At 60.2% G+C, this 57,030-nt stretch carries 54 protein-coding genes (2 of these 54 running past the window's edge); 25 read left to right on the top strand and 29 right to left on the bottom strand.

Annotation, left to right across the window (positions count from 1 at the left end; translation table 11 throughout):
• Both RQH62_RS15180 and RQH62_RS15175 read right to left on the bottom strand, forming a co-directional pair.
• Positions 1–640, bottom strand: the 5' portion of a protein-coding gene (locus RQH62_RS15180) for a phytanoyl-CoA dioxygenase family protein (RefSeq protein ID WP_311269577.1). It extends 377 nt beyond the left edge of the window; the window shows 640 of its 1,017 coding nt (coding positions 1–640); the start codon lies at positions 638–640; its stop codon lies off the left edge, out of view.
• 104 nt (positions 641–744) lie between these two features.
• Entirely contained in the window at positions 745–1,797 is a 1,053-nt protein-coding gene (locus tag RQH62_RS15175) for a helix-turn-helix domain-containing protein (protein ID WP_311269576.1), read from the bottom strand.
• 168 nt (positions 1,798–1,965) lie between these two features.
• Between RQH62_RS15175 and RQH62_RS15170 the strand changes: the two genes are divergently transcribed.
• Positions 1,966–3,099 (top strand): LLM class flavin-dependent oxidoreductase, encoded by a 1,134-nt coding sequence (locus tag RQH62_RS15170; RefSeq protein ID WP_311269575.1) that lies wholly within the window; start codon positions 1,966–1,968, stop codon positions 3,097–3,099.
• A gap of 56 nt (positions 3,100–3,155) precedes the next feature.
• Here the strand turns inward: RQH62_RS15170 and RQH62_RS15165 are convergent, their stop codons facing one another.
• Positions 3,156–3,581, bottom strand: coding sequence for a nuclear transport factor 2 family protein (locus RQH62_RS15165; RefSeq protein ID WP_311269574.1), 426 nt, complete (start codon positions 3,579–3,581; stop codon positions 3,156–3,158).
• A gap of 149 nt (positions 3,582–3,730) precedes the next feature.
• Between RQH62_RS15165 and RQH62_RS15160 the strand changes: the two genes are divergently transcribed.
• Together RQH62_RS15160 and RQH62_RS15155 are read left to right on the top strand one after the other, a co-directional pair.
• Positions 3,731–4,807: an alkene reductase gene (locus RQH62_RS15160; RefSeq protein WP_311269573.1), complete on the top strand. Its 1,077-nt coding sequence runs from the start codon at positions 3,731–3,733 to the stop codon at positions 4,805–4,807.
• A gap of 86 nt (positions 4,808–4,893) precedes the next feature.
• Complete coding sequence (locus RQH62_RS15155) at positions 4,894–5,589, top strand: TetR/AcrR family transcriptional regulator (RefSeq protein WP_311269572.1); 696 nt, start codon at positions 4,894–4,896, stop codon at positions 5,587–5,589.
• Here RQH62_RS15155 and RQH62_RS15150 read toward each other — a convergent pair.
• Together RQH62_RS15150 and RQH62_RS15145 are read right to left on the bottom strand one after the other, a co-directional pair.
• Complete coding sequence (locus RQH62_RS15150) at positions 5,578–6,687, bottom strand: MFS transporter (protein WP_311269603.1); 1,110 nt, start codon at positions 6,685–6,687, stop codon at positions 5,578–5,580. The two genes, RQH62_RS15155 and RQH62_RS15150, sit on opposite strands and share 12 nt — an antisense overlap.
• Before the next feature lie 221 nt (positions 6,688–6,908).
• Positions 6,909–8,000 (bottom strand): DUF1214 domain-containing protein, encoded by a 1,092-nt coding sequence (locus tag RQH62_RS15145; RefSeq protein ID WP_311269571.1) that lies wholly within the window; start codon positions 7,998–8,000, stop codon positions 6,909–6,911.
• Positions 8,001–8,218: 218 nt separating this feature from the next.
• Here RQH62_RS15145 and RQH62_RS15140 point away from each other — a divergent pair, with 218 nt between their 5' ends.
• Complete coding sequence (locus RQH62_RS15140) at positions 8,219–9,802, top strand: AMP-binding protein (protein ID WP_311269570.1); 1,584 nt, start codon at positions 8,219–8,221, stop codon at positions 9,800–9,802.
• A 38-nt stretch (positions 9,803–9,840) separates the two neighbouring features.
• On the opposite strand, the gene RQH62_RS15135 is transcribed toward RQH62_RS15140, so the two are convergent.
• Together RQH62_RS15135 and RQH62_RS15130 are read right to left on the bottom strand one after the other, a co-directional pair.
• On the bottom strand, positions 9,841–10,713 hold the full coding sequence (locus RQH62_RS15135) for a VOC family protein (protein ID WP_311269569.1): 873 nt from the start codon (positions 10,711–10,713) through the stop codon (positions 9,841–9,843).
• 26 nt (positions 10,714–10,739) lie between these two features.
• Positions 10,740–11,723, bottom strand: coding sequence for an SDR family oxidoreductase (locus tag RQH62_RS15130; protein ID WP_311269568.1), 984 nt, complete (start codon positions 11,721–11,723; stop codon positions 10,740–10,742).
• A 150-nt stretch (positions 11,724–11,873) separates the two neighbouring features.
• Here RQH62_RS15130 and RQH62_RS15125 point away from each other — a divergent pair, with 150 nt between their 5' ends.
• From RQH62_RS15125 to RQH62_RS15110, 4 genes are all read left to right on the top strand, one after another.
• A complete protein-coding gene (locus tag RQH62_RS15125) occupies positions 11,874–12,653 on the top strand; it encodes a glucose 1-dehydrogenase (RefSeq protein WP_311269567.1) in 780 nt (259 codons plus the stop codon).
• A 13-nt stretch (positions 12,654–12,666) separates the two neighbouring features.
• Complete coding sequence (locus RQH62_RS15120) at positions 12,667–13,131, top strand: nuclear transport factor 2 family protein (RefSeq protein WP_311269566.1); 465 nt, start codon at positions 12,667–12,669, stop codon at positions 13,129–13,131.
• Between the two features lie 97 nt (positions 13,132–13,228).
• The gene (locus tag RQH62_RS15115) at positions 13,229–13,882 is read left to right on the top strand and encodes a TetR/AcrR family transcriptional regulator (protein WP_311269565.1); all 654 of its coding nucleotides are present in this window, start codon (positions 13,229–13,231) and stop codon (positions 13,880–13,882) included.
• A gap of 105 nt (positions 13,883–13,987) precedes the next feature.
• A complete protein-coding gene (locus RQH62_RS15110; RefSeq protein WP_311269564.1) occupies positions 13,988–15,028 on the top strand; it encodes a zinc-binding dehydrogenase in 1,041 nt (346 codons plus the stop codon).
• Positions 15,029–15,038: 10 nt separating this feature from the next.
• Here the strand turns inward: RQH62_RS15110 and RQH62_RS15105 are convergent, their stop codons facing one another.
• The 3 genes from RQH62_RS15105 to RQH62_RS15095 form a co-directional block, all read right to left on the bottom strand.
• Positions 15,039–15,914: a phytanoyl-CoA dioxygenase family protein gene (locus RQH62_RS15105; protein ID WP_311269563.1), complete on the bottom strand. Its 876-nt coding sequence runs from the start codon at positions 15,912–15,914 to the stop codon at positions 15,039–15,041.
• A gap of 91 nt (positions 15,915–16,005) precedes the next feature.
• Positions 16,006–16,797 (bottom strand): helix-turn-helix transcriptional regulator, encoded by a 792-nt coding sequence (locus tag RQH62_RS15100; RefSeq protein WP_311269562.1) that lies wholly within the window; start codon positions 16,795–16,797, stop codon positions 16,006–16,008.
• Positions 16,798–16,823: 26 nt separating this feature from the next.
• Entirely contained in the window at positions 16,824–18,314 is a 1,491-nt protein-coding gene (locus RQH62_RS15095; protein ID WP_311269561.1) for an NAD(P)/FAD-dependent oxidoreductase, read from the bottom strand.
• A 301-nt stretch (positions 18,315–18,615) separates the two neighbouring features.
• Between RQH62_RS15095 and RQH62_RS15090 the strand changes: the two genes are divergently transcribed.
• From RQH62_RS15090 to RQH62_RS15060, 7 genes are all read left to right on the top strand, one after another.
• Complete coding sequence (locus RQH62_RS15090) at positions 18,616–19,509, top strand: VOC family protein (protein ID WP_311269560.1); 894 nt, start codon at positions 18,616–18,618, stop codon at positions 19,507–19,509.
• Positions 19,510–19,740: 231 nt separating this feature from the next.
• The gene (locus RQH62_RS15085; RefSeq protein ID WP_311269559.1) at positions 19,741–21,873 is read left to right on the top strand and encodes an FAD-dependent oxidoreductase; all 2,133 of its coding nucleotides are present in this window, start codon (positions 19,741–19,743) and stop codon (positions 21,871–21,873) included.
• Between the two features lie 35 nt (positions 21,874–21,908).
• On the top strand, positions 21,909–23,120 hold the full coding sequence (locus RQH62_RS15080; RefSeq protein WP_311269558.1) for an MFS transporter: 1,212 nt from the start codon (positions 21,909–21,911) through the stop codon (positions 23,118–23,120).
• 13 nt (positions 23,121–23,133) lie between these two features.
• On the top strand, positions 23,134–23,892 hold the full coding sequence (locus RQH62_RS15075; protein WP_311269557.1) for an SDR family oxidoreductase: 759 nt from the start codon (positions 23,134–23,136) through the stop codon (positions 23,890–23,892).
• Between the two features lie 25 nt (positions 23,893–23,917).
• The gene (locus RQH62_RS15070) at positions 23,918–24,892 is read left to right on the top strand and encodes an alpha/beta hydrolase (protein WP_311269556.1); all 975 of its coding nucleotides are present in this window, start codon (positions 23,918–23,920) and stop codon (positions 24,890–24,892) included.
• A 12-nt stretch (positions 24,893–24,904) separates the two neighbouring features.
• Entirely contained in the window at positions 24,905–25,819 is a 915-nt protein-coding gene (locus tag RQH62_RS15065) for a nuclear transport factor 2 family protein (RefSeq protein WP_311269555.1), read from the top strand.
• Complete coding sequence (locus tag RQH62_RS15060) at positions 25,816–26,589, top strand: SDR family oxidoreductase (RefSeq protein WP_311269554.1); 774 nt, start codon at positions 25,816–25,818, stop codon at positions 26,587–26,589. Before RQH62_RS15065 ends, RQH62_RS15060 begins: the two co-directional genes overlap by 4 nt.
• Before the next feature lie 40 nt (positions 26,590–26,629).
• On the opposite strand, the gene RQH62_RS15055 is transcribed toward RQH62_RS15060, so the two are convergent.
• From RQH62_RS15055 to RQH62_RS15045, 3 genes are all read right to left on the bottom strand, one after another.
• A complete protein-coding gene (locus RQH62_RS15055; RefSeq protein ID WP_311269553.1) occupies positions 26,630–27,394 on the bottom strand; it encodes an SDR family oxidoreductase in 765 nt (254 codons plus the stop codon).
• Positions 27,391–28,182 carry an SDR family oxidoreductase gene (locus RQH62_RS15050; RefSeq protein WP_311269552.1) on the bottom strand — a complete coding sequence of 264 codons (792 nt, stop codon included), beginning with the start codon at positions 28,180–28,182 and terminating at the stop codon, positions 27,391–27,393. Before RQH62_RS15050 ends, RQH62_RS15055 begins: the two co-directional genes overlap by 4 nt.
• A gap of 73 nt (positions 28,183–28,255) precedes the next feature.
• On the bottom strand, positions 28,256–29,032 hold the full coding sequence (locus RQH62_RS15045; protein WP_311269551.1) for an SDR family oxidoreductase: 777 nt from the start codon (positions 29,030–29,032) through the stop codon (positions 28,256–28,258).
• 437 nt (positions 29,033–29,469) lie between these two features.
• Between RQH62_RS15045 and RQH62_RS15040 the strand changes: the two genes are divergently transcribed.
• The 5 genes from RQH62_RS15040 (at position 29,470) to RQH62_RS15020 (ending at position 34,060) form a co-directional block, all read left to right on the top strand.
• Complete coding sequence (locus tag RQH62_RS15040) at positions 29,470–29,934, top strand: nuclear transport factor 2 family protein (protein WP_311269550.1); 465 nt, start codon at positions 29,470–29,472, stop codon at positions 29,932–29,934.
• 55 nt (positions 29,935–29,989) lie between these two features.
• Positions 29,990–31,684, top strand: a complete 1,695-nt coding sequence (locus RQH62_RS15035; protein WP_311269549.1) for an FAD-binding protein — start codon at positions 29,990–29,992, stop codon at positions 31,682–31,684.
• 232 nt (positions 31,685–31,916) lie between these two features.
• Positions 31,917–32,660, top strand: a complete 744-nt coding sequence (locus RQH62_RS15030; protein ID WP_311269548.1) for a helix-turn-helix transcriptional regulator — start codon at positions 31,917–31,919, stop codon at positions 32,658–32,660.
• A 103-nt stretch (positions 32,661–32,763) separates the two neighbouring features.
• Entirely contained in the window at positions 32,764–33,285 is a 522-nt protein-coding gene (locus tag RQH62_RS15025; RefSeq protein WP_311269547.1) for a nuclear transport factor 2 family protein, read from the top strand.
• Position 33,286: 1 nt separating this feature from the next.
• Positions 33,287–34,060 (top strand): SDR family oxidoreductase, encoded by a 774-nt coding sequence (locus RQH62_RS15020; protein ID WP_311269546.1) that lies wholly within the window; start codon positions 33,287–33,289, stop codon positions 34,058–34,060.
• Positions 34,061–34,127: 67 nt separating this feature from the next.
• Here the strand turns inward: RQH62_RS15020 and RQH62_RS15015 are convergent, their stop codons facing one another.
• A complete protein-coding gene (locus tag RQH62_RS15015) occupies positions 34,128–34,664 on the bottom strand; it encodes a nuclear transport factor 2 family protein (RefSeq protein ID WP_311269545.1) in 537 nt (178 codons plus the stop codon).
• 147 nt (positions 34,665–34,811) lie between these two features.
• Here RQH62_RS15015 and RQH62_RS15010 point away from each other — a divergent pair, with 147 nt between their 5' ends.
• Entirely contained in the window at positions 34,812–35,996 is a 1,185-nt protein-coding gene (locus RQH62_RS15010; RefSeq protein ID WP_311269544.1) for a sulfotransferase, read from the top strand.
• Positions 35,997–36,050: 54 nt separating this feature from the next.
• On the opposite strand, the gene RQH62_RS15005 is transcribed toward RQH62_RS15010, so the two are convergent.
• Positions 36,051–36,821 carry an SDR family oxidoreductase gene (locus RQH62_RS15005; RefSeq protein ID WP_311269543.1) on the bottom strand — a complete coding sequence of 257 codons (771 nt, stop codon included), beginning with the start codon at positions 36,819–36,821 and terminating at the stop codon, positions 36,051–36,053.
• Between the two features lie 189 nt (positions 36,822–37,010).
• Between RQH62_RS15005 and RQH62_RS15000 the strand changes: the two genes are divergently transcribed.
• Both RQH62_RS15000 and RQH62_RS14995 read left to right on the top strand, forming a co-directional pair.
• The gene (locus tag RQH62_RS15000; RefSeq protein WP_311269602.1) at positions 37,011–37,877 is read left to right on the top strand and encodes an SDR family NAD(P)-dependent oxidoreductase; all 867 of its coding nucleotides are present in this window, start codon (positions 37,011–37,013) and stop codon (positions 37,875–37,877) included.
• 184 nt (positions 37,878–38,061) lie between these two features.
• On the top strand, positions 38,062–38,934 hold the full coding sequence (locus RQH62_RS14995) for a phytanoyl-CoA dioxygenase family protein (protein ID WP_311269542.1): 873 nt from the start codon (positions 38,062–38,064) through the stop codon (positions 38,932–38,934).
• Positions 38,935–38,985: 51 nt separating this feature from the next.
• Here RQH62_RS14995 and RQH62_RS14990 read toward each other — a convergent pair whose 3' ends face one another.
• On the bottom strand, positions 38,986–39,519 hold the full coding sequence (locus RQH62_RS14990; protein ID WP_311269541.1) for a nuclear transport factor 2 family protein: 534 nt from the start codon (positions 39,517–39,519) through the stop codon (positions 38,986–38,988).
• 504 nt (positions 39,520–40,023) lie between these two features.
• Here RQH62_RS14990 and RQH62_RS14985 point away from each other — a divergent pair.
• Entirely contained in the window at positions 40,024–42,273 is a 2,250-nt protein-coding gene (locus RQH62_RS14985; protein WP_311269540.1) for a TonB-dependent receptor domain-containing protein, read from the top strand.
• A 46-nt stretch (positions 42,274–42,319) separates the two neighbouring features.
• Here the strand turns inward: RQH62_RS14985 and RQH62_RS14980 are convergent, their stop codons facing one another.
• A complete protein-coding gene (locus RQH62_RS14980; RefSeq protein WP_311269539.1) occupies positions 42,320–43,048 on the bottom strand; it encodes a helix-turn-helix domain-containing protein in 729 nt (242 codons plus the stop codon).
• Between the two features lie 108 nt (positions 43,049–43,156).
• Between RQH62_RS14980 and RQH62_RS14975 the strand changes: the two genes are divergently transcribed.
• Positions 43,157–45,493: a TonB-dependent receptor gene (locus RQH62_RS14975; RefSeq protein ID WP_311269538.1), complete on the top strand. Its 2,337-nt coding sequence runs from the start codon at positions 43,157–43,159 to the stop codon at positions 45,491–45,493.
• 100 nt (positions 45,494–45,593) lie between these two features.
• On the opposite strand, the gene RQH62_RS14970 is transcribed toward RQH62_RS14975, so the two are convergent.
• The 12 genes from RQH62_RS14970 to RQH62_RS14915 form a co-directional block, all read right to left on the bottom strand.
• Positions 45,594–46,970: a carbohydrate porin gene (locus RQH62_RS14970; protein WP_311269537.1), complete on the bottom strand. Its 1,377-nt coding sequence runs from the start codon at positions 46,968–46,970 to the stop codon at positions 45,594–45,596.
• 190 nt (positions 46,971–47,160) lie between these two features.
• Positions 47,161–48,738 (bottom strand): FadD3 family acyl-CoA ligase, encoded by a 1,578-nt coding sequence (locus RQH62_RS14965; protein ID WP_311269536.1) that lies wholly within the window; start codon positions 48,736–48,738, stop codon positions 47,161–47,163.
• On the bottom strand, positions 48,735–49,907 hold the full coding sequence (locus RQH62_RS14960) for an acyl-CoA dehydrogenase family protein (protein WP_311269535.1): 1,173 nt from the start codon (positions 49,905–49,907) through the stop codon (positions 48,735–48,737). Before RQH62_RS14960 ends, RQH62_RS14965 begins: the two co-directional genes overlap by 4 nt.
• A 3-nt stretch (positions 49,908–49,910) precedes the next feature.
• Positions 49,911–51,113, bottom strand: a complete 1,203-nt coding sequence (locus RQH62_RS14955; protein ID WP_311269534.1) for an acetyl-CoA C-acyltransferase — start codon at positions 51,111–51,113, stop codon at positions 49,911–49,913.
• A gap of 15 nt (positions 51,114–51,128) precedes the next feature.
• Positions 51,129–51,503 carry a steroid Delta-isomerase gene (locus tag RQH62_RS14950; protein ID WP_311269533.1) on the bottom strand — a complete coding sequence of 125 codons (375 nt, stop codon included), beginning with the start codon at positions 51,501–51,503 and terminating at the stop codon, positions 51,129–51,131.
• The gene (locus RQH62_RS14945) at positions 51,500–51,970 is read right to left on the bottom strand and encodes a MaoC family dehydratase (protein ID WP_311269532.1); all 471 of its coding nucleotides are present in this window, start codon (positions 51,968–51,970) and stop codon (positions 51,500–51,502) included. The genes RQH62_RS14950 and RQH62_RS14945 overlap by 4 nt, the downstream gene beginning before the upstream one ends.
• Positions 51,971–51,973: 3 nt before the next feature.
• On the bottom strand, positions 51,974–52,765 hold the full coding sequence (locus RQH62_RS14940; protein WP_311269531.1) for an SDR family oxidoreductase: 792 nt from the start codon (positions 52,763–52,765) through the stop codon (positions 51,974–51,976).
• Entirely contained in the window at positions 52,762–53,841 is a 1,080-nt protein-coding gene (locus RQH62_RS14935; RefSeq protein ID WP_311269530.1) for an acyl-CoA dehydrogenase family protein, read from the bottom strand. The genes RQH62_RS14940 and RQH62_RS14935 overlap by 4 nt, the downstream gene beginning before the upstream one ends.
• Complete coding sequence (locus RQH62_RS14930; RefSeq protein WP_311269529.1) at positions 53,841–54,746, bottom strand: SDR family oxidoreductase; 906 nt, start codon at positions 54,744–54,746, stop codon at positions 53,841–53,843. Before RQH62_RS14930 ends, RQH62_RS14935 begins: the two co-directional genes overlap by 1 nt.
• A 31-nt stretch (positions 54,747–54,777) precedes the next feature.
• Positions 54,778–55,929, bottom strand: coding sequence for an acetyl-CoA C-acetyltransferase (locus tag RQH62_RS14925; protein ID WP_311269528.1), 1,152 nt, complete (start codon positions 55,927–55,929; stop codon positions 54,778–54,780).
• Positions 55,922–56,953, bottom strand: a complete 1,032-nt coding sequence (locus RQH62_RS14920) for an acyl-CoA dehydrogenase (RefSeq protein WP_311269527.1) — start codon at positions 56,951–56,953, stop codon at positions 55,922–55,924. The genes RQH62_RS14925 and RQH62_RS14920 overlap by 8 nt, the downstream gene beginning before the upstream one ends.
• Before the next feature lie 11 nt (positions 56,954–56,964).
• A protein-coding gene (locus tag RQH62_RS14915) for an acyl-CoA dehydrogenase (RefSeq protein WP_311269526.1) crosses the window boundary here: on the bottom strand, positions 56,965–57,030 show its end. Its footprint extends 1,080 nt past the window's final position; only the last 66 of its 1,146 coding nucleotides appear in the window; its start codon lies beyond the right edge, outside the window — the gene reads right to left on this strand; it ends in the stop codon at positions 56,965–56,967.

Below are 57,030 nucleotides of genomic sequence, written 5' to 3'. Positions count from 1 at the left end.
TGCATTCCATGGGGAGCAGCGCACTGCCGATGCTTGCGGCTGCATCCTCGGCTGACAGGCTCATATCCGGCGAGGGATGGCGATGGCTGCCGGGCACGACATTGGTTGCGCCCATGTCCGCTTCATAGTCGGACAAGGCCACGATCACGTTCAACATGGCGGGGATGGGCGTCTCGAACGGCCAGGCTTGCTGATCAGCATGAAGGACCTGGCGCTGCCCGCCTTTTCTGAGAAAGGAACCGGCTTGCACGGCGACATTGAAGGGAACGCCCCGGAAAACATGCTCTGTATAGGCCAGAGCCGCCGGATGGTGCATCATCTCACGAAATTCCGCGCCCTTGTTCGGCAGGAAGGCAATTTGCTGACTGATCGGCGGGGCATCCAGCGTCTCGCCACCATAATGGCGGTCGCTTCCAGCGTGGCCGGATGCGGAAATCGTCGCCACGCCCGCTTCAAGTTCCAGTTCACCCTGCTCTATGAAGCGCGAGCGTACGCGTTCGAGCTGCTCGGAACTGAGATATCCGCGATGGATCGTATATCCAAAATTATCGAGATTGGCTTTGCCAGTCTCGATGTCGTCGGAAAAGGCGAGGGCCGGTTCGACGTGGGACGGAACGGCTTCTTGAACTTCATCTGGCATGCTCACTCTCCTGCGCTGCACTATTTCTGTATGGTATAAGGTAATGCAGGATAGTGGGCGTGGTCAAGATGGTCGCTACCGCCGCAACAAGCGATTGGGGGAGGTCAGGCTGGGTTCGGCCGAGCTCGATCCCCACGCGTAGACTGGGGTCGGAAAGCGGATGGACGTTGGCCGGTCCATTGGCGAAACGCGCGACGGAAAGCGGTTTCGTCGCTGAACGAAAGGCGTGAGGCGATGTCAGAGATCGTCATGCCCGGCTGCCGCAGCAATTCCCTAGCCCAGTCGAGACGAGTGCGATCCTTGAGCGCCTGGATGGAATTTCCTTCCGCGGAAAGCTTGCGGCGCAGGCTGGCAGGGCTGCATCGCAGCTTTGCGGAAAGTTCGGATGTGTTGGGTAATGGGCCGTTGCGGACCAGGGCCTCTTCGAACAGATGGAGGACCCTGCGCGACAGGTCTTCGCCATCGAGATGCGTGCCCACGGAAAGTATCGTCAAAGGAAGCATCGCCTCCAGTTCTTCTGGCCGGCGGACAAGCGGTCGCTCGAGAAGGGAGATTGGAAAGCGAAATCCGCTGCGCCCTTGATCGAGGCGGACAGGAATGCTGACGAAGCTTGCATCGAGATGGCGGGCGAATTCTGGCGGATAATTAAGTTCGATCTCCTGAACTTCCAGCGGCTCTCCTATGAGCCAGGACAGCATTCGATCATACATCACCAGACCAATGGCTTCGGTGATGAAAGAGCTCGGCGTCTGACTTGGTCGTAGCGAGTCCAGACGAAAATAGGCGTGGTTGTCCGATAACTCGACGGACACCGCGCCCATTCGGCCTCCAAGCATCGCGGAGAAGGCTGCTATCCGGTCGATGGCCGCGGCCAGCGTAGCGCAGGTCATCACGCTGCACCACAACATCCCGAACTCTTCCTGTGTCACAGGGGGTCGGCCGCTCTTGCTGGAAGCCTCGATCTCCAGCGCAAGGACATATTCGCGGTAAATCGCCGCGTAGATGGACACGGGAACCATCTGGACCCGGCCTTGCGTGAAGTCTTCAAAGCCAAAAGGAGAGCGAGCCCGCCTCAGAAGCGCGGGAAGGTCCCAGCCACAGGAGCGAACGCTCTCGAAGATCCGCAGGACTTCGGCAGCAGGGATCTCGGTCGTCACCTGTTGGGGAAAGGCAAGTGTCATATGACTGAAAATATCAGCATGAGCGTTTTTGTCACGAGATTGAGCAGCCTCGTCCTTGGCACCTCAGCACTGTTCGTCCCAGTCTCCTGCAAAGGCCGGGACAGTCGCCACGCAGATGGCGCCCGGATATGAGAGGAGCAGGTCATGAAATTCTCGCTTATCTACGAAGCGCAGATTGTCGATATTTCCCGGGAGTCCGAGCAGCGCTGCTATCGGGACATGATCGAGCAGTGCCTGCTCGCCGAGGCCCAGGGGTTCGATACGGTATGGGCCGTCGAACACACGGCCTTGACCCAATATGCCCATATGTCGGCGCCAGAGACCTTCCTGTCCTTCATCGCGGGCGCCACGACCAGGCTGCATGTAGGGCATGGCGTCGTTTGCCTCCCGCCGGCGATGAACCACCCGATCAAGGTGGCGCAGCGCATAGCGACGCTGGACATCATGTCACAAGGCAGGCTGCATTTTGGCATCGGCAAAGGTGGGACGCAGCAGGAAGCGGGTGCTTACGGCTATGATCTGGCGACCCTGCAGCCCCAGATTGACGAGATGATGTATCTCATCCCCAAGATCATGGTCCAGGATGAGATCGAACATTCCGGCGAGTTCGTACAGATACCGCGGCGACCGATCCATCCCAAGCCTTATCAGGATCCGCACCCGCCCATGTATATGGCCTGCACGTCGGAGCCGACGCTCATACGGGCCGGTGAGCGTGGTCTGGGCGCACTGGTACTCGGATTTTCCGGTCCGGAAGAGATCGCGCGCAAAAATGCGATCTATCGCCGCGCTTTCTCTGAGAGAGACCGGCGCGATCAGGTCGGCTTTCGGCCCAACGAGCATCTGGCAGCACTCTGCCCTGTCATCTGCCTTGAAGATCGTGACGAGGCGCGTCGGATTGGCCTTCGTGGACAGCGCTTCTTCGGTGAGGCGATCCACCACTGGTACGGAGGAGGTCCCAAGCCGAGCACCGACGATCTGGAGGCCGATCAACTGGAAGCGGAGTTGCATCGATCGGAAGAGCGGCTGGTTGCCCGCCTCGGAGACGCCCTGATTCCTGTGACCGCCGATGCCACCGATCTCTATAATGTCCAGAACGCCTACGGGACGCCCGATGATGTGATCGCGCACCTCGAAAGGCTCTTCGAGGCCGGCGCAGACGAAATCCTGTTTCTCCCGCAGATGGGTACCGTCCCGCATGAGGCGATCATGGAAACAATCCGTCTGATAGGAGAAAAGGTGATCCCCCATTTCCGGCAGCGCGCATTGGCCGCCTGAGCACGGCCTTCCTCTGTCTTTGCGCTGCGGTGCAAGGGCAGGGGAAGGCAAGGCGATCAGGACATGATGCACCCTTCATCATAGGCTATGCGCACATGGCAAATTTCGCCATTTTCATTGAACTTGAAATTCTGGATCAGCATGAGTTTGACAGGCGCTTCGCCTTCGACACCCCATTGGCCGTCGGTGATTACGAAGGCTTCGTCGCCCATGACGATGATCTGGCGGGGACGCATCTCCACGTTCCAGCCGCTCGCGATGATCAACCTGAAATAGTCCGCGGCAGCTTGCCGTCCGATCGCTGGCGGAGGAACGCCGACAGTGTCTTCGAATACCGCATCCTGGGAAAGAAGGGCGGCGCGAGTCTCCCAATCCTTTCGCGCGTAAGTGGCCTCAAAAGCCCGCACGGCGCCTTCGATCGTCTCCCTCGGCAACCTTCCACGAGCGGCTGCGATCTGATCGTGCGCTGCCTGAACTGACATAATGATATCCTTCTCCGTTGAAGTGGATTCAATATTTCGACGACTTTCGATTGTCCACAGTAAATATTAAATCAAATGTATTTGCTATTTACTATAGGTAAATGGTGTAATTTTTGCATTTATCCAACTGTATTTTGAGGAAGTATTATATGGTGGCCGATAATTTGTTCGAGCCTGTTGCATTGGGTGATCTGGAAATGTCAAACCCGATCGTGATGGCTCCCATGACGCGCAGTCGTGCAGGAGCAGGTGACGAGCCCACCGAGCTTATGGCGCGCTATTATGCGCAGCGAGCCACTGCCGGGCTTATCGTAACCGAGGGCACCCAACCGTCCGCCGCAGGAAAAGGATATTGTCGGACGCCTGGGATCAGTACGCCCGCTCAATGTGACGGGTGGTCATCTGTAGCGGATGCTGTCCATGAAAAGGGCGGAAAGATCGTGCTGCAGCTCATGCATTGCGGTCGGGTGGCTTCGCGCGTCAACAAGGCCGACGACAGTGACATTGTCGCACCTTCGGCGGTTCGAGCCGGTGGGACGATTTTTACCGATGCGGCCGGCTTGGTGGAAATGGACATGCCGCGCGCTCTGGATTTGGCCGAGATCCCGCAAGTGGTCGAGGAGTTCGCCCAGGCTGCTCGCAACGCAAGAGCCGCTGGCCTTGACGGCGTGGAGCTCCACTGTGCCAGCGGTTACCTCCCGATGCAGTTCCTGTCACCCAATGCAAACAGGCGAACCGATGCATATGGCGGCTCGGTTGCCAACCGCATCCGCTTCACTGTCGAGGTCCTTGAGGCCATCGCCGCTGAGATCGGGCCAGGCCGGGTGGGGTTTCGCATATGTCCCGGCTTCGCGTTCAATGATGTCCATGATGATGATCCGGTGACCACGTACAGCGCCTTGCTGAAGGCGGTTTCTCCGATGAATCTCGCCTATCTGCATCTGATCCGCCTCGTCGATGAGCAGTTTGACTCCCTTGATATCGTTACCCGATCCTGGAATGGCCGAACCATCCTGAATAATGGGCTCAATGTCTCAAGTGCATCAGAGCTCCTGGCATCCGGCGCGGCTGACGCAGTCTCCTTCGGTCGCGACTTCATTGCAAATCCGGATCTTGTGCGTCGTTTTAGGGAGGGACTGGCGCTGGCGTCCTTCAACCCGGCGCAGCTCTATACATCGGGTGCCCAAGGATATGTCGACTACCCCACATACTCCCCGAGCGCTTAGCGGTCCGGAGCGATTTGGCGCGTCGTCGTGGCATAGCCTGTTCGCGGTGCCTTTCGTCTCGAGTGTGAAAAGGTTAGGGGTTGGCAATGACCTCTGTACCTTCTCCGCTGCGACGACCTGCCGGCCGCCCAAGCCGTTTGTCTCGCGCGATGGTCGTCGATGCTGCTCGCGATCTGCTGCAGGAAGAGGGCATGGACAATTTCAGCGTCAACAAGCTGGGCAAGCGACTGCGGGCTTCCGCCATGTCGCTCTACACCTATTTCGAAAGCCGGGACGCGTTGCTTGAAGCGGTGGCAGACGATGTATTCACGTCGTTCGAACCGCCACCAGAGGCATCGGACTGGCGACATTTCGTAATAGCTTGGCTCGAGGCGATCACCAGTCATTTTCGTCGATATCCAGTGGCGCTTTCGGTGATAGCATGGGAAGGCCACCTCTCTTCCGGCTGGCTGCGGGCCTGGTTGCCGCTCGTCAAAGTGCTAGCGGCCGTACAGCCCGACACGCGAAGGCTTAGCGATGCTCTGAGCTGGTTTTCCCATGCCGCAATGGGTTTTATCCACGGTCGTCTGTCCGTGCCCAACAGGCTCGGCGAGTTTGACGAGGCGGTTCTGGCCGGCTTTCCCGATGAGGATCGCTTCCTTCTTGAGACGGTGTTCCACCATCATCGCGAACGTGGTGACACTTGGGTTTTGGACTTCGGCTTCACCCAACTGGTTGCCGGGCTTGAGGCCCTATTGGAGGGGCAGCCAGGCGGTCGCATGGCAATGCCGCTACGCCCGTAGCGTGGATGGCCTTCGCCCGGCCCTGAGGGTCAAGATCAGGCTCAGCACCGCAGCAATGGCTGCCGCGAGAAAAAGGCCGCGCGATCCCGCCATCGCTCTTAGGGGAGCGGCGAGAAACGGGTTCGCGAACTGAGCGAGGAACAGTCCGCTGTAGAAAAGGCCGCCAGCGACAGGGCGCGCCTCGATGGAGACGCCCTCGATGATCCGCATGGTCATGAAGGGGGTGAACAATCCATTTGCGACGCCGATCAGGAGGCATGCGGTCGCTGCGACCCATGGTCCGTGCGCCATGGACCAAAGGCATGCCCCGACCGCTATGAGTAGCAGGATTAAGGGCAAGAGCCGATCGCCTATCGTGCGGCTGCATAAGGGAAAGTACAAGGAGCCGCCTGCGTTCGCCAAAGACGATAGGCCCACCACCAAGGCTACCGTCGAACTGTTCACGACGCCTGCGTCGGCGAGCAAGAACGGGCCTTGCAGATAATTCATGGACGTAAGCGTGGTGATCGCCATCAACAGGAATAACGGACCGCAGATCATGCGCAGGACGACAATCTCTCCTGGTGCGGCATCCATTGGTGGACCAATTTCTCGCTCAGGAAGGAGCGGCATAGCCACAAGCGCGAATAGCAATGCAAATGATGCCAGGCCGTAGATAAGGAAGGCTGCGTGCCAACTCCAATATTGAGCGATATATCCCGAGAATGCGGTGAGCAGAAAGGCAACGCCTGCGCCCATGGCCGCCTGCAGGGCCAGCATCGACTTGCGCGACCCGCCCTCAAATGTGGCAAACAGTATCGCGAGGCCTGAAGACAACATCAAAGCGCCTGCAATGCCCAAAGCAAGGCGGGACAACAGGAGAAGGAGTAAGCTAATGGGAACAACTGGTGTGAGACCAGCGAAACCATAGACGCTCAATGCGGTCATCAATACTGCGCGGATGCCGATGGCGCGGATCAGGCGGCCGCCCAGGACGGGCGCGATGCCGAGTGCCAGACTGGAGGCGGCAACGACCATCTGCGCGAAAAACGCACCTTGTGTCCCGCCTCCCAGTGAGGACGCAACAAGAGGGAGCAAGGGCGGTGGGACGGTGAGGATCGCGCCTGACAGTCCTGGAATGGAAAGCAGAAGGGCAATAAGCGCGGCGCACAGGATGCGTCGCGCAGCCGCCTTCGTTGCTTAACGCCATTGCCATCTCATGAATCGTCTCCCGTCATCTATTGGTTGTTCGGAAGCCGCACGGGAGGGCAGGGCGTCCTACGTCCATATGAAGTGGCGTGCTCAGCCGAGTTGATGCGTGACTGATCGATGGCGCGGGATCAGGCGATATTGATGAGCTTGCTTGTCGGGACCGGTGTGCCGGCGGCTCGTACCCAGCGCAGAAGAACGAAACCCTGGTCGTGGCCGACGGTCGGCAGCCAGTTGCCGAACCCCGGATCGCGATGCGCAATGACGAACGTCAGGCTGCCATCTGGGTTTCGCTTGGCACTATGCTTGTTGATGCAAATAGGATGATAGCGGAAATCCAGGCTCTCCATCCACCAGTTATTGATCTGGATATTCCAATGCTCGGCCTCCGGCTCGCCTGTTTCCAGCACAAGAGCCTCGTCCGGCCCAAGCTTCCAATAGCCGTGCACGTAGAAAATTGCCGGATCGCCGCCCGCTTTCACAAACATTTCCTGACCCCAGTCGCGCACCTCGTTGGGATGGGTCATGAAGAGTTGGGCCCAGTTAACAAAGAGCTGGGATGTTCCGACGACGAAATCGGCTGCGCTCATCAACTGCTTTTTTATCGTCTCGGGGTCGATCGGCGCTGGCGCTGATGGGCCTTCGCTGATGCGTTCAATATGAATGGTCGCAGCCGTTTCAGCTCGTCGGTCAAGAAAGGTTTGGCGGACATGAAGCATCGTGGAATCGGGGGCGAGTGGCAACCACGCCTCGGCATCCGCTGGCTTGTCTACGCTCGCGATGATCTCGAAATTTCCATCGGGATCAGTGGCAAAACCCTCTCTGAGAAGTTCGCCTGTAGACGGCATCGTGCCATCGATCGCATATCTGTTCGCCTTCGAGCCGATGCTCAGATAGGTCACCGTCCCGACATTGCCCCAAAGCCGATAGCTTCGAGAGCCGCTGATGGTCGAGGAAAGGTATAGGTTGTCCGGGTTGTCTCCACCCATCTTGGCCGTCTCGTGGCTTGGCATATAGAAGGTGGGAAAGTCCGGATCGCCGCTTTCGAGATAGATTTCCAGGCCCAGTCGAATGAGCCGGCTGAGATAGCGCGCGCCTTCCGCTTGATCGAACAGGCTGTCGGGGGCGCCATTGGCCTGGAGCGTGGCGACAGCGTCGCCAAGTCGCCCGCAAAAATCGGTCCACAATCCGCCGGTCGGCATAGCCTTGGAAATACCGCTCATCCCACTCCGTCCTGTTTCAAGCTTATCGTCCAAGCTCTTTTGCGAGCTCGCTGCCTCGCCTGCAATCAAAAAGTCTACGAATATCTCTTATGTTTCGAGTTTGGTTTCATATATGGTGTCGCTAATGCGCGAAAAAAATACGCATTGCGCCAGTTGGGTCCTTCTGGCTAGATGATGATGCACCATCTCCACGATGGGCAGAAGAAGAGGATGGACTGATGCCCACGCTGAATGATCCAGCAGGTCTGCGCTGGGAAATGCATGGCGATCGTGTGGTACGGTGCCCAGCAATCCGGCCCCTCAATATCGATACAATGTTCGATGAGGCCGCTGCGCGCTGCCCGTCGGTTGTGGCCGCCGTTGATGGCGATCTTCGGCTGACATATGCGGAACTTTCACAGGCTGTTGCAGCCTGTGCCGGCCGCCTCCAAGGCCTTTCGCTTGCGCGCGCCGACAGAGTGTCGGCGCTTTTGGGAAACCGGCTGGACTTTCTCGTTCTTCTGCTCGCTACGGCTCGCCTTGGCCTTATCTTCGTGCCGATGAACATAAGGCAAAGCAGTGATGAAATTGCCTATGCCCTGCGCGATAGCGGCGCCTCTGCGCTTTTCTGCGAGACAGAACTTGCCGAGAGACTTCCTCGGCTGGAAGATGGCGCAAGCTGCCGGCATGTCGAGTTCGTGGACGATGACAATCGGATCTGGATGGGGGATTTCGAGCCGGTTCCAGGCGGCGAGAGCGTGGAGGAGGATGCGCCATGCTGCCTGATATATACCTCAGGGACCACGGGGCGGCCTAAAGGGGCGGTGCTTACCCATTTCGGCCTCGTAGCCAACTGCATCGCGTCACGGGAGGGCCTGGACCTGCATGACGGGGAGGTCTCCATTCTTGCAGCGCCAGCGTCGCATGTGACCGGATTGGTTCTCGTGCTTCTCTTGATGGTGAGCGTGGCGGGCAAGACCGTGTTCCTGCGGCAGTTTAAGGCCTCGCAATTCCTTCAGACCGCTCGGCAGGAGGGGCTGACCTACGCGATCATGGTCCCCGCCATGTACAAGCTTTGCCTTATGGAGCCTAGTATCAGTGAGAGCTCACTCTCGTCCTGGCGTGTGGGGGCGTTCGGAGGCGCGCCGATGCCGGAAGCGACGATTGATGCGCTGGCGCAGGTTTTGCCAGACCTTTCCCTCGTCAATATCTATGGTGCCACGGAAACATCGGCACCGGCGGTCATGATGCCCTCGCATGAGATACGTGAGCGCGCGTCCCAGGTCGGAAGACCTTTGCCTTTCTGCGACATCAGGATCATGGATGAGGAGGGCCGGGAGGTGCCCGCCGGCGAGCCGGGCGAAGTGTGGATCGCGGGTCCCATGGTCGTCCCTGGTTACTGGAACCGCCCCGATGCTGACGAGCAGGGCTTTGCTGGCGGGTTCTGGAAATCCGGGGACCTGGGGGCAATGGACGCGGACGGCTATCTGTCGCTGACCGACCGGAAAAAGGACATGATAAACCGGGGAGGCTTCAAGATTTATTCGATCGAGGTCGAGAACGCGTTGATGCGTCATCCAGCCGTCGTGGAAGCCGCTGTCGTGCCACGCTCCTGCCCCGTTCTTGGCGAACGTGTGGTCGCATTCGTTGTCGCGCGGGATTCCGTGGAGGCGGAAGAGTTGCGCGCGCTGTGCGCGGCCTGGCTCTCCGACTACAAAGTGCCCGATAATATCGGGATCGTGGAGGGGTCATTGCCGCGCAATGCCAATGGCAAACTGCTCAAGACCGAGATGCGGGGATGGGCAAGCGAACGATTTGGATGAGCCCAATGTCTCCTGGCGAGGGCCATGCCGTCGAGAGGCTATGCAAATCTCAAGCTGACGAGTTCGATCCTTGTGTCCCATGGGCTCGTGCCCAGCCAGGCTGAACAGTCCTCCATTTCCGGCTTGGTAAGCCGGGTGAATGCGCCGCCAAGGGGAGTGAGGGTAGCAGCCGTCGCATCGGGGTCCGCGACCGCGATTGTAATGCCTCCAAAGCCATATGCGTTGGGCTGTGGTGTCTGTCCTCCAGATTTTGGTCTGGGATGTATCAGTTCGAGCAGTTCGAGCGTGTCTCCCGCCTGGTTGCGTATCATCTGCACGCGCTGGCGCAGACCCGGAGTTTCCGTGATCTTGGCGGTCCAGGGGGTTGGTTCGGAGAAGTCGAAACTCTCCTCGGCCCGAAATCCGAGCCCTTCGAAGAAGGGAAGCGCTACGGCGATGGAATCGAGGCAAATGCCCGAATGGGAAAAGGCGGCAGGTATGGCGGGGCCAGTCATCAGTTCAATCCGAACGCCGTCCGGATCGGTCCCGTACAGCATCTCGACTCCTGCTGCCTCATAGCGTGCATGCGTTTGGGGAAATATCCTGCCGCCTGCTGAGGCCAGGCTCGCTGCTGCAGTCTGCATGTCGTCGACATAGAATGCGAGATGCGTGTAGCCAAAATGCTCAAAGCCGCGCTTTTCGCGGGAGCCGAAAGACGCAGGCTCTGCATAGGCCGTCAGTGAAAGAACGATGCCCTGCGGATTCTGCATGTAAATCCGCTGTGCTTCGATGTCGCGCTGGTCGAACAGATCAAGGGGAGCGGTCGGAATTGCCTCGGTATCCACTACCCTGAATCCCAGAGCGTGCCGATAGAAGTTTTCGGATGCCTCAAGGTCGGCAACGGTGATGTTGCGATGTAGCAAGCGCGACATGATCGGGTATCTCCCTGACGATACGATCAGGCTTGGTGCATGCGCGCGAGCGCATCACCGACGATTGCGGTGATCGTGTGACGAAGCTCATCCGACTGGCCGATGGCATCGGCGAGCTTGGCAAGGGCGGGCGCTGAAGGCGCGGACGAAGATGCCTCCTCGACGAACGCTCCAGGTGCCGGCAACCCCACGATTGCGCGAAGAATGGCGGCGCGCAATTCGAAGGGGAAGGCCCCTTTGAGCGCCGCGAATATCTCGGTATCCTGTCCAATCGCTGTCCGAAAAGCGTCGCTTTCTCCGGTGAGCGCTGCCACGATCGGATCGGTAGCTGCCTCTGGAGGCCTGCCCCAGGCGTCAAGGTTGCCGACGCCCGGCATCGCCATCGACAACCAGTCGGCGTAGGCACTCTGCGGGGGTATGGCGGGTACCACATTGCTTGCGAAGGGCGTTCTGTGTGCCCCAGGCTGAAGCACGGACACATGCACCCCAAAGGGCGCCATTTCCATAGCTAGCGCCTCTGACCAGCCTTCAAGTGCCCATTTGGACGCTGCGTAGAGGCTGAGCATGGGATGCGGGCTGTTCACGGCATTGCTCGTGACGGTCACTATCCGGCCGGCGCGCGCTGCTCGCATCGTAGGAAGAACGGCTCGCGTCACTGCGAGCGCGCCGAAAAAATTTGTCTCCATCTGGGCTCTGCACTGCGCATCGGCCATTTCCTCGAAGGGACCGAGCGCGGAAAATCCGGCATTGTTGAGCAGCGCATCAATGCGCCCCTCAGAAAGACGCAGGGCTTCGGCTACACCGTCCGTAACGGATTGGGCGCAGGTCACGTCAAGGGCGAGGAGATCGATCATGCCGGGTGCCGACATCGCTCGCCACGCCTCGAGCAGCGCCTCGCCCTTTGCGACATCGCGCATCGTGGCAATGACGCGCCAGCCGCGGCTTGCCATCGCCAAAGCCACATTTTTTCCGAATCCGGTGGAGGAACCAGTGAGAAGCAAGGATTTCATAATGGCATCATCTCCTGCTGGCCCGGTGGATCTGCGGGCCGATGCGTATTTTTGTCGCATCAGAAGTAATGAAATGATCGCATGCGGGCAACATAGATATTGTATTGCGTAAATTAATGGCGTTCGATACGTCGGTCCGCTCATGAGAGGATGAGCGAAATGGAAGATCTCAAAGGCACCGTCACGCTGGTCACCGGCGGCGGCAGCGGTATCGGCAAAGGCACCAGTTTCCTGTTCGCCAAGGCCGGATCAGCGGTCGTGGTGGCCGATATCAATGGCGATGCTGCCCAGCGGACAGCAGACGAAATCGTCGAGCAGGGCGGGGTGGCAAGCGCTTTCGCCGTGGATGTCGCGAGCGCGGCGGCATGCAAGGACATGGTGGAGTTTGTTCGATCGCGATATGGACGGCTGGATCATGCGTACAATAATGCCGGTATTACCGAAGCCAGTTTGACGAGTGATCCGTTGCCTGCAACCCATGAGTTGCCGGTCGAAATCTGGGATCGCGTGCTGGCGGTCGATCTGAACGGCGTCTTCTATTCCATCCTTGCGGAACTGCCCCTCATGCTCGAGTCCGGCGGTGGGGCGATCGTCAATACCGCTTCCTTGCAAGGCTTCATCGGTTTTCCGCGCACCGCGCCTTATACGGCCGCGAAACATGGTGTGGTCGGGGTCACAAAGGCGATCGCCAAGGAATATGGCAGCCAAGGCATACGCTGCAATGCTGTTGCCCCCGGTGTCATTGAGACCCCTCTCAACAGTCACGTCATTCATCTGCCGGAATATAAGGGCATGTTGATGGGGCAGATCCCCAGTCAGCGCTACGGCGAACCCGATGATATTGGCCAGGCGGTGCTTTGGCTCTGCTCGAAGGCGGCCTCCTATGTGAACGGCGCCACCTTGTCCGTCGATGGCGGCTATCTTGCTTGAAAGGGCGGTTGATATGACCGAGGGCGGACTTGGAGCCGAGGATTATTTCCAGATACAGGCGCTCGTACACAGCTATCCAAGGCGTCTGGACAGCGGTGACCTCGTCGGACTGGGAGAATTATTCCGTCACGCGGTGGTGCACATTCAAGGCATGGAAGAGCCTATCGAGCGGGATCCGGCGAAACTGACCAAAATGTTTGCGGACTTTCTGCAGCTTTATGATGGTAAGCCGCGGACGCGTCACTGCATGGCCAATCTGATCATCGAACCCGATGGCGATGGTGCAGCGCGTGCCTCCTGCATGGTGGTCGTGTTTCAGCAAACGCCGGATTTCCCGTTGCAGCCGATCATCACGGGGGATTATCAGGATCGCTTCGAAAAGATCGATGGACAATGGGCGTTCGTGGAGCGGCATATCAGCAACGACCTGTTCGGGAACTTGCAGGCGCATGGCCGCTATGCCTACAGCCCTGTCTGAGGGCGCGGCGCGGACATTTCCTTCGCCAAGGCTGCTCTGTTGATTGGCGCCGGCTCTGCTATGCTGCTGTCTTTCAACCGCAGATTGCCGAGATTTGATGCCTGATCCTGATCGTTTGCCCGCTGCGAAAAGAGCGCGCTCTCGTACTGCCGGCTGGCAGGCGGAGCGTCGCGCCGAAACGCGCCAGCGCTTGCTGGACGCAGCGGCTGATACCTTCGGACAGATGGGTTATGTCGGAACACGCGTCGAGGATATTCTCGCCGCAGCGCAGATCGGGCGTACGAGTTTCTACAAGCAGTTCCGAGATCGGCTGGATGTCGCGTCGGTGCTGTTCACGCAATTCATGCCCCATCTTGAGGGGGTCTATATCGAGATTGCCGATTGCCGGGAAATTGACCATCTGGCGGTGGAACGCTGGATCGAGCGTCTGATCGATGCATATGCGCAGCATCGCGGCGTGATGCGTCTCTTTGCCGAGGTGGCGGCGATTGAGCCTGCCTTTTCGTCGACCATTGCGCAGGTTCAAACAGGTATCATGCGTGCCCTGGGCGTGCGGTTTGACGGTTTCGCCCGTGCTGTGGCTGCCGATGGCGGCGAACCGCATGCACGTGCGGTGCTCGTCATTGAGACTCTCGATCATATCAGCGCGATGATATCTTTACGGCAGGTTCCGATTGATCGTCCGACAGCCGTGCGCTTCGCAGCGGGAGTTTTCCTGGACTTCATTCACAGCGGCCCCGGAGACCGCTAAATCATTTTCGATGCATGGTGTATCGTTATTTTCTTGTGCAGCGCAAATGGCGCGCTAGACTTCACGGGGACGGTCAAATGACCGCACGGCACAAGGAGAGCGAGTGTGAAGGCTGCGATATTCCATGATCCGGGGAACATAGAGGTGCGCAACGATGTGCGCGATCCAGTGGCCGGCCCGGGCGAGGTGCTTCTCAAGGTTGCAGCTTGCGGCATCTGCGGAAGCGATCTCCATCTCTACCGAACGAATGCCCATCGCGAGGCGGGCGTGCTTCGCATCGATGAGGATGGCCTTGAAATTCCTGGGCATGAATATGCCGGCCGGATCGTCGGCGTCGGGGAGGGGGTCGAGGGCTGGGCCGTGGGGCAGCGGGTCGTCGGTGTCACCGGCGGCGGGGCCTTTGCCGAGTTAGTCCCGGTTCCTGTCAATCCTTATCAGATTGCCGCGATACCCGATGGATTGAGCTATGAGGAGGCCGCAACCACTGAGCCGCTGGCAGATGCGCTGCAACTTGTCCGATTGGCAGAAATCGCCCCAGGCGAGAATGTTGTGGTGTTCGGTGTCGGGATCATCGGACTTGGGGTGCTGCAGGCCCTGAAAGCCAAGGCGCCGCAGGCGGGGCATGTGATCGCAGTGGACGTTTCGGAATCCCGCCTTGAACTTGCCGCGAAACTGGGGGCGAGCCATGTGATAAATGCAGCCCAGACCGATGTCCGTGAGAAGGTGATGGACATCTGCGGCCGCCTGGTCGGAGCCTTTCCCACAAGCGTTGGTGCGGACGTCGCCGCCGTCATCGATTGTGCGGGTTATCTCAAGCACATGAAGGGCCGACCTCCTCTTCAGCAGGCGCTCGATATGATCAAGCCCTTTGGCGGGCGCATCGTCTGCTTTGGTGCCTATGAGGGCGATGTGACGCTCGATCTGACCTTTCTTATCGAGAAGCAGCCGCGGATTATCGGCTCGCTCGGATATCAGCCCGCCGAACTGCAGGATGCTGTCGACCTGATGGCCAGCGGACAGATTGACCGACGGCAACTCATCAGCGACCGCTTTGCCCTCGACGACATTGTGAACGCCTTTGAGACGCAAGGTAACGGCAAGGCCATCAAGGTGATGGTAGAAATGGCGCCCGCCGCCGAGGTCTAATGGTGGTCGTTCATCCAGTCTTGCCAAACACGTCCAGGCGACCTGAGTGAATGAGCGGGTAACGCGGGGTGTCGAAGAGGGCGTTCGGCTGAACGCCCTCGACCGGCTCGCCATAGCTTGGACCGCCGGCATTGCGCGCTCGTGCATCAAACACATTGACGAGATACGCCCATCGGGACGACGCTGCCTTGTTCGCCGGACCGCCATGTATGGTGAGGTCACCATGAATAGTCGCGTCGCCTGGATGCATATGCAGCGGAGCAGATAGCGGATATGCCTCGAGGAGATAGGGATATTGCTCAACGACGTCGGAGGTGGAAAGCAGGGTTCTTCCCATCGGGCCAGCCCTGTGGGAGCCTGTGAGAAAGCGCATCGCTCCCTTCTCCGGTGGCAACTCCACGAGCGCGAACCAGAGGTTGATCAATGCGCTACGATCAAAGCTGGCATGAGGAAAGTCCTGGTGGAAAGGTGTCGCCTTGCCGCCTTTGTCGGTCGGTATCTTGACCAGTATCTCATCGTTCATGAAGCGGACCGGAGCGCCGCGCATCAGTCGCGAGGCGTTGCGCCCGATGACCTGGGAATGGGATATGGCGTAGAGGAGCGGGTCTTTTTTCCAGGCCCCAAGGAAATTCCGGAGGATCGCCTGGAAATGCTCGAGAAGCGGATCGCCGCCGCCGCCTCCTGTAATGACCTCGGCCTGATCGCCCATCAGCTCCCTGGCGCGTCTCAGAACCTCATCAGCAAGAAAGGGAGTCATCAATGAGGGAGCATGGACATAGCCGTCCTGCCAGAAGCGTGCGACCTCATCGTCAGTCAGATCGCGAATATTTTCCTCGATGTCGAAGTCGGCAATCACATCGTCTTTTTGGTCGCATAGCTGCGTCATAGCGCGTCCTCTCCTGTTGGACGCGGGCTACACTTCTATCGATCTGTGATGAAAGGCTGTGCGAATATGCCGGGTCACGACGTGAGCCCAGCTAGGTCATCTGCTGCGCCTCATCCTGTTTTTCATCGCGCGCGGGAACGGTGAAGGGCAGATCGGACAGATCCAATGTTCTCGACACGACCATCATGGCGATCCAGTGGCGATCGGCGCTCCCCAAATGTCTGTCCTCTTCGGCAATCTCGTGCAGGCTGCGACGGAAATCCGATGTCAGTGCATCCAGTCGCTGGATGCCGCGGTCCGAAAGCTTCGCAATGTCGGACAGATAATGGGTGTCGGCGGCGCCGAAGTCCATGTCGAAGAACAGCTGCTTGATGTGCGACTGGAAGTGGCGGGACAACGGGCCTCCGCGCCGCCAGGTCACGCGACGATTGGCAAGCGGCTTTATACGTCCGCCGGGCAATAACCGTATCAACCCGAGCCTGACGAGCCTCTCGCAATAATGCGTCATTCCTGCTTCCGATACCGCGAAATCGGCTGCGAAATCCGACGCTGGCCAGCCATTGAGGAGGGCAAAGAAAAAGAATGCGAGTGCGCCATCATCCGCCAGCCCACGCTCCTGGGCAAGCGTGAGTTGCCAGATCTGCCTTTCGCTCTGCTCGCGCGCCAGATCCACCAGATCGGTAAGATCCAGTCCGGCAATGGCGCAAAGCGAGCTGAGCCTGTCCAGCGTCAATCCGCGTCCGGACAGCCAGCGCTTGACCGACGCGGTACTGGCGCCGATCTTGTCGGCGATGTCGGCATGGCTCAGATTCTGATGGCGCAGCGCAGAGCGCAGCGCGTCGAGCAACGCATTATTCTGGTGCCCGCCCATGGCCTGTTCCAACCTTAAGACAATATCGGAGTCCCGCGTCAGTTCAGCTCGAAATCTTCCATAACGGGAGCGCTCATCGCTTCGGCAAAGGCGTCATAGCTCCAGGGCCAGGTCAAGGGCACACCCTCTTTGTCGAGATACCAGCTGGTACAACCCGATCCGAACACCGTCTTTTGCGCCGCAGCGATCCGGCGCTCTTCATACCGCGTCATCGCGGCATGAGATGCGCTTACGGCCTTGGCCTTGCCCTGCTCGATCAGATCGATGAAGTGGGAAATATAGGCCCATTGCCGCTCGGCAATATCGATGAGCGAGAAGTTGCCCACGGGGCCCGTGGGGCCGTTCAACATGAAGAAATTGGGAAAGTCGGGCATGGAAACTGCGAGATATGCCGTTGGGCGCCGTTCCCAGAAGGCATTGAGGTCGGCGCCGTTGCGACCCTTCACGTTCATCGGGCGCATGAAACGGTCCGCCTTGAAGCCGGTCGCCAGAACGACCGTGTCGAGTGCGTGGATGGTGCCGTCGGCCATCTCTATGCCTTCGGCGACGAAGCGCTTGATCCTGCCGGTATCGACGGCAACAGACGGGCGCTGAACCGCTTCATAATAGTCCGGCGAATAGATCAGTCTCTTGCATGCTGCCATATAGTCGGGGCGCAGGGCTTCCTTCAGGGCCTCGTCCTTCACATTCTCTTCGAGATTGCGCTCCACCAGATCCTGGATTTCATGCATCTGCGGTGAGTCGGGCTCGATGATCGCCTTGTTGAAGCGACGAATGCCGCCCCAATAATCATCGCCAAATCGAATGGCATCGATCTGCGCAGGGTCCTGCCTGAAAGCTGCACGATCAGCATCGGAATAGGCGAAATTTTCTGTCGGCATGATCCACTGGGGGGAGCGTTGGAGATGCACGACCTGCTCGGCGCGGGTCGAGAGCGCGCAGACGATCTGCACGCCTGTGGATCCGCTTCCGATCACGCCAACCCGCGCGCCGTCCAGCGATGCGTCATCATCCCATCGGGCACTGTGGAAGACATGCCCCTTATAGTCCTCTATCCCCTCAAATTCGGGGATATTGGGATGGTGCAGAACGCCTGTAGCCGCGATCACCACATCTGCCTCGTCGCGGCGTCCGTCGGCAAGGCTGATGTCCCACCGACCATCGACATAGCGTGTGCTGACCACTTCGCTTGAAAGCTGAAGCTGGCCGCCAAGATCGAAGTCCTGCACGACTTTCTCAAAATAGTCCCTGATTTCGGGGCCTGGGGCAAAGAAGGCGCTCCACTCGGGATTAGGCGCGAAGGAATAGGTGTAGCAATGCGCCGGCACATCGCATGTCAGGCCCGGATAGCGGTTCTCTCGCCATGTTCCGCCGACCGACTTGCCCTTCTCATAGATGACGAAGTTGGTCCTGCCCGCTTCCTTTAGCCGGATACCTGCCAGAATTCCGGCCATCCCAGCCCCGATGACCACGAACCGCAACTGCCGCTCGCTGCCCATATCCCGCTCCGTCTCCATCTCGCTGTCCATACTCTTATTGTGGTCACCTGTTCAGTAGGAGCTGCCGCCATTCTGCGCGCCATATCGCCGCAACCGGTCGGCGGCAGAGGGGTCGCTCGGTCATTCACCCACCGATCATATCTTACCGCCTGAAGGCTCTCTGAACTTGGCTCTAAAAATACGCATACCGCTGCTACCGTCAACGATATCTTGCTTCTTGCGTATAAAAATGGATGTCAATCACCGAAATGGGTTGATCTGGCTTGTCCGCGTCAATAGATGTCGGGCAAGTCGGACGTTGCGAGAGACCCGGCGACAAGGAGGGACGGGAATGATCAGCAGTCTGGCTTATGTGGTGCTCAAGGCGCCCGATCTGGGAGCCTGGCAGGCCTTTGGCTGCGACACGCTTGGCTTGATGCGCTCTGCCGCGTCGGATGAAGACAGCCTGTTTCTGCGGATGGACGATCGCCCGTTTCGCTTCGCGATCGAAAAGGCTGATGGACCCTCCTTCGTAGCGGGGGGGTGGGAGCTTCCGGATCAGGCCAGTTTTGAAATCTGCATCAGCAAGCTGCGGGCGGCGGGCGTCGAGGTTCTGGACGGAGATGCCGGGCTTGCGGCCAGGCGTCAGGTCAAGGGGATTGCGACCTGCAAGGATCCGTCGGGCAACGGCGTGGAGCTGCATTGGGGGCGGATTGTCGATTATGAGCCCTTCCTCTCTCCATCGGCCGTCAGCGGATTTGTGACGGGTGAAATGGGCTTGGGGCATCTGGTGCTGCCGGCCGGTGCCTTGTCCGACACTCTGGACTTCTACAAAAATATTCTGGGCTTCCGGGACACGGACTATATCCGTGTTCCCCTGTCGCCCGAACCCGATGGTCCTGCGGCGCAAGTTCATTTCCTGCATTGCGACAATGCGCGACATCACAGTGTCGCCCTTACCGACATGCCGCAGCCGGCCGGTGCGGTCCATGTCATGGTCGAGGCGAAGACGATCGACGATGTCGGCTATGCACTGGACCGGGTGAAGGCCAGCGGCGCTCATCTCTCTGCGAGTCTGGGTCGCCATACCAACGACAAGATGCTGTCCTTCTATGTGCGCACCCCCAACGGGTTCGACATCGAGTTTGGTACCGGCGGCTGGCAGGTGGACTGGTCCACTTATGTGCCGACGATCAGCTTGAAAGACAGTGCCTGGGGCCATGAATGGAATTTTGCCGGCGTCTGACCGGATCGGTGGCTGGCGCCGCAGCTATCAAGGGCTGCCGGCGGTTGGTGTGGCCGAATGACGAGGCTGAATGAACCGGGATCGGGCCAGCGCAAGCGGTTCACCCAGAAGCGAGAGGACTGAACGATGGTGTGGCGTGTGGATCTGCTCGAAGAGGGGGGGTGCGGCATCGCGGAAGGGGCGGAGAAGGCTCGTTCTGGTTCAGTTCGCACGACTTTGCGGGATTAAAACATGTCTCGTTATGCCCATCTTCTCAGCGCCGGCCGCATCAACACGCTCGAGCTTCGCAACCGAATCTTCTTCACGCCCATGGGCTCGAACCTTGCGGACGAGGACGGCTTCTGCGGAGACCGGCTGCGTGCCTATTATGGCGAGCGCGCCAAGGGCGGGGTGGCGCTGGTCACCATGGGCTCGGTTTCGGTAGGATATCCTGAAGGGGCCAGCAATTGGCGTCAGGAGGCCATTTCCGACGACAAATATATACCGGGCATCAAGGCGATCGCGGACGAGGTTCATGCGCACGGCGCCAAGCTGGCCGTCCAGCTTCATCATGCCGGCCTGCTCGCGATGCACGATATGCTCGCAGGTCGGCCTCTCGCCTGCCCTTCGCCGCCCAAGGCTTCCAAGGATAGCGGCGACTTTGTCGACGTAATGCTGGAAGAGGAGCAGGCCGTCTTCTTCGAGCCCTATGCGGCGATGGGGGAGGTTCGATATGATCCTCTTGATGCACAGAAGATCGAGCGGATCGTGCAGATGTTCGCGGCGGCGGCGGTACGGGCGAAGAAAGCTGGCGTGGACGCGGTGGAAATCCATGGCGGTCATGGATATCTCTTTTCCAGCTTCCTTTCTCCCGCCTATAATCAGCGCTCCGATGAATATGGCGGGACAATCGAGAACCGGGCGCGCTTCCTGACGGATACAATCAAGGGCGTGCGCGCGGCGGTAGGGCCCGACTATCCCGTGTGGATGCGGTTCGACAGTCAGGAATTCCTGATGGACAACGGCATCACGCTGGAGGATGCCTGCCGTGTCGCTCAGCTCGCGGAGGCGGCGGGCTTGGACGCCATTCATGTCAGTGCCCATGGCGACGGTAATCGCGGCGCGACCTACTCCACGGGCCATGCCACCGATACTCGGAATGGCTTCGTCGACAATGCTGCCGCTATCAAGGCAGGTGTGTCCATTCCCGTCATTTGCCCAGGTCGTATCGAACCTGAGGATGCCGACCGTTTCATCAAGGAAGGCAAGCTCGACTTCGTCACCATGGGGCGCAAGCTGCTTGCTGATCCGCATTTGCCCAACAAGCTCGTGGAAGGCCGGCCCCAGGATGTGCGGCCATGCATCTATTGCTACACCTGCATCTCGAATATCTTTGCCTCCAAGCATGTGATCTGCGCGGTCAATCCCTTGACCGGGCATGAACTCGAGCGCCAGCAGCCGGAGATCGCAGCGCGCAAGAAGATCGTCGTGATCGGCGGAGGGCCAGGTGGCATGGAGTCTGCCAGGCTGCTTGCCGGCAAAGGGCATGAGGTCATTCTTTGTGAGGCGAGCGACAGGCTGGGTGGTACGGCGCAATTTGCCTCTGTGGCTTACAAGCCCAATGAGCGGATCGTATATTGGCTGCGCAGACAGGTATCCGAAGCCTCGAATATCGAAATACGCCTCAACACCCGGATCACCCCTGATCTCCTTGATGAGATACGGCCCGATGAGGTGGTTGTCGCGACCGGCGCTCGCCGGCAAATGCCGCCCATCCCGGGCAGCGATCGCGACTTTGTCTTCTCCGGCGACGATATGCGCAATCTGGTGCTCGGGCAAAATCTCGAGAGCCTGGCAGAGAAGACCGACTGGAAGACGCGCCTTGCGATGAAGCTGGGGGCCAAGACCGGTGTGACCTCAAAGCTCGGTGCGTTGCGTGCCGGCTCGCGCGTCTGGATGCCCATCGGCAAACGGGTCGTCATCATCGGCGGCGAGCTTGTCGGGCTGGAGCTGGCTGAATTCCTCGCATTGCGGGGCCGCAAGGTCACGGTGCTGGAGGAGAGTTCCCGGGTCGGCAAGGGTCTCCAGTTGGTCCGCCGTTTTCGTGTCGTGGACGAATGTCATCATCTGGGCGTCGCCCTCAACACCAACATTTCCGATGTCGCCGTCGGCGATCATGATGTGTCCTACGCCAACGAAACAGGGCAGCGCCGTACGATCGCCGCCGACACCGTCATTGTTGCGCGCGGCGCCACAGGCGATGAAAGTCTGGCCGACCAGATCCGTGCTGCCGGCTATAAGGTTTCCACCGTCGGCGATTGCCGGGGCGTAGGCTATATCGAGGGCGCAATGAGGGATGCGGCGCTGGCGGTGCAGCCTATCTGAACAGGTTTGCGACCGAAAAGATAAGAGGATGAGAGATGAGCCAGCGGGATACGCTGAGAGGTAAGAGAATTTTGGCGGGCGTCTGTGTCGCAGGCCCGGCACTTGTCTGCTTGATCCCGATGGCAGCCGCACCCGCTATGCCGGCAATGGCCCAACGGTTTGGATCTTTGGGAGATGGGACGCTTTTTGCCCAGATGGTGATGACGGTTCCGGCGATCATGCTGATCGTCGCAGCACCCATCGCCGGATTGGTGGCTGCCCGATTTGGCCGGCGGATAACGCTTCTCGTCTCGCTGCTGCTCTACGTCATAGGGGGGGCTGGCGTGCTGCTCGTCGATGCCGCCACGCCGCTCATTGCGTTGCGCTTGTTGCTTGGGGTCGCGGGTGGGGGGCTGCTGACGACCAGCCTGGCGCTTATCGGAGAGCATTTCGAGGACAATGCCCGCGAGACGGTGCTGGGCTATGCAACTTCCGTCTCCTCGGTCGTCGCGGCGCTCGCGCTGATGTTTGGTGGTGCGCTGGTCGATGGGCTGGGCTGGCGAGCTCCCTTTTCGCTCTACCTTCTTGCGCTGCCGCTGATCGTGGCTGCATTTATCGTAGTAAAGCCTGCACCGTCGATCGCAGGCGAGGATGCGCACGGTCCGCATGGAAATGGCGGGCTGGTTCGCATGTGGCCCTATTACGCGCTTCTGATGCTGCTCACGATCGGCATGTTCACGCCAGCCATCCAGCTGCCTTTCCTGCTGGAAGCGCGAAATGTGACGAGCGCGTCTCTTCAGGGCAGCATCATTTCGGCCACATCGATCGTTGCGATCTTTTCGGCAGGCGCCTTTGGCTGGGGGCGCAAATATATTGGCATCCACGGCTTCCTCATCATTGATACGCTGAGCATGTGCATCGGCGTGCTGCTCATCGCACTGGCGCCCGCCACCTGGGTCATCTTTCTGGGCTGTCTCTTCATCGGCATCGGGGCCGGCCTGTCCGAGCCGGCCATCGCTTCACTGATCTTCGACAGAACGCCCGCTTGGGTCCATGCGCTGGCCATGGGCCTGATCGTGAGCGCGCTCAACCTGGGGCAGTTCGTCAACCCCTTGGCGATGGCGCCGTTGCGGCATGCACTCGGTCTCTCGGGAGCCTTTCTGGCCCTTTCTGCTCTGCTGGGCGCATCGGCGCTCCTCATATTTCTGCGTCGCCGCGACGATCTGGTCGCGCATGACGCATCCTTGACGCCCTTGGCGTCCGCCTAATCGGGAGAGAATAGTGGGACAATTTTCAGGCAAGCGCGTGCTGCTCACCGGCGGTGCGTCTGGCATCGGGCGGGCGACGGCGGAACTGTTCGTAGCCCAAGGCGCGACGCTGACGTTCGGCGATATCGACAGGGCTGGAGGCGAGGCGGCAGCCAGCGCCCTGGGTGCTACCTTCGTGCCCTATGATGCATCCGATCCGGAGCAGGCTTCGGTGCTCGCCGCCGCAGCGCGCGAAGCCATGGGTGGAATTGATATTCTGCTCAACGTCGCCGGCATCATGACGTGGGACCGTTTCGAAGACACGTCGCCTGCAAAGTGGCAACGCACACTCGATATCGACCTGAGCGCCGTATTCTATCTGTGCCAGAAGGTCTTGCCGTCGCTGGTCGAGAGCAAGGGGAACATCGTCTCGGTATCCTCCGCCAGCGGCCATCATCCCGTATATGGTACAGTGGCCTATGGGGTCGCCAAGGCAGGGATCATTGCGCTGACCAAGCAGATCGCCCTTGAATATGGCCGGCACGGCGTGCGTGCGAATGCCGTTGCCCCTGGTGGCGTGGCTACGCCAATGCATCAAAAGACGATGTCGGCGAGCGATTTCGACATGTCGGTCCTTGAGGAAGCGGCCAGTCGCAATATGCCCAAGCTGAGCGGCGTGGAAGCCTGTACCCCGGCAGAGATCGCTGCTGCCATAGCCTATCTCGCCTCGGACGATGCCCGTTATGCGACCGGGACGATCCTGACGATAGATGGTGGGCAGACGACGGGCTGACCAGGACAGACAAGGAAGCGTTGAAATGTTCGACCCGGACGTAGATCCAGAACTTCTGGCTGGCCTCGACCTGCTACCACCTTTTGTTCTGACGAAAGACAGCCTTGCCCAGTATCGAGAAAGCGCAGCTCAGTTTCTGCCGCCGGCCGCCTCTTATGAGAGGGCCAATGTGCTCATCGAGGAGCATGAGGCGCCGGGTCTGAACGGAGCGCCGCCGGTACGGTTTTTCCTGTATCGGCCGAGGGCGGTCGGCGGGCCATTGCCGCTGCTGCTCTTCGTGCATGGCGGCGGCTATGTTCTTGGGCTCGTTGAAGGCAATCACCCTGGATGTGTACGAACGGCTGACGAACTGCAGTGCATCGTAGCATCGGTCGATTACAGGCTGGCGCCAGAGACGCGCGCGCCCGGCCAGGTTGAGGACTGCTATGCTGTTTTGGCTCATCTGCATGCGCGCGCCGCTGAGTTGGACATCGACGCGCAACGGGTCGCGGTAGGCGGCGAGAGCGCAGGCGGCGGCATCGCCGCGGCGCTTGCGCTCATGGTGCGGGACAAAGGGGAATATGGGCTTTGCTTTCAGCAGCTCATCTATCCGATGCTGGACGACCGGACATGTATCAGAGCAGATATGCCCGAGGGGGTAGGCAGGCATGTCTGGACCGCTGATGCCAACCGCTTCGGCTGGGAGGCTCTCCTGGGACAGCCGCCTGGAAGCGGTGAGATTGCCGCTTATGCCGCCGCGGCGCGGGCAGAGGATCTGGGGAGGCTGCCGCCTGCCTATATCAGCGTCGGCTCGCTCGATCTCTTTGTCGAAGAGGATATGGAATATGCCCGGCGCCTCATGAGCGCGGGTGTTCCTGTGGAATTGCATGTCCTTCCCAGGGCCTATCACGGCTTTGAGCTCAATCTCGATTCCGAACTTGCGAGGCGCTCGGAGGCCGAACGCCGACTTGCCCTTGCGCGTGCCTTTGCGGCGGCTCCATCGGGACGCGGCCCGGCATAGGAGCCCTGATCCATGAATATCTTGCCCGACGCAGGTAACGCCGCGGTTATCAATTCCTCGATCGTCGAGATACAGGCTGACGTGGACCATGTCTGGTCAGTCCTCACGGACTTTGCCAGCTATGGCGACTGGAACCCGCTGTGCCGTGCGATTACGGTCGATGCGCAGGTCGGCGGCCTCGTTCGCATGGACGTGAAGGACGATCTCAAGGATGCCGTTATCACGTTCGACTATCGGCTCGATGAGTTTGACGTGGGCCAGCGCATCGCCTGGTCAGCGGAATTTCCCGACCTGGGCCTGACTGCACGGCGCGACCAGTATCTCCAGCCCCTCGATGCTGAGCGATGCGTCTACTGGAGTACGGACCTCTATACCGGCCCGCAGGCGCGGCAACAGGCCGAGCTCAATGGAGCGTGGGTCCGCTCTGCCTTCGACAATATGGCGCTCGCGCTCAAGGCGAGAAGCGAGGGTGCGGGCGTGCTGGGAGCGGCCGATACACTCGCCATCGGACAAGCAATCGCATTCTATTCCGAAGCGATCGACGATCGCAATCTCGCGTTGCTCGCGCGCTGCTTTGCGTCTTCGGCGCAGATCACCATTGTGGGCCAGTCCTTCACGCTCGAGCAGTATCGCGAGCTTTGCCAGGTTGCCGAGCGGAATTTGAACGCGACGCAGCATCAGCTCGGGCCTTCGCGATTGTGGCGAGATTCAAGAGATTCCAGCCACGTGCGCGCGCGTACAAGCTTCATCGCCACGCATGTGCATCCAGAAGATCTGGAGCATCCCGTCGTCGTGGGAGGCACTTATCATGATTGCCTTGCCCAGGAAGCGGAAGGGTGGCGCATCGTCGAGCGAACGGGAGAGGTTCTGTGGACGACGGGTGACATGGCATTGCTCGACTTCTCCGGGGCGCAGAGAAGCGAATGACTGGCGGGAAATTAGCGGGACGCACGGTGATCGTCACGGGCGGGGCTCATGGCCTAGGCCTTGCGACGTCCATCCTCTACGCTAGCGAGGGGGCAGCGCTCATTGTAGCGGACCTCAACGAGGATTGGGGGCATGAGGCTGCGCGGGAGACCGGCGGAGACTTTCTGCGCACTGACGTGTCCGATCCCGCTGCAATGCGCGCTCTTGTCGACCATGCGGTAGCGAAGACCGGCAGGCTCGATGTGATGGCCAATGTTGCCGCAATCGCCCAGGCAGGTCCGCTGACAGATATAGACGATGCCGAGTATCGCAGGGTGATGGCCGTCAACCTCGATGGGGTCTTCTATGGCACGCGGGAAGCGGCACGTGCCATGATACCAAAAGGGCAGGGGGCTATCATCAATGTCGCTTCAATCGGAGCAAGTTCGGGTACGCCGCTTCTGACGGCCTATTGTGCAAGCAAGGCTGGGATTCTGGGGCTGACGCGCGCCGCTGCGATGGAGTTGGCGCCTTTGGGAATTCGCGTCAACAGCCTCAGTCCAGGCGCTATGGCAACCGGAATGGGCGGCTATGCGCTGACGCCCGCAATGCTCGACATGCTCAACAATATTCAGCCAAGAGGCGTGGCCGGGACGACCGAGGAAGTCGCACGCGCCATGCTGTTTCTCGCCTCTGACGACGCGGCCAATGTCTATGGCCATGATCTTGTCGTGGACGGGGGCGCGATCTGCGGTCGCCGCGACGGCGCACCGGTCTCAGCGAGAAAATAAGGTACCGGAGCGACGGACGTGACACGCCGCCCCGACGGGTTCAAGGGCCGACAGGTGAGGGCACGAAGGTCGATAGCAGACCGCCATCGGCGATGTGCGCATGCCCGTTTACAAAGCAGGCGGCAGGGCTTGCCAGCCAGAGGGCGACCTCGGCAACCTGCTGAGCTGATCCCATGCCGCGTAGAGGGACCCGCTCGAGGTCATTGGGCGAGACTATTGGCTGATCTGCGCCGCCCATCATGGGTGTGGCCACGCCTCCTGGGCACAGGGCGTTGATACGTGCGCCGCGCGCAGCAAAAGCAGGTGCGCTAGCCTTCACAAGGCCTACCACTCCATGCTTTGCGGCAGTGTAGCATGGGCTCTCTGCGAGGCCGATGACGCCTGCTGTCGAGGCCGTGACGACCACTGCGCCCTCAGGGCGAATGACCTTCTCGACAGCCTTGAGGCCGAGGAAAGCGCCTTTGAGGTTGATAGCCACATGGCGATCGAACAGCGCTTCGTCGGCGGCAGCAAAGCCGTCCATCGGGCCGAGATATCCGGCGTTGAGAAGCGCGATGTCGAGGCCGCCGAACCGGGCTACGACCAGTGCCGTCATCGCTTCGTTGCCATGTGCCGAGGCGACATCGACCTGGACGGCGATCGCCTCTCCGCCGATCTCGCTTGCCACAGCCCTGGCACCGTCGATGTTGAGGTCGGCAACGCAGACCCGGCCGCCCTCCTGGGCGAATCGGATCGCCGCGGCGCGGCCAATCCCGGACGCGCCGCCGGTAACGAGAATGCTTTTTCCTTCGAAAGACCCGCTCATAACGGCATATACTCCCCGCCGTTGACGTCGAGCGTAGACCCGGTCACCACCCGCATGACGTCGCCTGCAAAGGCAAGGGCGGCGTGCGCGCATTCAACCTCTTCTGGCACGCGCCGTAAAGCGATGTTGGCAGCGATTGCGTCTACCGCCTCCTTGTAGGTCGGACCGCCTTTCGCTTCCTGTTCTTCGAGATAGGTGCGGGCCGGTGGACTGATCGTCCAGCCGAACGCCGGCATATTGACCCGAATACCGAGCGGACCAAGCTCTGCCGCGAGTTGGCGGGACAATGCCGAGAGCGCCGCCTTGGTTGCGGCATAGCCCCCCTGATTGGGCACGATCTTGCGTGCCACCTGGCTCCCGATATTCACGATGGCGCCGTCGCCCTGAGCCTGCATTTGAGGCACGACCGCCCGGATCATGCGCATCGTGCCGATGACGGTCACGTCCATCGCCGCGCGCAGTTCATCAAGATCGAGTTCCGTGACCGGCTTGATGTCGCCTGGCCGATATGCGCTGTTCACAAGGCCATCGATACGCCCGAACGCTGCAAGCGTCTCGGTCGCGACGCGTTCACAGTCCGCCTGGCTCGTAATGTCCGCTTTCACAGTGATGGCTTTTCCGCCCGAACGCGTGATGCTTTGGGCGACCTCCGTCATGACATCCGAGCTGCGCGAAACCAAGGCTACCCTCGCGCCCATCTTTGCTGCCTCTTCGCCCAGCACACGGCCGAAACCGGGGCCGATGCCGGTGATGATGACAGATTTGCCTTCCAGTATTTGAGCGACCATGCGCCTCCTCCCTTATGCATTCCTCATCGCAGACCGGGCGGGTTCGCTGGCAGCGCGACCCGCCCGATGTCGATCAAAGGTTCCAGCCGCCATCGCATGAGATGGTCTGACCCGTAACATAGCCTGCCCGCGCGGAAGCGAGGAACACGGCGGTGTCCGCCACCTCCTCTGGGGCTCCGTAGCGGTGAAGGGCGATGGTAGCTTGCACCGCCTTGTGCCAATCTGCGTCGAACGCTGTGTCCTTGAGCCGATGGAAGATGCCGGCGTCGATCACCCCGATCGCGATGCTGTTGGCGCGCACGCCGTTCCCGCCTTCTTCGCGGGCGATACCCTTCATCAATTGCTGGATCGCACCCTTGGGAGCAACCGAGAGCACATCCCGCTCGGGCCAGCGCACCACGCCAGCCGATCCGATATGGACGTAGGAGCCGCCCTTTTCACGAAGATGCGGAAGAGTGGCATGGATGATATTGAAGAAGCCGTTGACGTCATTGTTGACGACGTCACGCCATTCCTCCGGCGTCACTTCGTGGATCATGCGCATCTTGATGTCATAGCCTGTTGCGACAACGACGCTATGCATATGGCCATAGGTCGCTACGAGCTTCGCAACCGCTGCCTGGATGCTGGCAGGTTCGGCAACATCGAGCTGAACAAGCTCGACATCCACGCCTTCGGCGCGGGCAGCTTGCGCGGCCGCTTCGGCGCCTTCCTTATTGTTGCGATAGGTAATGGCGACGGCTGTGCCGGCTGCGGCCAGTCGCTGGGCGATGACCTGACCTGTGCCTCCGCTCCCGCCGATGACAAGGGCAATGCCTTCCGGGAAGTCCTTGGTGGTCGAGCTGGGCATCAATTCATCTCCGTGCATAGGGTAGGAGCCAGATCATCTGGCGTCATGGATGGTGAGAAGGCATGAAGGAGCTCTGTCCGACGCGTCAGCGATATACGCGAAAGGCGGTTCAGGCTTTCTCCTCTCTCATGCCGGCCGCGACAGTTCCTGCCGGGTTCGGTGGGGCACTCTTGCTTTGCGGACGATACAAGTCAATATCATTACGCAATTCGTTGGTGATGCGGGTAAAATATTGATGGTTTGCACAGTTTTATGGGGCCTGTGAGGCGATCCGGTCTGATTGGTTGACGCTGATGTCGCGGGTGTGGCGCCATCCGGCGCGGCATGGCGGACATGCGTAGAATAATGGGCGGTATTGTACGAATATCGTTGACGAAAGCCGATTCTGCCTGTTCTAATGCGCCAAACTCAGTGATATTTGGAGAGGGGTCAGGCATATGTCGCAGACGGATTTGGTGGCTCGCAGGGCGCAGCTTCGGACCATGTTCGAGGAGATGATCACGGCATTTGGTGCCAAGAATTTCGATCATTTCTCCACCTTTATCGGGGAGGACACGGTGTTCGAATGGCCCTATCTCCCGCTCAAGGAATTCCCCGAACGAATGATCGGCGGCAGCGCCTTCGTGGCCGCCGCAAAGGTTGGTATGGCTGATTCTGAGCCCTACAACCACAAGGTCGATACATTCTACGACATGGCCGATCCCGACATGCTGATCGTGGAATATCATAGCGACACGACGCACACCAAATCGGGCAAGCGCTACTCGAACAAGTATCTGGGCATTCTGCGCTATGCAGGCGATCAGGTTGTCTACTGGAAGGAATATGTAAATCCGCTCACGATCCTCGAGGTCTATGGATCGGATTTTACCAACGACGCGGCAGCGTCCGTCGAGGCCTGAAGGGCTGCGCGGCCCATCACCACAACAAGCCAGACCATAAGCAGGATTTAAGAGGATGCACGAGACGCCCGGCGCCTGGGATGAAGAGGTCGATGTATTGGTCGTGGGTACCGGTGCGGGGGCCATGGTCGCCGCGCTGGCAGCCTCGCAGCGCGGCGCGCGCACACTCATCGTAGAGAAAAGTGGTCTCTACGGTGGCTCCTCGGCGGCGTCTGGCGGCGGCGTCTGGATACCGGCAAGTCACTCGGCGCTGGCACAGGGGCAGCAGGACAGTCCCGAGGAGGCATTCACCTATATCAAAGGGCTGGTCGGCAATCATGTGGCGGACGGCAAGATCCGCGCCTTTACCGAGAATGCGCGGCTGATGGCCCAATATGTTGAAGCGCATAGTGGGCTGCGCTTCAACGCCATACCCTATACCGATTATCACGCTGAACGGCCTGGCGGGAAAATGGGCTATCGCAGCCATGAGACAAACACGCTTGATGCGGCCGCGCTCAGCCGGCGGGATTTCGAAACGCTGCGGCCGACCCATCCAAGTGCCGCGCTTTTCGGATATATCCCCTGGACGACCCTGGAAGCCGCTCCGATGGTCACGCGCGGGCCGGGCTGGATGAAGACGATGGCGAGGGTGTTGTGGCGCTATTACAGCGATATACCGCAACGACTTCGATCAAAGCGGAGTCGGTTCCTCGTGTTCGGCAATGCAATTGCGGGCCATCTCAAGATCGCGCTCGATCGGCAAGGCGCCCGAATGTTGCTCAATGCGCCGCTGGTCCGCCTTGTGCGCGAGGGGCAGGGACCCATCCAGGGCGCGGTGATCGAGAAAGACGGGCGGCCTTATGCTGTTAAAGCCAGAGCCGTCATTCTAGGCGCGGGTGGGTTTGAACGTAATCAGGCGATGCGTGAGGCCTATCTTCCAGGAGAGGGGCGTGCCGAATGGTCTGGCGGACAGGAAAACAATACAGGCGATGCGATACGCGCCGGTATCGAAATCGGCGCCGCGACCGATTTGATGCATGAGGCCTGGTGGGCTCCAACCGTAAAGGTGCCGAGCGAAGTTCGCGGGCGTCCGCTCTTCTACGAACGGGCACTGCCCGGCTGCATCATCGTAAACGAGAAGGGCGAGCGATATCTCAACGAAGCGCGGAGCTATGATGTGGTCGGCAAGGGCATGATCGATGCCGATCGTGCCGACAAGCGCACCATTCCCTCGTGGATCCTGTTCGACGCCCGTTTCCGCAAGAAATATCCGATGGGTCCATTGCTGCCGGTCTTTCCCGACTGGATGCATAATCGAGAAGTGCGAAAGATGGTGCACAAGGCATCCTCGCTGGCCGCGCTTGCCCGCAGTACGGGCATGGATGTCGCTACGCTTGAAGCGACCGTCGCCCGGTTCAACGGTTTTGCTCGTTCTGGCGTCGATGAGGACTTCAAGAGGGGGGCGGCGCCTTATGACCGCTATTATGGGGATCAGAACGTAAAGCCCAACCCGAACCTTGCGCCGATCGATCAGGGCCCCTTCTATGCCCTCAATCTCTATCCTGGCGATATCGGTACCAAGGGAGGGCTGTCCACGGATGAGCGCGCACGCGTGCTGGATGAGGCCGGAGCGCCCATAGAGGGGCTTTACGCGATCGGGAACAATGCTGCGTCTGTCATGGGTCCGGCCTATCCTGGCGCTGGTTCGACGCTTGGGCCTGCCATGACGTTCGGCTACCTGGCGGCATGTGACTGTACCGCGGCATAGCGGGCGCTGTTATGATGGGAGCATCCCGGCAATTTCTATCGGCGATCGTCGGCCCGTCCGCACCGTGGCCTGCGCCAGCACTGCAGAGCGGGCGCGGCTTCGTGAGAAGATGGGTGGCAGGCTGACAGTATTTCTGGGGCAGGGAGGCGCAAGAATGAGGCTTGTCGCTGGGAAGCCTGGACGGACGGGCGCCGGGCAGGCCGATATATGTGACGCTAGGAGCTGACAGATCGTGGAGAGCGAAGTTCCACGAATATTGGCGCTTCTCAAGGACTGCTATCGCGACAAGCGCATCCGCTACCGCGATATCGCGTCGCAGCTTGACGTAAGTGAGCCGACCGTCAAACGCTATCTGGGCGGCAGGGGGCTGACGCTTGATATGCTGGAGCGGCTATGCGCAGTTGCTGGACTGCGCCTGAGCGATCTGCACGACATGTTGGCCAGCGAACAGGCACGGACGAATGGCCGCCTGTCGCTCCGGCAGGAATATGGCCTGACCCACAATCTCTTCGCGGCCTTCATATTCTATCTTCTGCGATCCGGGTGGAAGGTGCCGGCCATCATGAGCGAGTTCGAGTTGACGGAGGCGCGCATGTTTTTGCTTTTGCGCGTCCTGGAAAAGCTCGAACTCATCGACATTCTTCCTCACAACCGCGTTCGTCTGACTGTTGGAGGAAGTCCCGACTGGCTGCCCGACGGTCCGGTGCGCCGGTCGTTTGATGGCTCCATGCGCGCGATCTTCGAGAGCGCGGACTATCATAGCCCAGCTACCATCTGGGAGCTCGAGACGATCAAGCTCAATCGGGCCATGCTAGGCCGGCTCCGGGCCATGATTGACGGATTTGCGAGAGAGGTCCGCGAAATGGGCGAAGTAGGATCGCGCGACGAGAGTGCGCAATGGTATTCGATCCTCTGCACGGCGCGGCCCGTTGACCCTATCGATATCCTGAACGCCGGCGGCCCGCGAAAGGGTTAGGATATGCCGGGCTCAAGCTCGCCATCTGATCCTTTCGCCGCTGCTCCTTGTGATGAAGCGAACGCCTGTCCACGCATGGCGCGGACAAGAGGAGATGCTTCATATGGATGTCGAAACGATTTCGAATCGTCTTGAGCGGCTGGAGGCGATAGAGGCGATCCGTGCGCTCAAGGCACGCTACCTCAATGCTTGTGATCGGCAGGATCCGGCAGCGGTTCGGGCCTGTTTCAAGGACGGTACGTGCCCCATCGATACCGGCTATCGCGGCATATTTTCCAATGCCGACGATTTCGTGGCGATGTACGCGGCAGCAGCGTGCCACGATCATGTCTTCGACAAGCATCAGGGAAGCAATGCCGAAATCGGCCTGATCGACAGCGATCATGCTTCAGGGTTCTGGTGTCTGGATTATCGCAACATCAATGGCCGCGATCAGACCCTGACATTGATGAGCACCTTCTACCGCGACAGCTACGTTCGAGCAGGAGGGCGATGGCTGATCGCGAGCTCGAGCTGCGAATTTCGGACAGTGTTCCACGGCCAGTTTGGCGATGGTTCCCTGGAAGCCCTGTTAGTGGGCAGGTCGCTTGCAAATCCGGCATTCCAAGAAAAGAGGGCGTTCTGAAATGGCTGAAGCTATGTTTCCCAAGGGTGCCTGTCTTGTTTTCGGAGGCAGTGGCGGCATCGGACGGGCTGTCGCGCTCGGCATGGCTGAGGCAGGCTCGGATATCGGCATCGTGTACCGGTCCAAGCGGGACGCCGCCGAAGCGGCAGCGGCGGATATTGAGCGTCTTGGTCGGCGCGCCACTGTCCATGTTGTCGATGTCAGGATCGCCGAGCAGGTGCAGTTCGTGATCGACTCAGCGATTGCTGATCATGGGCGCCTCCACACGATCATCTGGGCAGCCGGGCCAGTTGTTGATCAACGCTTCCTCGCGGACGTGACCCAGGAGCAATGGAAACTTGCCGTCGACGTCGAACTGCACGGCTTTTTCAACGTGGTGCAGGCCACGCTTCCGCACCTCAGGTCTCAAGGCGGAGGGTCTTATGTAACCTTGGGGTCAGCCGGCCATTTGCGTTGGCCTGACAGGGACGTTTTGTCGGTTGCGCCCAAAGGAACCAACGAGCAGATTGTCCGCGCTTTAGCGCGGGAGGAGGGGCGATTTGAGGTCCGTGCCAACAGCATCCTGGTTGGTGTGATCGAGGCCGGGATGTTCCGCGAATTGACCGAGCGTGGCGAGCTTGACCCGCAATGGGCAGAGGACACACGCAAGATGCTTGCACTCAAGCGTTGGGGGCGAGCAGCAGATATTGCCAATGCAGCCGTATTTCTTGCATCGGACAAGGCCGCCTATGTCACTGGTCAGCAACTCGCGGTTGCCGGCGGCTTTCAGCTTTGATCGAACTGCCCAAGGTTTGACTGGGGCTCAGTGGGAGGGCCGATACGCAATCGGCCCTCCGATGCCCTCAGGCCGGCGCAATGCCGGAATTGACGCCGTCGAGGATCCGGCGCTTCATCGGCCTGACCCAGTCGCGTTCGAGCGCCTCGTCCAGCAGCCCGGCTTCCTTGAGTTCATCGCACAGCTTCATCTGATGACCGATGTCGAAAAGGTCATATTGCGATGAGAATTTACCATCGCCGCCATAGGTGATGAAGCTGACGCCTTCGGTCTGGTAATAGCTGCCGTCGGGCCGCTTGCCCGGGCCGCGATTGACCCAGCGGCTGAAGATGCTGTTGCCGTTGACGGCAAAGTCGGTGATCGGAAAGCTCCAGCCTGCCCACCCAGAACCGACATCCATGTCGCGACCATAATGGGTGGCCCGGATTTCCTCGCGGTTGCGCGCAAAAACCGGCATGATCCCGCCATAGGGGCAGTAATAGGTGGCATCCTCATGATAGAGCTCGTCAGCTATCCAGGACCAGGTGTTGCGGCGCTCGGCTTCTACAAATGCCTCACGCAAACGAATGATGGCGGCTTCGACTTCCTCGCGGGGATATTCCATTGTCCTCTCCCTTGAATCTGGTGTCCGGTGCATAGCAAACGCCGTCCCGAGGTCAACCTTGGATCGATGCCGGAGATTGCATATTGCGCTTATTTTTCTTAAGAAGAATACGCAATGAAGCAATAATGTCTAGATGGGTGCCGTGATATGCGCGATATTCCTGCCTCGCTCGAGGACTTCTCTCCCGACCGGCTGATGGCCTTTGCAAAGACCCGCACGGGCCTGGAGGATTTTGGCCCTGGTCATTTTCTCACCGCCCTTGGCGTGCTGACCGATGCGATCCGTCAGGAGGCGCAGCTCAATGAAAATGGTGTTGGTGCGATGGGCGAACGGCTGGTCAACGCTCTTGCCAACCGGCTGCGCCGGGTGGCGCTTTTCAAGGCGCACCCGGAAATCGCCGAGCAGCGCGTTGAGGTGGCAGCGCTCATCGTGGGGCTTCCGCGAACTGGCAGCACAATGCTGCATCGCCTTTTGTCCGAGTCGCCACAGCTGACAGCTGTGCGCTGGTGGGAATCCGTCTTCCCGCTTCCCCGTGACGAAGGGGCTGGCGAGGTTGCGGGTCGAAAGGCGGACGCGGAACGTCTGGTGGTCGATATCATGAGCTCGGCGTCCGGGTTCGATGCGATTCATCCGCTCGATGCGCATGCCTATGACGAAGAGCTGCCGCTGATCGAGCAGTCCTTCATGTCGAATATGCCCGAGTCCATGATGTACATTCCCTCCTATGGGGAATGGCTGCTGGGGGCCGATCAGGCCGATGCCTATGATGAGCTCATCGACTTCCTCAAAATATTCCAGTGGCAGGATCCTTCTCGTGCTGGGCAGAAGTGGGTGCTCAAATGCCCTCATCATCTGACTGCGGTGGACACGGTCCTCTCCAAGTTTCCGACGGCCGCGATCGTGATGACCCATCGTCCAATCACCAAGCTGATGCCAAGCTGGTACTCAATGGTCGGATCGTTGACGGGAGCCTATAGCGATGCGGACCATGCGGCGCCTCAGGCGGAGCATTGGACCCAGCGTCTGCGGCGCAATCTCGTCGACATGGTCGCCGCTCGCAATGGCGCACCTGCGCGTTTTGTTGATGTCGACTATCGCGATCTGCTCGAGCAGCCTCTGGTCGAGGCCCGCAAGGTTCTCGAGGCGGCAGGCCTGGCCGTGGATGCGTCGGATCTCGATGCCTGGCAAGGATGGCTGGATGGCAATCGCAGGGACAATCGTCCCTCGCATCAATATTCTATCGAGCAGTATGGCCTGACGCGCGAGCGGCTCAATGCTGATTTTGCCTTCTACACGGAAGCCTATCCAATGGCCGCTGCCACGGTCGCCTGAGAAGCGGGGTGCGTCGGCCGCTTGCCCACAGAGGGAGTTGGCCGACGCATTGGATCAGGCCAGATAACCGCCATCGACGATGAGCGTGGCGCCATTCACATAGGATGCGTTCGTGCCACACAACCACAGGACAGCACGCGCGACATCGTCTCCCTCGGCGAACCGTCCGGCGGGGATCGCGGCAAGCAGCGGCGCCTGATAGTCCGCGCTGTTGATGATGTCGCTCGTCAATGGGGTACTCACGATGCCAGGGGAAACGGCGTTGCACCTGATCCCCCGACCGCCATATTCCTTCGCGATCGTCTTCGTAAGCCCGATCACCCCATGTTTGGCGGCAGTGTAGGCGGCGCTGCGCGGGATGGACACATGTCCCTGCATCGATGCTGTATTGACGATAGCGCCGCTACCTTGTTCGAGCATCAACGGCAGTTCGGCACGGGCGCAATTGAACACGCCGTCAAGATCGACAGCGAGTACTTTGCGCCAGATATCAAGCGGAAGAAGATGCGTTTCGGGCGGCGTTTCCCCGCGAGTGAGACTTCGCTCGGTTATGCCTGCATTATTGAATGCCGCATCCAGTCGGCCAAATTTCTGAGTGATCGCCTCGATCATATCTTCGCAGGCTGCTGCGTCCGTGACATCGACATGCAAGGGAATTGCAAGGCCGCCATCGGCTTCGATGGCTAAGGCAACCGCCGCTGCGGCTTCAACATTGGCGTCAGCGACTGCAACGCCATAGCCCTCACCGGCAAAAGCAAGGGCTGCTGAGCGACCGATGCCGCTCCCGCCACCGGTTACGACTGCTATGAGGCGATCCTTCGTCATCTCTCTTCCTACATGGGTTTGGGTCTTTGACATGTTTATAAGCCGAGAAAGGCGTTACGCAAATGGAATTGATAACGAGGTAATTTGCCTTTGAACGCGTAGAAATATGTCGATATGAGTCCGAATAGCGGCAAGCGGACAGGGCTCCGCTCGCGCGGCGATGCGTTAGAAATGACGAAAGGAGAGATGATGGTCGAGGGAAATGGCAAAGTTGCTGTGGTGACGGGGGCGAGCCGGGGCGCAGGCAAAGGGATCGCAGTCGCCCTGGGGCGAGCGGGCTATCGGGTATATGTAACGGGGCGAAGCGTCAAAGAAGGTGATGCCAATTTGCCTGGAACGGTAGGTGCAACCGCCGAGGCTGTCACGCAAGCGGGCGGGCAGGGCATCGCGGTTCAGGTCGATCATGCCAGTGACGAGCAGGTCAGGGCGTTGTTCGAGCAGGTGGATGCCAAGGAAGGCAGGCTTGATCTTCTCGTCAACAATGTGGCGGCAGTGAAAGATGAACTGATCGACCCTGCAAATTTTTGGGAGAAACCTCTGCATCTTGCCGACATTCTCGATGTCGGTCTTCGATCCCAATATGTCGCCAGCTATTACGCTGCTCCCCTCATGGTTCGTGCGGGGCACGGACTGATCGGCTTTACATCATCCTTCGGCGCGGTCTGCTATATGCATGGTGCGGCCTATGGCGCGCAGAAAGCCGGCGTCGATAAAATGGCGGCTGATATGGCGGTCGATTTCAAAGGAACTGGGGTCTCAACCGTGTCCATCTGGATGGGGCCAATGCTGACTGAGCGGGCGCAGCGAACGTTCGAATCTGCCCCGGACGAGGCGTATCAGCAATTCGCGGCACATGCTGAAACGCCCGAATTTACGGGTGTCGTTCTGGCGGCGCTGGCGGAATGGGATGGCCTTGAAGGTGTTTCCGGGCAGACCCTCATTGCAGCTGAGATTGCCGAGCGGCTCGGTGTGCGGGACAGCAACGGCAAGCAACCTCCATCTTATCGCGATATGCTTGGCGAGCCGCGTCAGCCGCACCCGGCGATCATTCGATAACCGACAACAGCGCGGTCAGTGGCTCAAACGGAAGGCCCGGCGATCACAGATCGCCGGGCCTTTTTTTCGTGCCATCATGTCTGGCGAGATCTCCCAGCCTGCGATGGAAACCCATTGACGAACGTTCCTAGAAGTAAGATGAACACCATGTGCGCTTTTAATGTTCGCAAATAGGGAGAGAGAGATGTCCGCTTCTTCGAGCGTGGTTGAAGATGGCAGTTCGTTGCCAATGTTCGCGCTTTCCGATGCCCTGGCACCGGCAATCGCCAGTTTTGGCCTGGAGGCTAATGTCCGTGAAATGAAAGAGCAGGGATACACGGTCCTGCGCAATGTTGCCGAGCCGGCGTTCCTCGACCGGTTGCGGAGCAAGCTTTTGGAGGTGACGCTGGAGGCAAAAGGGCAATATTTCGGCATAGAGCGTCGCGGCGCATCGAGTGATATGCTGCTGGAACAGGATGACGTCTTCGCCGAAGCGGCGATCAATCCCAAGGTTATGGCGATGATCGAATTCATGTGCGGACAGCGACCGCTGATGAGCCAACTGAGTGGTTCCGTGCGCTTCGAGGGTGCCAATGCGATGGGGCTTCATGTCGATCAGGATTGGATGCCTGCTCCAATGCCAGAGCATAATGCGCTGACGACGGCGTGCTGGTATCTTGACGATATCAGCGAGGCTGGCGCCGGCGCGACCAAGGTTATTCCAGGAACCCACAATCTGCGCCGCCACCCCACAGCCGCTGAAGCAGACGCGCAGGAGGGGGCAGTGCCCATCCTATGCAAGAAAGGCGATGTCGCGATGTGGGATGGACGGCTCTGGCATGCAAATTACGCACGAACTCTGCCGGGCGAGCGTGTCCTTCTTCACGCCACCTACTGTCGTCTCGCCTATCGCCCGCTCGAAGACTATGGGCCTATCGCACAGCGTCTTATAGAACGGCATGGTCCGGTGATGGAGGACCTGCTCGGGCGAAACCTTTGGTATGGCAATCGCGCATTCAACGCGGGCGGCGTCGATATGACAAAATACAAGGCGACCCGAGACGCGGCGCGAAGCTGACGTCGGCCGGCGGGAGAGGCGTGTTTGCGCTCCTCTCCCGACGCCGTCGAATCAGGCGTCGACGGGTTGTGCGGGCGCTTCACCGAAAGCAGCCGGCGCTTCGCCCAGGGCGACGATGGTGCTTTTGCCATCCTCGTCGACTTGCTGAACGATGCAGGAGGTGCGCTTCGTCGCTGTCCGCGAAATCCACCAGCGACCGTCGCGGCGGACATAATCGTCATCATATTCAACGCCCATCTGCGTGACCGTGCGATGAGCAAGATTTATATTCTGGAAATAAAGCGACCATTTCCCGGTCGCGCTGTCTTCACCGGTAATCGTGATGACGGGATTGGCACCGTGGTGGATATCATAGATGCCTGCAACGCATCCCATCGTCCGGAAAATCTCGACGAAACTGTCGCGATCGTGAAATGGGGGAAACCCCTCATAAGCGATGACAGCACCATCGGGGGACAAGCAGTCGCGAACCTCTTCGGGGCGCTGAAGATCGCAGCCCCGCAGGTAGCGGGCTTTGAGTTCCTTGATGGCATTGATGTCCTCGAGAAGCGCAATCCGCTTTTCCAGTGTCTGCAGGTCCGTCACGCATTTTCTCCTGTCGCTTGCCTCGGCTCTCGCATCAGAGCGGCATCATTCCTCGCATGATATGGATCGAATGAGGGCTGTGCAACGCAAATGGATGCTGATTGCGTTGACGGCAATCGATTTGCGTAGGTTGGTGGCGGTGAAGTGCATTTGTCCGTTAACCTGTCTGAGGTGCCCTGTGAGCACTGAAGGCGCGGATGACGTCTGGCGATCCCACCTGTTATCCGCGCTCGCTCGACCGACGCCAGAGTGTCTACGCCTTTGAAAAATTTGGTCCGATTAGCTCTCTCTTGAGTATCTCGGGTCCGCTGAGGGTGGGGTGTCGGTCGCTGTCGGCTTTGAGGCTATCGCGTCATGATTGTCCTAATATGATCTGCAAAATGGACTCATTTGTGCATATGTGTGGCAATTTGCGTTTCAGGGATTGCAAATAGCTCCGAATGTGCGTTATCCCCATTGGTGATCGGAGATGAAAAATCCGACGGCTCATATGGGGAGGTGCTTATGAAACTGCGTTTCTGCGCTCTGGCGTGTTCCACTCTCACAGTTCTGACGTTCGCAGGCGTGGCATCCGCGCAGGAGGCGCCTGACCAGGCTGTGGATGCCGGTGGACTGCGCGACATTGTGGTGACTGCTCGGCGGACGGCTGAGAGCCTGCAAAGGGTTCCGGTCGCTGTCACAGGGTTCGATGAGCAGTCGATCGCTAACCTGCAGATCAGGGATTTTGGCGATGTTGCCAAGAGCGTGCCCAATCTGGATTCTCAGCGGCAGTTCGGTTCGGCCAACGCTCCGCAATTCTACATGCGCGGTGTGTCGACCGGTTCGCTCAAGTTCGAGCAGGACGCTGGCATCGGCCTTTATGTCGATGGCGTATATCTGGGCCGTCCCGCGGGCACTGCATTTTCTCTCGCAGAGATCGAGCGCATCGAGGTCATGCGGGGGCCACAGGCGACCCTGTTCGGACGCAACTCGACCGGCGGCGCGATCAACTTCATCACGGCTGCGCCAAAGGGGGAATTCTCCGTGCGGGCGGAGGGTACCTACGGCAATTATGATCGCATCAAGGGCCGTATTTCTGTCGATCTTCCCTCATTTGGACCACTGTCTGTTCGGGTGAGCTATCTGCACGACGAGAATGAGGGCTATGTCAAGAATCTGACGCCTGGCATCGTCATCGATTTCGCAAAGCCGTTCGGCAAGACGGTTTCGGCCAAGACGTTTGGTGCGGAGAATACCGACGCCGTCTCCCTGGCAGCCAGGCTCAACCTCGACGCCCTGGTTCTGGACTATAAGTTCGACTATACCGACAAAGTGAGCACGCAGCTTGGGGCGCAATTGCTCTACACCCCGACGCCCGAGGCCTATGCGACGCCCGGATCGGTATCCGTGCCTGCATCGCGTACGCGCCTGGGGGCACTGCCTCTCGACCTGACCTCTCCCTCTCATCTCAAGGTTCAGGGGCACAGCCTCACCGCAACCTGGGAGGCTTCGGACATCATCACGCTCAAGAGCATCACGGCCTACCGGAAATTCAACGAGAATGTCGGTGGTAACGACATCGACGGGGCCGCGCTGGTCGACGCTGCAGGCAATCCCTACACACCGCTGGGTTCGGTTCAGACCCGAAAGCAGCATCAGTGGAGCCAGGAAGCGCAGTTCCTCGTGAAAACCGATAATCTCGATCTCGTACTCGGCGGCTTCTATTTCTTCGAGAAGGGACGTGATCTCAATCCGGTCTTTCTTTCGGCGAGCTTCCCCGTTGGCGAGACGCTGACGCCCAGTGCCACCGCCCCTTTGTCGGCCGGCGGTTTCCTGAGCGACTATTTCCTGGGCAATGACAGCGCTGTGCGGAACAAGTCCTACGCAGGTTATGCGCATGCGACCTATCGTCTGGGTGAAGCCGTCGAACTGGCTGGGGGTGTGCGCTACACCAAGGATAAGCGCCGTGAAACGCTCTACGCGGCGGCATTCATCGCTCCGCCGACCACGGTCTATTCCGCCTCGGGCGATCACTGGGATTTCGACGCTACGGCAAGTTATATCTTCTCACCACGGTTTCGAACCTATGCGCGCTTTGCCACAGGCTATGTGTCGGGTGGTATCCTGAACGGCATCGCCTTCAAGCCCGAAACAGTGAAGAGCTATGAACTCGGCGTCAAAGGCGATTTCCTCGCCAACAGGCTTCGTGTGAATGCGAACATATTCCAGGCTGATCGCAAGAATTTGCAGGTCCTCAATTTCACGCCGGCCAACGGAAGCTATCTGGTGCCGCTTGACAAGGCACGTGACCGGGGCTTCGAGTTCGAACTCACCGCGATCCCCACCAGCGGCCTGACATATAGCGTCACTCTGGGCTATCTGGATGAAACGTTGTCTCAGGCTCTGGGGCCGCGGCAGACCCAGGCCCCCAAATTCACGGGCAATATGGCTCTGCAATATGATCTGCCTGCATCGGGTAACGGGTCCTATCTTTCCTTCCGGGGAGACGCGTCATTCAAGGACAACAGAAACAGCAATCCGGTCCCGGCGGCAGAGACCAACATCATCACGCGGCTGCGCTCGCGTGTCGATCTGGGCGCGCGGATCGCTCTCAATGATGTTCCGATCGCCAATACCAAGGCGCGGATCTCGGTATGGGGCCAGAATCTCACCAACAACAAGGAGCTTGAATTCGCGCGCGACCTAGGTGGGCCGGTCATCGGCGTGTTCCAGGTTCCGCGCACCTACGGGCTCGACATCGGCTTCGCTTTCTAGCGGGAAGGGCCAGGGGATCACGCTCCAAGCGGCGTGATCCCCCCTACTACTCAAAATAGATGCCCGGATCAGTTTGCTGGGCGATAGCCAGGACGAACATCCATTTGTCCTCATCGTGGCGTGCCTGCAGATCCGCTGTTGCAAGAGCGCGCGTTTCCCGCATCAGATGATCGATCATCTGCACGACTTTCTGCTGGCTGCGCTCGCTCAGCCTGACTGTTTCTATTTCGCGATGCGCAGCGTTGGGATTGGCTACTTCAGCTGCGACGGCCGCCATCATCGCCCGATCATTGGCGCGACGAAGAGGGCCTGAGGGCTGCCATTCCACGGCGCGCGTCGTGAGGAGACGAATGCGCTCGCGTGGCATCAGTTCGATCAGGCCTGCTCGCTCGAGAGTCCGAAGGATGAGGAACATCTGATGATCCTTCAGCCCGAATTCCTTGATGATGTCGGAGGGCTGCCAGCCGCATCGCAAAAGATAGAAGCTGAACGCCGCCGACAGATCGCCCAGCAGCACCATTTCCTGCTCATCTGAAAGCTGCCGTGCGCGAGACTCTGAGTGACGAAACAGCATTTCGTGCAATTCGGTCAGCTCGAGGCCGGCAATCCTGCAAATCTCTTCCAGTCGCTCCAGGGTCAGGCCTTTCCCGGAAAGATAGCGCTTAACCGTGATTTCACTGGTTCGCAGTTGCTGCGCTATATCAGCGTAGCGGATGCCTTGCGCACGCAACTCGCTCTTGAGAATGCTGAGCATGGCGGGAATCTGGCTGTCCAAGGCGATCTCTCCACTGTGGCCGATCAGGGCCGAACAAAGTCGCAAGAGTTGTGCCCCGGAGTATCAGCCGTGATGTGCACACCGGCTCCAGGGAGGTATCAGGCAGCTTTGCGAAAGTATCTTCATTTGATACCTTGGCCGAGGGCGATTGCAAGCATCGCAAATATCCTGAACGCGCTGTCCATCGGATCACAAGCTCTCGAAGAGAGCACGGGGAGGATGGAAGTGAAGGGTCTCAAATTTACCGCTGGCGTCGTGGCATTCTGGCCGCTGATGGTCGCTCAGGGAGCGGCTCTGGCGCAGGAAAATAGCGGACAGAGCGAAGGACTTACAGACATCGTCGTCACCGCCACCAAGATGGGTGCGACCAATTTGCAGTCGACCCCCATCGCAGTTTCGGCGCTTTCGGCTGAAGAGCTCGCGTCGCGCGGCGTGCGCGATGTCCAGGATCTCAAAAGCTACGTTCCCAGCCTCCAGGTTTCGGATCTGAGCGGCTACACGCAGCTCTATGTTCGTGGCGTAGGATCGAACATCGTGTTCATCGGTTCAGATCCCAGCACGACGATCCATCTCGATGGCGTCTATCTTGCCCGGCCCTTGAGCTATCTCAACGATTTTCTTGATGTCGACCGGGTCGAGGTGCTGCGTGGACCGCAAGGCACCCTCTATGGGCGCAACTCGGTGGGCGGCACGATCAACGTCATTTCCAAAAAGCCCTCCGACAACCTCACCGCCGAGGTGCGCGCAGAATATGGCACCTATGATCGATATGCTGCCAAGGCCTATGTTTCGGGGCCGATCGGCCAAAGCGGCATTGCGGCGAGCCTCGCTTTCGACATCTCGGGCCGTGACGCTTTCCGTGAAAATGTCTCGGCCGGAAATGACGCAGAGGACCTCAAGTCGCGTGGCGTCAAGGGGCAGCTTCTCTTCCCCTTCGCCCGAGGCGACCTCACGCTCCGTGGGGACTATTCCCGTCAGTCGGGCGCTTTTGGCGCCTACCCCAAGCTGATCGGTCCGACGGGCAATCCGGTTGACGATGCGATCCTGGACGATCCTGACAAGGTGTCGATGGATCGTGACAGCCACACGGTTCTTAAGAATTTCGGCGCGGCAGCAGAGCTTAACTGGGATCTCACTGATGGCATCAAGCTTCGCTCGCTTACTGCGTGGCGCGGCTTTGACGGCTCGATCGATGCGGATGCCGATTCCAGCGCACTGCCGCTTTTCCGCAACGTCATCGCTCCCATCCGTCAGCGTCAGATCAGTCAGGAGCTCAGTCTGCTCGGCAAGGCAGGGCAGCTTGACTGGGTTCTCGGCGGCTATTTCTTCCACGAACGCAATCGTGAGCCGCTGACACTCAGCGTCTATCCGTTCGGCGCTTCCCATGTGCAGCGTCCTTTGCTCAAGGCGCGCTCCTTCGCGATCTTCGGCCAGGGCGAATTCCATTTCACCGATGCGCTCTCGGTCGTCGCTGGCCTGCGCTATACGACAGAACGCAAGAGCTACGCCCTCAACGACTATTATACCGGATCCACGAGCGAGAATCTCGAGGAGGTTGCGGCGGCGCCGCCGCTGTCGGGTATTCCGGGTATCCCTGATCCCTTCACTATCGACACGAGCCGCCGCGACCACGCGTTCACACCGAAGATTGGCGTCAACTTCAAGCCCGCAGACAATGCGCTGATTTATGTTTCAGCGACCCGAGGCTTCAAAAGCGGCGGCTTCGACTATGGTGCGAACAATGCCGTGGATGCAGCGGCCGGCTTTGGACCGGAAAAACTCTGGTCCTATGAGGCAGGTCTCAAGAGCGACTGGCTCGATCGCCGGCTTCGTGTCAACCTGACGGCCTTCTACTATGATTATACCGATCTCCAGGTGCAGAGCTATGTGCAGAACGGCGCATCTTTCGGCGCACGCACGCAGAATGCCGCCACTGCGAAGGTGAAGGGTGTCGAAGCAGAGATCGCGGCTCGCCCGGTGACGGGGCTCCAGTTGTTCGCCAACCTGGCCTATCTCGACGCCACCTATAGCCGTTATCCCAATGCCTTTGTCCCGATTTTCGGCACATTTGATGCGTCAGGCAAGCGTCTCAACAATGCGCCCAAATGGTCGGCGACGGTGGGTGGCAGCTATACCCTCGATCTCCAGGGTGCAGGCAAGATCGACCTGGGCGCGGACGTGCACATGCAGTCAACGGTCTATTTTACCACTGCCAATGATGGTGTGGGTGCCGTGTCCGATTATCCTGAGCAGCAGGGCGGATATACGACTTTGAATGCCCGGATCGGCTGGACCAGTGCGGACAAGAGCTGGGGACTTAGCCTGATCGGGAGCAATCTGACCGATCGTAACTATTATCTGGGCACAGCAAATTATACGCCGGCCATCTCGGCCCGTCAGGGCCGGCCTCGCGAGGTTTTCGGCCAGGTCTCCTATCGTTTCTAAGGGGCACGCGGGACCGCCCGGTCCTGCGTGGGTGGGCGAGAGGTTCCGGGTCGCTTAGGCGGCCTTTGGACCTCTCTCCTGCTAAGAAGTCTGCCAAGCCCTAGAAGAGGAATGTGAGCGCACCGGTCGCATTGAGCGCGTGCTGCTTCCTTGGAGCGAAAGCCGGGTTGCGCAGATAGGCTATCGAGGGGGCAAGATAGATGCCGCGCGTAACGCGATAGGCATATAGCCCGCTTAATTGCCATTGATGCCTTGCAGTTGGGGCGCCTGTTTTCCCATAGGCGTGCCGCGCATCCGCGCTGAACCGATTGTAACCGAAGGTCAGGGTCGCGGTGTCACTGGGGCGTCCCTTAATCATGCCTATGCCATAAATTCTTGCCTCCAAGGAGCGAGTGGTAAGGTTGATGCTTGCAGGCGCAATGAGCGCGGACGCGCCGATATAAAGACCGCGATAGGGCTCAGTTGGATGGGTCTTGAGGATTTGCCGATCGGCGATCGCATAGGCAGCCCAGTTTCTCTGGGAGCCCTTACCGTCGAACCTGGCATAGCGGGTTTTGTTGTAGATGAAGCCGGTGCGTAGCCACAATTGATGATCTGCTGCACTGGCTGGGCGCAATATCCCCATCTCCTCGATGAACAGGGCCTTGGCGTCTCGCTGAGCAAATCGGAGGCCAATGCCATTATGGTGCGCGTCATAGGCAAGCCCTCGGGCGCTGATGCTGCGCTGGATTCCCGCCTTGTTATAGAAGCCGTGGGACCCGTTTATCGTTATCGATAGGGACGGCGTGGTGGCAGGACTTGCGCTGAGACCCACCTGGACCGGGACAAGCGCGCCGACGCCGGTCGAAACGATCGGATTGCCACCCGCAAAAATACCAACATAGTTGGAAATGTTATTGTTGAAGCCAGCCTTCACTTCGATCTTACCATTTGCGAAACGCTGATGATATTCGAGGATGGCAAGCTGAAACTGATTGGGACCAGCGGGAGCGAAGCTCGTCCGCAGAAACTCGGCGCCGACTGTGATCTGGCCGTCAGCAATCCCAAAGCGATCGAGCGCGAGCGAAGCGGTCGCAAAATTACTCGAACCTGCTGTCAGTCTCTGACCACTGTAAAGCTGGGGACCGTCCCGGTTATTTCCAAGGAGATCAAGGCCAAGCATATTGATGGATTGTGCGCGCACAAACACGCCCTGTTCGGCAAGACGGGATCGCCATCCTGACTTATCGGCAAGGATTGTGTCGGCAATGCCCGGGAAGTTGGTCGTCAGCCCTCTTTGGCCCAATGCGTCGATATCCTGGGCGCTTTCATTTCCAGATTGTCCGACGGGAGCCCCAGGTCCGGAAATTTCTGGCGTCGCACCCTGATCCTGTGCCTGCGCAGCACACGCCAACGAAGCAAAAAGCGAGAAACAAAAGGTAGAGGCTATCCAGCTTTGAAATGACGAATATGGGAATCTAGACAACAACCGCTCCACAGCAATGAAGAAGAAATCAGTGTGGCGCTGATATGCTCCGCAAATGCGGTTTAAATCTGTAAAAAACTGACAAAATGCGTTTCAGTTATGGAAATAAGTACGCAAATTGACGTTATAGCGAGATGGGTAAGCTGACCAGCTTGCCCATCTCGCCATGCCGGCGACGTTTCGGCTGCGAATGTCCTGAAATTCAGGCGCGGTCCTTGTCCAGGTCCCGCAGCGCGGCCCGCAGGACCTTCCCACCAGCATTTCGGGGGAGTTCGGTTACGAACGTGATCCGCCGTGGTGCCTTGTAATTCGCCATGTTGATGCGTGCCCACTGCAGGATGTCGGATTCCTGCGCATCATGGCCTGGCCGAAGCACCACATAGGCCTTGCCGATCTCACCCATGCGTTCGTCGGGAATGCCGATGACAGCGGCTGTCTCGATTCCTGGATGGCTGGCGAGCAGCTTTTCGATCTCCGCCGGATAGCAGTTGAAGCCGCCGGAGATATACATGTCCTTCTTGCGGTCGGTGATCGCAAGATAGCCCCGCGCATCGATCGTACCGATATCGCCGGTATGAAGCCATCCATCGGCGTCGATCGCCTCGGCGGTAGCTTTGGGGTCGTCCAAATAACCCTTCATCACCGATGGGCCGCGGACCCAGAGTTCTCCCTGTTCGCCAACTGGCAACGGCTTCCCCGCCTCATCGACGCATCGAACTTCCAGCCCCGGCATGGGGTAGCCGCAACTATGAGCGACCGTCTGCGCATCGTCGCCCTGGCGCGTCATCGAAATGGTGCCACACTCGGTCATGCCATAGCCGTTGACGATATTCGACATGCCAAGCTCGTTGCGCATTCGCTCGACCAGCGCGGGTGCCACCGGCGCGGCGCCGGTTACGGCAACGCGCAGGGAGGAGAAGTCTCGGGTCTTCTCGCCCTCCAGCTCATGGAGGAGCGTCAGATAGATTGTCGGCGGTCCGGGAAGGAAGTTGATTTTATTCTCTTCGATCTGACGTACCATCTCCGCACCATCGAAGAGAGCCATGGGGATGATCGTCGCACCGCGCGCCAGACAGGCCGCCCAGCCGGCCTTATAGCCAAAGGTATGGAAGAAGGGGTTGACGATGAGATACCGATCGCCTTGTCGCAGATCGACACGGACGGCCCAGTCGCCGAAAATCTGCATGACCTGACGTTGCGCGGTGAGCGCCCCCTTGGGACGCCCGGTGGTGCCCGAGGTGAAGATGATATCGGCGATATCGTCGCCCGAGAGCTGGCCTAGCGCTGTCTCGACCGCGGGGTCCAGCGCTCCGGAACCGCGCGTCAGGAAGGCGTTCCAGCTTCCAGGCCCGTCACCGCCGATCAGAATGGTCTCGGCCAGATCGGGAAGGTCCTCGTTCGCGATAAGCCCGCGATAGTCCGTGTTCAGAAACCGATCGGGGGCAAAAAGCATGCGCGACCGGCTGCGGCGCAGAATGTCGGCCGCCTCTTGCCCCTTGAACCGCGTGTTTAAGGGAACGATCGTGGCGCCCAGTATCTGGGCTCCGAGCGCCGCGAGTATCCATTCCCGTCCATTTGGGGCCCAGATGGCGATCCTGTCGCCGCGGCCGATATCGCTTGCAATAAAAGCCGAGGCGACTGCTCGCGCATCATCCCAAAGCGCGGTGAACGTCCAGCTGCGCGAACCTTCGATCAGCGCGATGTCATCGGGCCAGCGCTCCGCGGCTGACCTGGCCGCATGCGGTATGGTTTCGGGCCAATGCCCCATGGCTTCGCTCATGCGCCGCGCGGCTCCCTGGGAAGTCCGAGGCCACGCTCGGAGATGATGTTGCGCTGGATCTGATCGGTGCCGGCATAGATGGTATCAGACCGGCTCATCAGGAACATGGTGGTGAGCTCATCGAAGCGCTCGTTGCTGATCCCTACCTCGCCATCCTGGCCCATGACGTCCATCGCGAGCTCGCCAAGCGCCTTGTGCCATTGCGACCAATAAAGCTTGTAGGTGTATCCGGCACCGGACAGATCGGCATCGTCGCCGTCCGACAGCATGCGTAGCCCGTTATAGCGCATCACCTTGAGGCCTGCATGGGCTTGGGCCAGGCGCTGACGCATCACCGGATCGCGAGCAGTGCCATTGGCCTTGGCAATCGCGATGATCTCGTCGAGTTCATTGCGGAAATGCATCTGCTGGGCCAGCGTCGAGACCCCGCGCTCAAAGGCGAGCAGCGCCATGGCGACCTTCCAGCCATCGCCTTCGGCGCCGATCCGGTCGATGGCCAGAGCCTCCGCGCTGTCGAAAAACACCTCGGCAAACTCAGCCTCGCCGGTCATCTGGCGAATGGCGCGCGGTTCGACGCCGGGCTGGTGCATGGGGACCATCAGGAAGGACAGGCCCTTGTTGCCGATACTGCCCGGCTGCGTGCGCGCCACAACGAAGCACCAGTCGGACAGCATTCCCAGCGACGTCCAGATCTTCTGTCCGTCGATGATATAGCGGTCGCCCTCCAGCCGCGCCTTGGTCTTCACATTGGCAAGGTCAGAGCCGGCGCCCGGTTCCGAATAGCCTTGGCACCAGATGACACGCCCCTGTGCGATATCGGGCAGGAAGCGCGCCTTCTGCTCCTCCGTCCCCATGGCCAGCAGGGTAGGGCCGAGCAGCTCGATGCCGAGATGGCCCAGGCGCGGCGGGGCTTTGGCACGGGCATATTCCTCCGCGAAGATGACCTGCTGTGCAATGGTTGCGCCGCGCCCGCCCCATTGCTCGGGCCAGCCGACCACGCTCCAGCGAGCTTCCCCCAGCGCCTGTTCCCAGGCGCGGCAGCCATCCACATCGTCGGTTTCGCTTGCAAGGCCGCGTAGTGCCTTGAACGGCCCGGCCAACTGACTGTTCAGCCAGTCAGCCGCTTCCTGACGGAAAGCCTTGAGTTCAGGGGCGAAGGCGAGTTGCATGGATCAGGCGACCTCGAACAGGCCGGCCGCGCCCATGCCGCCCGCGACGCACATGGAAACGACGACATATTTGACGCCGCGGCGTTTCCCCTCGATCAACGCGTGGCCGACGAGGCGCGATCCGGTCATGCCGAACGGATGGCCGATGGCGATGCCGCCGCCATTGACGTTGAGCAGTTCGGGATCGATGCCGAGCTTTTCCTGGCAATAGATGGCCTGGCTGGCGAAGGCCTCGTTGATTTCGAACAGGCCAATGTCGCTGATCTTGAGGCCAGCCCGGTCGAGCAGCTTGGGAATGGCAAACACCGGGCCGATACCCATTTCGTCCGCGCCGCAGCCCGCGACCTGGAAGCCGCGATAGACGCCCAATACCGGCAGGCCTTCCTTTTGCGCGGTAGCAAGGTCCATGACGACCTGCGCCGATGCGCCGTCTGACAGCTGGCTGGCATTGCCCGCCGTCACATGCTTGCCCTCCTGAACGACGAGGCCGTTCTTGAAGACGGGCTTGAGCGCGGAGAGCGATTCAAAGGTGGTGCCGGCACGGACGCCCTCGTCCTTGGCCAGCGTCACCTCTTCCTTGCCGGTTTCATTCCCTTCCTTGTCGAACAGTGCCTTGGTGACGGTGATCGGCACGATCTCTGCGTCGAATCGCCCGGCTTCCTGTGCGGCAGCGGCACGCTGCTGGCTCAGGGCCGCGAAACGGTCCTGCGCCTCGCGACTGACGTCGTAGCGATCGGCGACAATCTCTGCCGTCTCGATCATGACCATATAGGCATAGGGATCGGCGGCCTTGATGAACTCCGACCGGTTGCGCCAGGCCGGGGCCTGCTTGTTGATCGTCAGTGATACGCTTTCCGCGCCGCCCGCGACCGCGACGTCGATCTCGTCGCACATGATCGAGCGCGCGGCAAAGGCGATCGCGTTGAGGCCGGACGAGCATTTGCGGTCCATCGAGAAGCCCGCCGTGCTGTCGGGCAGAACCGATCCATGGACGGTCAGGCGGCCCAGATTATAGCTTTGCGTGTTCCACTGGTTGGCGACGCCCAGATAGATGTCGTCCACCCGCGCCGGGTCGATCCCGGCGCGTTCGATCGCAGCGTTGACGACATGGCAGGACAGGACCGGTGCTTCGGTATCGTTGAAGGCACCTCGATAAGCCTTGCCGACCCCGGTGCGGGCGGTGGAGACGATGGCTGCTTCGCGCATAGGAGGAACCTCTTCTTAGAATCCGTGCATGTTGGTGGGGCCGAAATAGGCGCGCATCTCGACGACCTTGCCTGCTTCGTCGAAGCGGAAGGTGTCGATGACGTCGATGCGCTGATCTTTGCCTTGATAATGGAGGGTGACAGAAAAGGGGAAGGCGGCATGATCGCCCGTTACCCGTATGGGGCCTTCCAGCTTCAACTTCGCGCCCGTTTCCATATTGGCGGCGTAGAAGGCGCGGATGGCGTCATGGCCGTGCTGCACCGGGCCGCCGACTGGGTCCTCCACCTTCCCATCGGGCGCGAACAGGGCGACGACGGCATCTGGGTTACCCTTGTCGAAGGCATCGATATAAGCGTGGACGGCGGCGATCATCTTTTCGGGATCGGTCATGCGCCTGCCTCCGGGAAATAGCGGCTGATGGTGTCGATGATGCAGGCTGGCTTGATGCCGCCCTCAATCTCTATGGTGACTCGAACGATCGACTGGATCGCGCCGCCCTTCACTTCCTCGACTTTCACTATCTCGCCCGTGCCGCGCACACGCGAATTGACAAGAACGGGGGCGAGGAAGCGCGTCTTGTCGAGGCCGACATTCACACCGGCGGAAAAACGGCGAACCTCTATCATCTGCGGAAGGAAGGCGTTGACCAGGCTGAGCGTCAGATAACCATGGGCGATGGTCGCCCCGAACGGGCCATCCTTGGCGCGGACGGGATCGACATGGATCCACTGATGATCGCCGGTGCAGTCGGCAAAGGCGTCGATCCGGGCCTGGTCGATCGTCAGCCAGTCGCTGGCGTCGAGCGCGGTGCCCTCGCTACCGAGAAGTGCGGCTGGAGTTTCGAAGATGACCGCCATGGGTCAGGCCCGCTGGCTGGAGACGGAGAGAATTTCGCCGGTCATGTAGCTCGACAGCTCGCTGGCGAGGAAGATCATGACGTTGGCGACTTCCCACACTTCGGCCGGGCGACCGAACGCTTCGCGCTTGACCAGTTCGGCTAGCATCTCATCCGTCGTCACCTTGGCGAGAAAGGGGTGCATGGCAAGGCTGGGGGCGACAGCATTGATGCGCACGCCATGCTCTGCCGCTTCGATCGCCGAGCAGCGGGTGAAGGCCATCACGCCCGCCTTGGCTGCGGCATAATGGGCCTGGCCCTTCTGCGCGCGCCAGCCCAGGACAGAGGCGTTGTTAACCATGACGCCCGATTTTGCAGCATACATCGACGGTAGGAAGGCACGGGTCATGCGGAACAGCGACGTCAGCGTGACGTCGAGGACGCGGCTCCACTGATCGTCGGTCATGTCGACGACATCGACCTCCCCACCAAGGCCCGCATTGTTGATGAGGACATCGACCGTGCCGAATGTCGATAGTGCCGCGTCGCGCAGCGCATCGACCGCCTCTTGCGAGGTCACATCGCAGACGAAGGTGGCCGGCCGCTCGCCACCGACCTCAGCAGCTATGCGGTCGGCCGCCTCCCCCAGGCGACGTTCGTGAAAATCGCTGATGAGCAGGCGCGCGCCTTCCTCGGCGGCGCGCTTGGCGACGGAAAAGCCGATGCCGGTTCCGGCAGCGGCGGTGACGACGACGCTTTTGCCGGTCAGAAGGCCGCGCGCCGTGGGGTAAGGTGGGACGGGGGAAGTGGCGGTCATGCGGCGTCCTTCAGGATGATCTGGGCCAGCGCCTCGCGATGCTGGTCAGCGCTGCCGAGCCAGGTCGCGCTGGAGCGGGCGCGTTTGAAAAAGAGATGGGCGTGATGTTCCCAGGTGAAGCCGATGCCGCCATGCAACTGGATCGCGTCGCCCGACACCGAGCGATAAGCGTCGGAGGCATAGGCGCGGGCGACATGACAGGCTTCGGCCATCTCCTCGCTACCTTCGTCGATGGCGGCGGCGGCATAGTAGGCGGCGGAACGCGACGCCTCGACCAGCATCATCATGTCTGCCAGCATATGTTTATAGGCCTGGAACGAGCCAATCACGCGGCCGAACTGCACCCGCTGGCGGGCATAGTCGACGGTCGCTTCCAGGCTATATTGCGCCCCGCCAGTCTGTTCGGCAGCGAGCAGGCCCGCACCGATGAGAAGCGTCTGTGCGATTGCTTCGCCAGCGCTGCCCGCCGCGCCCAGCATCTGCTCGGGCGAAACTGCGCAATCGAAGCGCACGGTGGAGAAACGCCGGGTGCGGTCGAGGCTGGCGACGGGCGTGATCTCGATCCCGGACATGGCCGCGTCCAGCACGAGGAGGCTCTGGTCGCTTGTCGCCACGACCAGCAGCTGGGCGACATGGGCGAAGGTGACGAAGTGCGCTTCGCCAGTCAGCCGACCGTCCGAGAGAGTAGGACGGCCGGCTGTTCCGACAAAGCTGGCCCGTGTCCCGGACGCGAGGCGAGGTAGGAGTGTCGATTTCTGTCCCTCGTCCGCGGCCGCAAGCACTGCCTGCACCGCCAGAACTGCTGTTTCGAAGAAGGGCACGGGAGCGAGGCAACGGCCCAGTTCCTCAAGGACCAGCGCCATCTCGACCGCGCCCAGGCCAAGGCCGCCATGCGCTTCGGGCACCATAAGGCCGGCAAAGCCCATTTCCCCGGCGAGGCTTTCCCACAGCGCCGCGTCAAAGCCGGCTTCGCCATCTACCGTGGCGCGCAGAGCGTCGAACCCGGCCGCGTCGGTCAGGAAGTCGCGCGCCGCCTCCTGGATTGCGCGCTGGTCGTCGGAGAGCGCGAAATCCATCAGCCCGCCCCGTACACGGCCTTGGCCGGCTCACGCGTGTCGATGAGACCGCGCACAATGCCGTCCAGTTCCGCTGCCTCGAAGCGTGCGCCCTTTTCATGCGCCGGGCTGTCGGTCCAGCCCTGCGACAGAAAGATGGTGCCGCCCTTCAGTTCGAACACCTGGCCGGTCACGCCCTTCGACTGCGCGGACACCAGATAGGCGACCAACGGGGCCATATTCTCCGGCGCGAAGACGTCGAATGCGCCGGCCTGCACACCCATGTCGAATGCGCCGGTATCAGTCATGCGGGTACGCGCGTTGGGTGCCAGCGCGTTGGCGGTGATACCCAGCCGCGCGAGTTCCGCCGCCTGCACCAGCGTGAGCGACGCGATGCCGCCCTTCGCCGTCGAATAGGCCGACTGGCCGATCGACCCCTGCAGCCCCGCACCGCTCGTCGTGTTGATGATGCGCGCATCGACGGTATTGCCGGCCTTCGCCTGCGCACGCCAATATTCCGCCGCGTGGCGCGAGGTGCAGAAATGGCCACGCAGGTGGACGCGAATGACGGCGTCCCACTCCTCGGGCGAGCAGGTGAAGAACATCCGGTCGCGCACGAAGCCTGCGTTGTTGACTACCGCGTCGAGCCGACCGAAGGTTTCGACGGCGGCGTCGACCATGCGCTTGCCCGCATCCCAGTCAGCGACGTCATCGGTGTTGGCGACGGCCTCGCCGCCCATGGCGCGGATCTCGTCCACCACCTGTTCGGCGGCGCCCTTGGTCAGACCGGCTTCGCCATGGGTGCCTACGCCCAGATCGTTGACGACCAGCTTGCAACCCTGCGCCGCCAGTTCCAGCGCATAGGCCTTGCCCAGACCATTGCCTGCCCCGGTGACGATCGCCACGCGTCCTTCGCAAATTCCCATTATTTCGGTCCTTCGGCTCTTGTTCAGCGACTTACAGTCGCTCGATGATTGTGACGTTGGCCTGGCCGCCGCCCTCGCACATGGTCTGAAGCCCGTATCGGCCTCCCGTGCGCTCCAGCGCGCCGAGCAGACTGGTCATCAGCCGCGCGCCGGTGGCGCCCAGCGGATGGCCGAGCGCAATGCCGCCGCCATGAATGTTCACCTTCTCGTGCGGGATGCCCAGATCCTTCATCCAAGCGAGCGGAATGGAGGCGAAGGCTTCGTTGCATTCGAACAGGTCGATATCGTCCACGCTCATGCCCGCCTTCGCCAGTGCGTGGTGGGTCGCGGGGATCGGCGCGGTCAACATCCAGACCGGATTATCGGCCCGGACGGAGAGATGATGGATGCGCGCGCGGGGTCTCAGGCCATGATCCTTCACCGCCTTCTCGCTCGCGATCAGCAACGCGGCGGACCCGTCGCAATTCTGGCTGGCGACGCCGGCGGTCACAATCCCGCCCTCGCGCACCGGGTTGAGCGCAGCGAGGCCTTCCAATGTGGTGCCAGGGCGGATCGTCTCGTCGCGATCAAGCCCTTCGAGCGGCGCGATCTCGCGAGCGAACCAGCCATTGTCGGTTGCCTGATGGGCGCGCTGGTGCGAGGCGAAGCTGAACGCCTCCATGTCGGCGCGGCTCACCTCCCACTTCTCGGCGATCATCTCGGCGGACTTGATCTGGTTGATCTCGTCCGCGCCATAACGGGCGTCCCATCCCTTCGCGCCGATGAAGGGGCTATCGAAGCCGAACTGAGGACCGACCAGCATCGCGGCGGAAATGGGGATCTGGTTCATCGCCTGACTGCCGCCAGCGACGACCAGATCCTGGGTGCCGCTCATCACGCCCTGCGCGGCGAAGTGGATCGCCTGCTGGCTGGAGCCGCACTGACGATCGATGGTGACGCCTGGCACATGTTCAGGCAGGCCCGCGACCAGCCAGACAGTGCGCCCGATGTCGCCAGCCTGCCCACCGATCGTGTCGCAGCAACCCCAAACGACATCCTCGACCGCGCCGGGATCGATCGAAGTGCGCTCCATCAGCGCCTTGATGGGATGCGCGCCAAGGTCCGCCGGATGGACCTGCGCCAGGCTCCCCTTTTTGCGGCCCACGGGCGAACGGACGGCGTCGATGATATAGGCTTCAGGCATTTTGTGTCTCTCGGGCGAAGGTCTGGTCGGGACCGGTCGGTTGGGTGAAGATGCGGGTTGCGACACGGCTCCGGTGGAAGGCCGGCGTGCCCCAGCTTTGCGTCAGGGCGATTGCCCGCTTCAGGAAGAGGTGGACGTCGACTTCCCAGCTGTAACCCATGGCGCCATGCACCTGGATGGAGGCGCGTGCGGCCTTGTCCGCTGCTTCGAGCGCGACGATCTTCGCCTGGCTGATCCGGGCGCGCGACTGAACATCGCAATGGCCGATTTCGGCGGCTGCCGCCAGCACGACCGGACGGGCGAACTCAATAGCGACCTGCGCGGACGCGAGGTGATGCTTGACCGCCTGATAGCTGCCGATGGGCTTGCCGAACTGCTGCCGTTCCTTGGCATAGTCGACGGCGAGATCGACCGCACGCTGGGCAAGGCCAAGGCCCTGCGCGGCGGCGAATAGCGCCGCGCGATCCAGTGCCAGATCCCAGTCCGCCTTGCCGAGCGACGTGGCCGACGTGGCGTCCCATTCGACCGCGAAGAGGCGACGGAAAGGATCGATCACCGGCTGCCGCGTCAGCGTCACCTGATCGGGCGTCGCGACATATGCTTCGCCGTCGCGATGCAACAGGATTGCTCCAGCAGTGTCGGCATTGGCAACGAAGGGATTGAGCGGATGCGCGATCGCCACCGTGGCCATCGGATTGGCAAGGGCAGGGTGATCGGGCGCCAGTGCGGCGAGCATCGGCGCAGCGACGCCTGCGCTCTCGACCAGCGGCTCGGGCAGGGCGACATAGCCCGCTTCCTGCGCGATCAGGGCGAAATCCAGTTCGGCAAGGCCAATGCCGCCCGCTGCTTCGGGCAGCAGCACCAGCGTCAGGCCGGTTTCGACGATGGCGCTCCAACGTACATCGTCATGTGCCGCGCCCGCCTCCATCATGCGCCGCCAGTGATCGGCGGTGCAATTGTCCGCGAACAGGCTGCGCGCAGTATCGGCGAACATCATCTGTTCTTCGCTGAGGGTGAAATCCATGTCCGTCCTCCTCAGCGCGGCAGGCCGAGCATCCGCTCGGCAATGATGTTGCGCTGGATTTCGTTCGACCCGGCATA

Origin of the sequence: Sphingobium sp. WCS2017Hpa-17 (assembly GCF_031843765.1) — a bacterium.
Classification (GTDB): Bacteria; Pseudomonadota; Alphaproteobacteria; order Sphingomonadales; family Sphingomonadaceae; genus Sphingobium.
This window is presented reverse-complemented; position numbering and strand designations above follow the sequence as displayed.

Coding starts and splice junctions, on each gene's coding strand:
- RQH62_RS15170 (WP_311269575.1), top strand. CDS start 1,966: ATGAAATTCTCGCTTATCTACGAAGCGCAGATTGTCGATATTTCCCGG.
- RQH62_RS15165 (WP_311269574.1), bottom strand. CDS start 3,581: ATGTCAGTTCAGGCAGCGCACGATCAGATCGCAGCCGCTCGTGGAAGG.
- RQH62_RS15160 (WP_311269573.1), top strand. CDS start 3,731: ATGGTGGCCGATAATTTGTTCGAGCCTGTTGCATTGGGTGATCTGGAA.
- RQH62_RS15155 (WP_311269572.1), top strand. CDS start 4,894: ATGACCTCTGTACCTTCTCCGCTGCGACGACCTGCCGGCCGCCCAAGC.
- RQH62_RS15145 (WP_311269571.1), bottom strand. CDS start 8,000: ATGAGCGGTATTTCCAAGGCTATGCCGACCGGCGGATTGTGGACCGAT.
- RQH62_RS15140 (WP_311269570.1), top strand. CDS start 8,219: ATGCCCACGCTGAATGATCCAGCAGGTCTGCGCTGGGAAATGCATGGC.
- RQH62_RS15135 (WP_311269569.1), bottom strand. CDS start 10,713: ATGTCGCGCTTGCTACATCGCAACATCACCGTTGCCGACCTTGAGGCA.
- RQH62_RS15130 (WP_311269568.1), bottom strand. CDS start 11,723: ATGAAATCCTTGCTTCTCACTGGTTCCTCCACCGGATTCGGAAAAAAT.
- RQH62_RS15125 (WP_311269567.1), top strand. CDS start 11,874: ATGAGCGAAATGGAAGATCTCAAAGGCACCGTCACGCTGGTCACCGGC.
- RQH62_RS15120 (WP_311269566.1), top strand. CDS start 12,667: ATGACCGAGGGCGGACTTGGAGCCGAGGATTATTTCCAGATACAGGCG.
- RQH62_RS15115 (WP_311269565.1), top strand. CDS start 13,229: ATGCCTGATCCTGATCGTTTGCCCGCTGCGAAAAGAGCGCGCTCTCGT.
- RQH62_RS15105 (WP_311269563.1), bottom strand. CDS start 15,914: ATGACGCAGCTATGCGACCAAAAAGACGATGTGATTGCCGACTTCGAC.
- RQH62_RS15095 (WP_311269561.1), bottom strand. CDS start 18,314: ATGGACAGCGAGATGGAGACGGAGCGGGATATGGGCAGCGAGCGGCAG.
- RQH62_RS15090 (WP_311269560.1), top strand. CDS start 18,616: ATGATCAGCAGTCTGGCTTATGTGGTGCTCAAGGCGCCCGATCTGGGA.
- RQH62_RS15085 (WP_311269559.1), top strand. CDS start 19,741: ATGTCTCGTTATGCCCATCTTCTCAGCGCCGGCCGCATCAACACGCTC.
- RQH62_RS15080 (WP_311269558.1), top strand. CDS start 21,909: ATGAGCCAGCGGGATACGCTGAGAGGTAAGAGAATTTTGGCGGGCGTC.
- RQH62_RS15070 (WP_311269556.1), top strand. CDS start 23,918: ATGTTCGACCCGGACGTAGATCCAGAACTTCTGGCTGGCCTCGACCTG.
- RQH62_RS15065 (WP_311269555.1), top strand. CDS start 24,905: ATGAATATCTTGCCCGACGCAGGTAACGCCGCGGTTATCAATTCCTCG.
- RQH62_RS15060 (WP_311269554.1), top strand. CDS start 25,816: ATGACTGGCGGGAAATTAGCGGGACGCACGGTGATCGTCACGGGCGGG.
- RQH62_RS15055 (WP_311269553.1), bottom strand. CDS start 27,394: ATGAGCGGGTCTTTCGAAGGAAAAAGCATTCTCGTTACCGGCGGCGCG.
- RQH62_RS15050 (WP_311269552.1), bottom strand. CDS start 28,182: ATGGTCGCTCAAATACTGGAAGGCAAATCTGTCATCATCACCGGCATC.
- RQH62_RS15045 (WP_311269551.1), bottom strand. CDS start 29,032: ATGCCCAGCTCGACCACCAAGGACTTCCCGGAAGGCATTGCCCTTGTC.
- RQH62_RS15040 (WP_311269550.1), top strand. CDS start 29,470: ATGTCGCAGACGGATTTGGTGGCTCGCAGGGCGCAGCTTCGGACCATG.
- RQH62_RS15035 (WP_311269549.1), top strand. CDS start 29,990: ATGCACGAGACGCCCGGCGCCTGGGATGAAGAGGTCGATGTATTGGTC.
- RQH62_RS15025 (WP_311269547.1), top strand. CDS start 32,764: ATGGATGTCGAAACGATTTCGAATCGTCTTGAGCGGCTGGAGGCGATA.
- RQH62_RS15020 (WP_311269546.1), top strand. CDS start 33,287: ATGGCTGAAGCTATGTTTCCCAAGGGTGCCTGTCTTGTTTTCGGAGGC.
- RQH62_RS15015 (WP_311269545.1), bottom strand. CDS start 34,664: ATGGAATATCCCCGCGAGGAAGTCGAAGCCGCCATCATTCGTTTGCGT.
- RQH62_RS15010 (WP_311269544.1), top strand. CDS start 34,812: ATGCGCGATATTCCTGCCTCGCTCGAGGACTTCTCTCCCGACCGGCTG.
- RQH62_RS15005 (WP_311269543.1), bottom strand. CDS start 36,821: ATGACGAAGGATCGCCTCATAGCAGTCGTAACCGGTGGCGGGAGCGGC.
- RQH62_RS15000 (WP_311269602.1), top strand. CDS start 37,011: ATGGTCGAGGGAAATGGCAAAGTTGCTGTGGTGACGGGGGCGAGCCGG.
- RQH62_RS14995 (WP_311269542.1), top strand. CDS start 38,062: ATGTCCGCTTCTTCGAGCGTGGTTGAAGATGGCAGTTCGTTGCCAATG.
- RQH62_RS14985 (WP_311269540.1), top strand. CDS start 40,024: ATGAAACTGCGTTTCTGCGCTCTGGCGTGTTCCACTCTCACAGTTCTG.
- RQH62_RS14965 (WP_311269536.1), bottom strand. CDS start 48,738: ATGAGCGAAGCCATGGGGCATTGGCCCGAAACCATACCGCATGCGGCC.
- RQH62_RS14960 (WP_311269535.1), bottom strand. CDS start 49,907: ATGCAACTCGCCTTCGCCCCTGAACTCAAGGCTTTCCGTCAGGAAGCG.
- RQH62_RS14955 (WP_311269534.1), bottom strand. CDS start 51,113: ATGCGCGAAGCAGCCATCGTCTCCACCGCCCGCACCGGGGTCGGCAAG.
- RQH62_RS14950 (WP_311269533.1), bottom strand. CDS start 51,503: ATGACCGATCCCGAAAAGATGATCGCCGCCGTCCACGCTTATATCGAT.
- RQH62_RS14945 (WP_311269532.1), bottom strand. CDS start 51,970: ATGGCGGTCATCTTCGAAACTCCAGCCGCACTTCTCGGTAGCGAGGGC.
- RQH62_RS14940 (WP_311269531.1), bottom strand. CDS start 52,765: ATGACCGCCACTTCCCCCGTCCCACCTTACCCCACGGCGCGCGGCCTT.
- RQH62_RS14935 (WP_311269530.1), bottom strand. CDS start 53,841: ATGGATTTCGCGCTCTCCGACGACCAGCGCGCAATCCAGGAGGCGGCG.
- RQH62_RS14930 (WP_311269529.1), bottom strand. CDS start 54,746: ATGGGAATTTGCGAAGGACGCGTGGCGATCGTCACCGGGGCAGGCAAT.
- RQH62_RS14925 (WP_311269528.1), bottom strand. CDS start 55,929: ATGCCTGAAGCCTATATCATCGACGCCGTCCGTTCGCCCGTGGGCCGC.
- RQH62_RS14920 (WP_311269527.1), bottom strand. CDS start 56,953: ATGGATTTCACCCTCAGCGAAGAACAGATGATGTTCGCCGATACTGCG.